The organism is Pseudomonas sp. NBRC 111130 (assembly GCF_001320485.1).
GTDB classification, from domain to species: domain Bacteria; phylum Pseudomonadota; class Gammaproteobacteria; order Pseudomonadales; family Pseudomonadaceae; genus Aquipseudomonas; species Aquipseudomonas vlassakiae.
In genome coordinates this window covers 1-57,671 of the sequence record NZ_BCBG01000022.1, presented here as the reverse complement: position 1 = coordinate 57,671, position 57,671 = coordinate 1, and the positions used below count along the sequence as shown (strand labels likewise).

Genomic DNA, 57,671 nt, shown 5'->3' with positions numbered 1-57,671 from the left:
GTGTCGACGATGTAGTCGCAGGTACGGTCGAATTCCTTTTCCGAGTCCTTGAGGTTCTTGCCGATTTCCCACATCAGCAGGTTGACCACGGCGGTGCGCTGCTCACGCATGCGCGCGAGGAAGGTTTCCACGTGCTGGATACGTTCGGCCACGCGCATGTTCGGCCAGGCGCCACGGCCTTTGTCGTAGGCGTTCACTGCCGCGTCCAGGGCGGTGAGGGCGGTGTCGGCATCCAGCAAGGGCGCGCTGCCGAGCACGACCTGGCGCTCGCCATCCGCTTCCTTCAGCCAGACCGGGCTGCGGACCGTGGCCAGTGGCCCGTCCCAGCGCCGGAGTTCACCGTTCACCAGATAGTCGCGTTGTTCCAGTGGTGCTTCCAGGCGCCAGTTTTCAGGAATGTCTTCGGCGGTCGGAAACAGCGAATCGAGCAGATGTTCCATGGGTACTGCACCTCACGTGTCTGGACGGGTGAAACGCTTCAGCTTCGAGCATGCACCCTGGGCAAGAAAAACACCAGTCTGGCTCAATTTCGCCGGCACCGCGCCGATACAGGGGCAATCGCTCCCGCCTGCAGGCTTATGACCCCGTCCAATTCCCCGATGACCTACGAACAGAAACAGACCACCGGCACGCTGCGACGGGCCCTCTGCCGCTTGTTGCCGGTGGGCGTTTCCCTGGCCGGTATCGGCGTGTCCATGGCCCTTGGGCACGTGGATATCCAGCGCCAGCAAAACCACCAGGTCGCAAGCCTGTTCTACTCGCCGTTGTTCTGGTTCGCCTTGACCTGCAGCGGCCTGCTCAGCCTGTTCATCGCGCAGATCAACCGCAAGCAGCGCCAGTTGCGACAGCGTAACCGCGAGCTGCAGCGCTCCCAGGCGCAGCTGGAGCGCCTGGCGCATTACGACACCATCACCGGTTTGCCCAACCGGGTGCTGTTCCAGCAACAGCTCGCCGAGGCCACTGCCCAAGGCCATGGGCTGGCCGTGCTGCTACTGGATATCGACGGGTTCAAGCAGGTCAACGACAGCCTGGGTCACGCCATGGGAGACCTGCTGCTGCAGCAGGCGACTGCGCGCTTCTTGCAGGAACTCGACAGCAGCGACCGGGTATGCCGGCTGGGCGGTGACGAATTCGTGTTCATGCTGCAGGGCACCCAGGGACAGGTCAGCCACCAGTTGCGCGAGTTGCTGCGCTGCCTGCAGCGGCCGTTCGACCTCAATGGCAACGCCGCGCTGGTGACCGGCAGCATCGGCCTGGCCTGGTGCCCGCAACATGGCGAGGACGTCGGCAGCCTGCTGCGCCATGCCGACACGGCCATGTATGCGGCCAAGGAGGGTGGGCGCAACGCCTGGCGCCCCTATCACCCGGACATGACCGCGCGGCTGCACCAGCGCCTGGAACTGGAGCGCAACTTGCGCCGGGCCTTGCAGGAAAACGAGTTCGAACTGTGGTACCAGCCGAAGGTCGACCTGTTCAGCGGCCAGCTGGAAGGTGTCGAAGCCTTGCTGCGTTGGCGTGATCCGGACCATGGGCTGGTTCCGCCCGGCGAGTTCATCCCGCTGGCCGAACGTACCGGCCTGATCATTCCCTTGGGCGAGCGGGTACTCGATCTTGCCTGTGCGCAGATGGCCGCCTGGCGCGCCGCCGATTGCCTGCCGGGCCCGCTCGCGATCAACGTGGCGGCGCTGCAGATCGAGCGCAGCGACTATGTGTCAAGCCTGGCCATTGCCCTGGAACGTCATGGGCTGGCACCTAACCTGCTGGAAGTGGAAATCACCGAGAGCCTGCTGATGGAAAGCCAGCAACAGGCCTGTGCGGCGCTGGCCCAGTTGCAGGCGATGGGCGTGGCCACGGCGGTGGACGACTTCGGTACCGGTTATTCGTCGCTGGCCTACTTGCGCGCCTTACCCATCGACCACCTGAAGATCGACCGGGCGTTCATCAAGGACTTGCCGGATGACGATGATGCGGTGGCCATTGCCCGGGCGATCATCGACCTGGGGCATGCGCTGGGCTATCGCATCACTGCCGAGGGGATCGAGACCCAGCAGCAGTATGACTTCCTGCGCAATGCCGGGTGCGACCAGGGCCAGGGCTACCTGCTGGGGCGGCCGATGCCGGCCGCCGAGTTGCAGAAGTGGATCGCGCACAATCCGCTCAGGGCGCGTTTGCCACGTTGATGACAGCGTGCTTACAGTGCGATATCGAACAGCTCGTGGGCGGGCCGCGCCAAGGCGTGCTCGCGCAGTTGCGGGTTGTGATCGATCGCCGTCAGGCGGCGCCAGAATTCAGTGCGGGCACGCCTGGGCCTTGAAGTGAAGGGTTCGAGGTCCAGCAGTGATCTCAGGTCTCGGCGGTACTGCAGCGGCAGGCGTTGCCATAGCGCCTCTTCATGGGGACCCGCGCCTCTGAAGAACTCATCGTAATCACTTTCATCCACCAGCAGGTCCACCTGATGCGCGGCGTTGTAGGCCTCGACTTCCTCGAGCATGCGTGAGCTGAGCCATTGGCTTTCAAGGCGCATCGCCTGGGCGACCGGCTGCGATACTCGAAAGTTGGCCGGTAGCTGCTGCAACTGGTTGCCGGCCAGGTCGAGCGTCACCGGCGTGATGGTGATGCTCTCCAGCCCTCGGGGCAACTCGGTCAGCGCGCAATTGTCGAGGAACAGCGTGAACAGGCGTGGCATGCGGCTCAGGTCGGGGGCGCGCAGCAAAGGGTTGCCCCCCATGTCCAGCACGCCCAGGTTGGTGAACTGGTCGAACATCTGTTGGGCGCTGTCGTCCCAGGTGATGCGGTTGTTGTCCAGGTCCAGCCACGCCAGCGCCTGGGGATTGGCCAGGCGCGGCAAGCGGGCGAAGCGGCAATGGCTCAGCAGCAGGCGCTTGAGCCTGGGGAAGCGTTCGTAGAACTCGGCGGGCAACAGGCTCAGGTTGCGGTTACCTTGAAGCGACACATGCTCGATGTGGGTGAAATCGTCCGGCAGGGCGAGGCTCGCCAGATCACGGTCCTCCAGGTCAAGGCGCGCGAGGTCCAGGCTGTAGACCATTGCGTCCTGGCCCAGCCGCAACCTGGAGATCCGTCGCCAGGCATTGATGATCGGGGTAACGGCCTGCTGTCGCCGATGGGGGTAATGCGGGTCGGGGCGTGCCCACTCGCCAAGGTCGCGGCGCAGGGCTTCCAGACGTTGCTCGAGGTTGCGCATTTCTGCTGCCGGCGAACGCCCTTGCTGTTGCCAGTCGTCCATTGCGCTCAGGAACTCCTCATCGGTCGAGGCGGGGTACAGACGGCGGTAGCGGCTGGCCAATGGCACTTGCAGATAGGGACCGCTGGGCAGTGTGCGACGACCGCCTCGCAAGCCTGTCCGAGCGCTCTGGCGCCGGGCGCCAGCGCCCCAGAGGCGCTGCAGCAACTCGGTGCGGCGGGGTTCGGTCCAGGCCACTACGCGCTGGCGCAAGGTGTTGCCATCGGTGGTCGAAATACCCAGAGCTTTGCGCCAGGCGCCTGGTAGTGCTTGTTCGACTGCCCGGCACAGGTCCTGGTCCTGAGGCGCCGGTGCAGGTCGTTCGCCCAGATCGGCCTCGTAACCTCTGGCTGACTTGATCACTCGGCAGACCGTGCCTGCCAGGCTGCTTCCGCTGCTGTCGAGCAGCGGGCCTTGCGGGCTGCCTGCGCGCAGTTCGAGGCGGAGGTCAGCAGGCCATTGCGGCATGTCATCGAGGCAGCTCAGCAACAGCCGTTCACTGTCGGTGGTGCCTTGCTGGTGCACCAGCAGCCCCTCCAGCGCGCGAACCAGTGGCCATTCGCGGTGTCGCTGCAAAAGCGGTTCTGCTTCGTTCTGGATGAGCTCGAGCGGCTCGCCGGACATGCGCCCCAAGGTGTCGAGCATCAGCGCGGGCGCCGGCCGGCCTTCAAGGTGTACCAGACGCAAGCGCGCTGCGTCGACGCCGCATATCTGGCCGGCCAGTTCCAGTTGTGCGGGTGTGAACGCCGCGTAGTCCTCGCCCAACCGTCGTGCCAATACAGTGAATGGCCATGCCTGCGGCTGTTCGTGAGCAGCGCGCCAGGCGCCCTGACCGTTATGTTCCAGCGGCGGCTGGTAGGCGTCCGCTGCCTCGGGGTGGACGATCCGCCACTGCTGAATGTGCGGGTCGAAGCGCTGTTCATAGAGCTGGCCGTCCATGCGGATGTAATGCCTGTCCCCCTGCAGGTATTGGCCTTGCGCATTGGCCGGCAGCCCTTCTGGCAACACCTGGGGACTGCGGTAGGGTAGCAGATCTGGCTGCCAGAGCCGGTCGCGGCCATCGCTGCAGCGAACTTCCTGCAGGCTTTCCAGCAAGGGGCTGCTGAACAGCTTCGGCACGACGCGGCCTGCGGTTGCCAGGCCTCCGATCACGGCCAGATTCAGACCGACGGCCTCAAGGTGCTGCAAGGCCTGGTGACGGTCGCCTTCGTGCCACGCTTCATAGCCTTCGTAGACCTCCCCGAGCAACTGGCAGGCCGTCACAGCCAACATGACGGTGCCCACGGACGGGATGAAGAAAGCGGCCAGGTTGAGCACGTCCAGGCCAAGGCTTTCCCACGCTGCGATGCGTTTGGCACGGGCCTGGGCATCGGCCACGGCAGTCGGTACGGCGATTTGTTCGGCAGCGCTTTTCAGGCGGGCCAGGTGTTGGTCCTGATAAAAGTCGAAGGGCTTGCCGTTGATGGCCTGGAGGGTGGGGTGCAGGTCGGCCGCGCGGGTTTCGTCAAGATTTTGTTGCAGCAGGTCGAGCATGCGCGGCTGGTCGGCCTGGCTCAGGTACGGATGCAGGCGCTGTCGGTTCTCTGGCGCCTTCAGCAGCTCCACCAGCAGCTGGTGGATGGCGTCGACGTCGGTACAAAGGTGCAGGGCAGGGCTGTCGTCGGGTAAATAGAGCAGCCAGCCTGAGCTGCCCGCATCGATCAGCATCACCTCATGCAAGACGATGCCGAACAGTGCCAGTTGCCAACAGGGCACGTCGCCGCCTTGCAGCAATTTGTCCACTTGGTCGCGTGTAGCACCGCTCAGCGCGTGGCGCAGGTAGGCAACGTCGGCGGCCAGGCGCAAGCGGTCCCGTCGAACCGCGATGGCCTGTTCCCTTGCCTGCGGTGCGGCGAAGCATTGCTGCAGATGCGCTTGGTAGGCCCCCCCTAGGTCGAGTTCGCGGCACAGTTGGGCAAACGCCTCCGGGGTGAGCGCCAGTCGCTCGACTTCATAGCGCTCGGATGCCAGCAGAAAATGCCCGGGTGGCGTCTGCGGGCCGGTTGGCGCTCTGCCATCCACCGTGATGCGCGTCACATGGATCTTGTCGCTCAAGGCAATGGCACTTTCCCGTGTGAACGTTTCGTCATCGGCGAAGTTCTGCAAGGCAGCCTGCAGCAAAGGGTCACGGCGATGACTGTACAGATAGCCCGACACGCTCCAGGTCCACGTGCGTTCGACGCGCAGCAATTCGCTGCCGTGCAGCGATGCCGTAAAGCCGGCTTCGGCCAGGCGCGTCTGTAGCAACGGTTCGGCAAATTCGCTGATTTGCTTCAGGCCTTTCAGCGAACTGGCCAGCGCTGCCTGGGCGCTCTGCAGGCGAGCATGGCTGGCCGTTACGGATTCACGCAGATCAGGCGCGGCATTGTTGTACCAGTCTTGGTCAAAGGCCTCGACGCGCTGGCTGCGGCGCATGGCTTGCCAATGTTGGGGTGTGATGTGGCGGGCCCAGAGGGGCAGTTGCGCAGAGATCAGCTCTGCATGCGGCACAGCGTCAGTCAGGTTGGCCATGTTGGGGCTCCTTCGTTGAAAGAGACCATCAGGCCGCAGTTGCAAGAGCGCGCTGTGGTAGTGGGGTAGCGCAACGTGTGAACGTGGCACTGCGTTATATATAGCGAAAGCCGTTGTGGAAGCCGCCAGGTAACGGGAAATTTGACGCCATTAATGACGCTGCAATGCTGTCAAGATGCCGCTTGCCAAGCAGCATTCCTGCATCTTAAATGGTTACTGAACATGAAGGCCGCATCCAAAGTTGAGGCTTTATAAATCAATTGGTTATGCCGGCTTTATCGCACCGCTCTTTTGTTTTCCGATCAGCCCCGTTGACAACATCAAAGGATGTCGAAGCAGACATGAAAGAGAACCTGGCGGCTGTGGCGCGAAAAGTGATCTCGCCTTCCATGCGCTACGAGATCCGGACTGTTTCAAGCAAGTTACGCGAAGTGCTGGCTCGAACTTGCTTATGGCGCTGGGAAATCTCGCGTTTCCGCCTGCAGCAAGCCAGCCCTTACGAAATTCTCTACATCGGTCGCAAGCAACAGCGCGAAATGGCCAAGCTGCTGATCGGCGGCAAGGGCCAGCAGTCAGCCGTCGAAGCGGCCGAGGCGGCTGCACCGGCCACCAGCCGCCACCTGGTGGTTGTCAGCGAAATGCCGACGTCCGGCGCGTTGACCGTGCCCCATTACCTGAGCGCGGTGGTGCCCCTGGGGCGTTCGCTCGATGACATCACTGCTCGCTACGACAGTGAATTGCGCCGCAGCATTCGCAAGCACCGCCCGCTCTACCAGATGCGCCAGACGCTCGCCGATGACGAGATCGCCATGGCCGATCAACAATTGTTGCGGCCCTACGCCACGGCCAGGCAGGGCATCCATGCAGCGCAGTTTCCCACCGACGAAGTGTTCCGTCTGGCCAAGGGAGTCGGGCGCCTTGACCTGATTACCTGCGGTGAAGAGGTGATCGGTTGCCATTTGGGCTGCGAGATCACGCGCGATGGCAAACGCTATTGGAGCACCCTGCGCTTCGGTTATTGCGAGGCGGTGTTCTCAGACCCGAAAAGGCTGCGCGAGGTCAACTCGATCACCACCTTCATGGCCCTCGAATGGGCTTTGGCCAACGGCTATGACTATTACGATATCGGCCTTTGCCTGGCGCGGCCGGACGATGGCCTGCTGAAGTGGAAGCGCCGGCGTGGTGGCGATATCGATGCCTTGGGCAACCATGCCTACCTGTTTGTCCGCCTGCCGCGCACGGGGACCGCGCAGTTCCTCTGGGATACACCGCTGTTTGCTGTCGAGGGCAACAAACTGACGCTGCATCTGGGGTTGCCAGAGGGGCCGAGTGACGACGAGGTCGCCAGCCGTTATCACGAAATGGTGTTTGGTGGGCTGCACAAGATCTACCTCTATGGCGCCAGGAGCAGCGGCGAGTCATTCCTGCAAACCCTGCGCTCGCGTTACGCCACGCTACAGTCCCCGCCCATGATGGAACGGGTTGTCGTTTCCAGCTGAACCGGCTTCAAGGCATGCCAGGAATGCGTGCCTTGCCTCAGGCCAGAGACGTGTCACCTCGGGAGGGGCATTTCATGGGTAGCGGTATCTCGAACCTCAGCGGTTCTTCGCTTGCCAGCCAGAACACTTGGACCCTGGCCGCCTACCGGCACATCGCGCGCAAGCGCCTGGCACGCAAGGCCGATATCGATATCAAGCGTGTCGCCGAGAAAACGTGGGATATCGCCCCTGGTGAAACAACCGTATCGCCGCCGGCGTTCTATTTGCCCAACCAGTTGGAACGCGTAACGGGCTGGGAGGCCAAGCGCTTCTACCCGTATGTGCATCCCGGGCGGACCATGGAAGGCGGGATCACGGTCGAACAGGGGCCGACCCGGGGCTACCTGTTCAAGGATGTCTGGCTGGTCGACGGTGCGTTGTACAAGGGTAATGCCAGCCACTGGTTGTCGTTGAAACCGGGCCGGTTCCCTGGCATCACGGTGGATCACGAGATCGACCGTGGGGCCATCTACTGCACCCAGAACGGCAACACCTGGTTCGGTACCTGGCTGATGGAAGACTGCCCGACCTATGCCTTGGCCTGCGAAGAAGGCGTGCCGGTGACCACGGCGCCCTCGGCACGTTACCCGCTATTCACCCAGGGGCCGGCGTATGAGCGCTGGCTGGGCATGCAACCGCTGCGCACGCGTGGGGCGTTTTTCCGCGAACTGGTGTTGTTCGACGACCTCAGCAACAACCGCAGCAGGTATTCGCGTTATCGCGCCATGGGTGACAAGCTGTTGTCGCATGTTGACTCTTCGCCGCACCCGGGGGTGTTTATCCTGCGTGGCAGCGAGGGCGACTTGCGCCTCATGCGCAATGAGCTCGAAGTCGCCATGCACCTGCAGAAGTACCGTGGTTTTCGCATTGTCGACCCGATGAAAACCGATGTGCCAGGTATCGTTGCCGCCTGTGCCGGGGCGCGGACGGTGATCGGCGTTGAAGGCAGCCAGTTGGTACACGGGGTCAATGTATTGCAGCCCGGCGGTTCGATCCTGGCGCTGCAGCCGCCGAACCGGTTTGTCAGCTATTACAAATACCTGACGGATCGCGATCATCAGCACTTCGGTTTCGTGGTCGGGACGCCGCAAGGTGAAGGCTTCACCATCGATGTCGATGAAGTGGAGCGAACGCTGGATCTGTTCCCATATTCAACCTCGACGGGGCGATGATCGACTGCCCGGCTGCGTGCGCAATGCAGCCCTGGCACGGCGTCGAGGTCGGCGAATTCATGTTGACGGCTTTTTGACTCTGCCAGCCCTGTCCGATTGAGATTTATTATGGTGTCGGATCATTGACGTAATGTCATTGTGCCCATAAGCTCAAATCAACAGCGATCCAGTCTTCCGCCAATAAATAACAACGTTCCTCTTTGAAGGTGACGAATATGCGCTCGACCTTGCTCATCAAGTCTTTCTTCCTGTTGGTGTTATTGACTGGTGCAGCGCGAGCGGCGGATTCTTACTTATCGGAAAACACTATTGTGCCGCTGTCCACGGCGGGCTGGTTGTTCGCCGCCGCCGTGATCGGTTTCATCGCGGTGGCCAATAGAAAGAAGATCTAAGTTGTTTCGGTTTTATCGCGATGCCAATGCGTTGACGCTAAAACGTGGACGTTTATGTTTTTCGGGGTGGCCGATGCTTGTCAATTTTACAGCTGTTGCTATATTCCAGTAGCCAGCGTCCTCGACGCGAACAGTCGATAAACAGGCAGGCAGGGCGGCATCGCGGCAAAGCGCCTCCAGGATGGGTGTGGCCGTCGCAGCAAACGGGCTGCGAAGCGGAGCGAGAGGTTCGTCGTTGTACTCATTCAGTGCTCTTAACCTGGGCCGACTGGCCGGAGGGATCCCTCATGGTACGTTTGCTGATGTCCGTTCTCTGCGCCCTGGTAGTCGGCTCTGGCAGCGCCGCCGCCGACACGTCCTCCTCGACTTACCTGTTAAGCCCCGGTGACAAGGTGATGATCTCGGTGTGGCAGGAAGACACCCTGCGCCAGGAAACCGTTGTTCTTCCCGATGGCAGTATCACTTTCCCGCTGGCAGGGCGTGTGGATGTTGCCGGCCTTGAAGCCACTGCCGTGGCAAAGAAAATCGAGACCGCGTTGAAACCTTACCTGGCCCAGCCAAATGTCAGCGTGGTCGTCACCAGCACCGCGGGTAACCTGGTATATGTTCAAGGCAAAGTGATCAAGCCCGGCCCGGTGCCGATGGCAGGCCCTACGGCGGTGCTTCAGGCCCTGAGCATGTCGGGTGGAATGGACAAATTCGCCGACGAAAGTGCCATCAAGGTCATCCGCGGCCAAAAGGTCATGCCGGTGCGATACAAGGATCTGGTTTCTGGGCGTGACATGTCCACCAACTTCCAACTTCAGGCTGGCGATACGCTGGTCGTACCCTGACTCTCCTAATAATTAAGAACGACTTGTGCCTATCAATAAAACGACGAGTGTTGTAACGGCAATCATGATGATGCCGTTCTCCGGGGTGGTTGATGCCGCCAACTGGCAGTCTTCAGTCGAGGTTCCCACGACTGTCGAGTACGACAGCAACCCATTGCTCCTTACCTCCAAGGAGAAAGGTGTGACGCGTACCATCATTGCGCCTGATTACACCCTTGTAGGTCAGTTCGATCGCGACCAGCTGCGCATGGGCGTGGGCATGCATGTGCTGCGCTCATCCGACCGTTCGGTGATGGATGACCGTGAAGACCCCAACCTGAGCCTGGGCTGGCAACGCGAAACCGAAAGCGGTGGCTTTGGCCTGCTGGCGCAGTACGATGAAAGCTCGACGCTTTCTGGCGCGGTGCAGGATACCGGTGTGGTGACCACCACCGACGGCACCCAGAAGATGTCACGGCTCACAGGCAACTGGAGCAGCGCGGTAACCGAGCGCAGCACCCTGGCCAACGAACTTCGCTACTCCCACGCCAGTTACAACATCAGTACGCTGACCGGTTACGACGAGTACGCCAACGATTTCACCTGGACGTACGCCTGGAGCGAACGTACCGACATCATCACCGGTTTCGAAGCGCGGCGTTACGAGCCGGATGACACCACCACGGCAGTCGCCACCAACAGCTATGTCCCCAGCATCGGTCTGAAGTACCAGTTCTCCGACAGCCTGGTCGGCGCCATGCATGTCGGGGTCAACCAGACCAATGGTGCCGGGACTCAGCGCCGTGGTGAAGGCGGCGCATCGCTGACCTACCGCGGCTCACGCCACGAGGCCAGTTTCAGTGCCGACCGTAGCACGATGTCCAACGCCCAGGGCGGTGCCGCCGAGATGGACATGGTGCGTGGCAGCTGGAGCTACCTGCTCACTGAAACCACCCGGGTCGGCGCAGACGCCTGGTGGCAGGACAGCAAAGGGCAGAACCCCAATACCCTGCAAACCTACAGCGTCTGGGCCAGCCGGGCGTTTTCGCCGGCCTGGGACCTGCGGTTTTCGTTGTTGTACAAGGAGCGCCAGCAAAAGGGCCTGCCCAATGCCGACGCTACCATCGCTGGTTTGACGCTGACGTACCGATACCCCGACATCTGAATTTCGGATTGGTGGCCACTATGAAATCTGAGTACGAGCTCTCTATCAAAGATTACATCGCCATCATCAAGGACCGTGCCTTGTTGCTGGGGATCGTCATAGTGGTCGTGGTGGCCGCAACCATCGGGGTGGCGATCAGCGTTCCGCCGATCTATCAGTCGACCGGGACCATTCTGGTGGAGTCGCAGCAGATCTCCCCGGACCTGGTCTCGGCCGGCAACAATACCTTTGCCGATGAGCGTATCGAGGTCATCCGCCAGCGAGTGATGACTCGCGAGAACCTGCTGCGGATCATCGACAAGTACAAGCTGTTCGCCGACCGCGGCAGCCGCTTCAGCGAAACCGACAAGATCGAGCAGATGCGCAGTGCGATCGTGGTCGCCACGCTCAGCACCTACGTCAAGGGGCGCGGCGAGGCCACCGTGGCCTTTACGGTTTCCTACGAAGACAAACGCGCCGAAGTGGCCAAGGAAGTGGCTGACGAACTGGTGTCGCTGTTCCTCAACGAGAACATGAAGCAGCGCACCGAACGCGCCACCGAAACCACCGAATTCCTCACCCAGGAAGCCAACAAGCTTGGTGCCGAGCTGGCCGACCTGGAAAACCAGCTTGCCGATTTCAAGCAGACCCACGCCAACGCATTGCCCGAGAACCAGCAACTGCGCATGAGCATGCTCTCGCGTTCGGAGCTTGAGTTCCGCGAAGTGGACCGCGACTACAAGTCTGCGCAGGAAGAACTGCGCTACCTGGAGCTGGAGCTGGCCGCAGCCAACGCCGGCGCGCCGGCCCAGACGGCCAACGGCAGGGCCGTTGCGCCCGATCCGCAAGACCTGCCAGGCCTGAAGGCGGAGTATGCACGCCTGCTGACCAAGTACACTGAAGCGCACCCGGATGTGGTGGCGGTCAAGCGCAAGATCGACGCGCTCAAGGCTTCTGGCGACCAGGGGATCGCCGTCGCGGGAGCCACCAACCTGGATGCCGCCAGGGTCCGTACCAAGATGGCTGCCGCGCAATCGCGCATCGCCTCGCTGGCCGAGCAGAAGCGCCAGCTGACCACCAAGATGGAAGGCTACGAGGCCGATATCCTCGAGGCACCGCAAGTCGAGCGCGGCTTGGTGACGTTGATGCGCGATCACGACAACGCGCGCAAGAAGTACGAGGAAATCCGCAACAAGGAAATGGGCGCGAAAATCACCGAAAGCCTCGAGCAAGAGAACAAGGCCGAGCGCTTCGTGTTGCTGGAGCCGCCGCTGATGCCGGAAAAACCGGTCAAACCCAACCGCAAGAAGATCGTCGCCCTTGGCCTAGTACTGGCCCCGGCCGCTGGCGGTGGCCTGGTGATGCTGCTGGAAATGCTCAATCAGCGCGTGCGCGGTGTCGGTGCCCTGGAGAGCGTACTGGGCCGGCGCGTGCTGGTGGCTGTGCCGTATATCGCGACCAAGGCGGAAAAGGCCAGGCGCAAGCGGCTGCTGACCATGATGGTCGCGGCCGCTTTGCTGGTGGTTGCTATCCTGTTGGTGGGTGTCCACATGTTCTACATGCCTCTGGACCTCCTGCTTTTCAAAGCTATGGCTCGGTTTGAATAGGGAGCGCAGCGATGGACAGAAGTACGCCGGCTATTGGTAAGAACATTCATCAGGTTTCGCCAGCCACGTCCGATACGGCGCAGGTGCCATCGGTCATGGACAAACCCGGGGAACTCGGGCTGTTCGATTATGTGCAGACCAAGGTGGTGCCGCTGAATGCGGACCACCTGGAGCGCAACCGGATCGTTTCCTTCAACAAGAACTCGAACCTGAGCGGGGCGATCGATCTGCTGCGCACCCAGGTGCTGCAGGCCATGGAGGACAATGGCTGGCGCACCCTGGCGATTACTTCGCCAACCCCCGAGGCGGGCAAGACGGTGCTGGCGGTCAACCTGGCCATGAGTATCGCCCACCACACCAACAAGACCGCTTTGCTGGTGGACTTCGACCTGCGTCGGCCACGGGTTGGCAGCAGCCTCGGCTTGCCGATGGAGAAGGCGCTGAACGACGTGCTCGATGGCAAGGCCTGGCTCGAAGAGGCGTTGGTCAATCCGACCCTGCCACGCTTCGTCGTGCTGCCGACACGCGAGCCGGTACCGATGTCTACCGAGGTACTGTCGTCGCCCAAGGTGAACACCCTGATCGGCGAGCTGCGCGACCGTTATGTATCGCGGATCTGCATCTTCGATTTGCCGCCACTGCTGAGTTCGGACGATGCGATCACCGTGCTGCCGCGGTTCGACTGCGTGCTGCTGGTGGTGGCCAATGGCATGAACAGCAAGAAGGACATCGAGGATTGCCTGTATCACCTGGCTTCATCGAACCTGGTGGGAGCGGTGTTGAACAAGGCGGATGAGCAACCGCGGACCTACTATTGAGTGAGAGGTGGCCCCTTCGCGTCGAGCAACCGTGAAGGGGCTGGCTGTCACTTCCAGGGATACTTCAACTCCCACGCCCACGCATGACTGACGATCTCATCCAGTGACCTGAGCGCGGGCTGCCAGCCCAGCATGGACCTGGCTTTCTCGGCATCCGCCACCAGCCGGGGCGGGTCGCCAGCGCGGCGGGGGGCCTCGATCACATTGATCTGCCGCCCGGTAACCGACCGCGCAGTATCGATCACTTCCTGCACCGAGAACCCCAACCCGTTGCCCAGGTTGAACGCCGTCGTCGCGCCGTCGGCCTGTAGGTACTCCACGGCCAGGGCGTGCGCGCAAGCCAGGTCGGCAACGTGGATATAGTCGCGGATGCAGGTGCCATCCGGGGTGTCGTAGTCATGGCCGAACACGGTCACGGCCTCGCGCCGCCCGGAGGCCGCCTGCAGGATCAATGGAATCAGATGGGTTTCCGGCTCGTGGCATTCACCCAGCTCACCGTCCGGGTCAGCGCCTGCGGCATTGAAATAGCGCAAGCTGACCGAACGCAGGCCATAGGCCCGGTCGAAGTCTTCGAGCATCTGCTCCACCATCCACTTGGTGCGCCCGTAGGGGTTGATCGGCAGCTTGCGGTGTTGCTCGTCGATGGGAACAGACAGAGGGTCGCCATATACGGCGGCGCTGGAGGAGAAGATCAGCCGCTTGATGCCTGCCCGTACCATGGCCTCCAACAGGCTGAGGGTCGAGCAGACATTGTTCAGGTAGTACTTGTCGGGGTCTGCCACCGACTCGCCGACCTGGATGAACGAGGCGAAGTGGAACACGGCCTCGAAGTGGTAATCGCCGAACAGGGTGTCCAGCGCGTGGCCGTCGGCGATGTCCAGGCACACCCATTCGACGCCGGATGCCGGCGCCTCGAGGTCTGCCACCACCACGTCATGGCCGGCACGCAGCAGGTGCTTGACCATGTGTGAGCCGATATAACCTGCACCACCGACAACCAGATACTTCATCCAATCCTCCTGGAGCAGACGCAGCGTTGAATGCCTGGCGTACAGGGCTTCAATGACTGTAGATGGCGATATGCCCTATTTCAAGAACAGCCAGTTGGCCATGTGCTGGCCATCGAACGTGATCAGGTAGCGCCCATCCTTGTAGCTCGCCGGCAAGGCATTTTCCTTGCCATCGCTGCTGCGGCTGTAGAGTTTCAGGCCTGCCGGCGCCTTGATGCTCAGGCTGCCCTCGAGTGGTTCGACATGGAAGGGCGTGACGTCTTCGGGCCTGGGGATGGCGCGGCTGCCCAGTGAAATGAGCAGGCTGCGCGACTGGGCAAGCGGCTTGCTGTCCAGGCTTTGCACCACGACACTGGCATTACCGGTTTTGAGCTGGACCTGAATGTCGCCGACATTGAGCGACTGGCCGCCCAGCCAGCCGCTCGCCGCTTGGGTCATGGGCGTATCGATGGTGTAGAGGCCCTGCTGCCAGTTGTGGCGCAGCTCGCCGCTGTCGCTTACGGCTTCGCTGGCATTGGCATCGATCAGTGACTGCCCCGGGTCTTTCAGCACCTGCGCGTCAGCCGGCAGCGTGCCGGCCTGCAGCCACGGCAACTGCTGGGTGTGCGGCATGGCGATCTGCAGGCGGCCTTTTTCCATGGCCGTGCGCAACATCACCGAATTGGCCGGCGAGATGTCCTGGTTGAACAGCGTTTCTGCCGTGGGCGCAAAGACGTAGCGGGTCTTGGCCTGGTGCACGTCCTGGCGCCGATAGAGCAGGGCGGCGGCGGGGAGGGTGGCGATCAGCCCTGGGTCGTTGTAGGCGTTCCAGTTGTCGGCCCGGCGCCATTGTTCGAAGAATGCCTGCTGGCTGTAGGCGTACTGCATGATCGCGTCCCAACCCTGGTGGCTGCCGGTGCCGGCCACGTACAGCGGCAGCGTGTGGCGGTCAGGCAGGGGGAAGGGTTCGGCGTTCCACTCGGTGACGGTCATCGGCTTGCCCAGTACTTGCGCCGCACCCAGCCAGTTGATCATGCCGTCGCTGCTCAGCGGGTTCTTCTCCAGTTGGCCGAGGCCGCCGTAACTGTGGGCGTCGACCACATCACCTGCAGTCAGTGCAGGCAGCGAGGACAAGCCATTGAGGCCCCAGGTGCTGGTGGTGGCGATCGGCACCTTGACGCCCAGCGTGCGCAGGTAACCGATCATGTCGGCATAGAAACGCTGCTCCAGGTCGTTGAGGAACAGCTTCGAAGGGCCATGCTCCCAGGCACGCCAGGTCTTGTCTGCGGGCAGGTCATGGCGCTCGGCAAAGGCCTTGGCCTGGTCCATGTAGAGCTTGCTGTGCCTGGGTACATCCTTGTCGGGTAGCAGCGCGTTGCCAAAGTGGTGGGTGACGTCGTTCTCATTGGTGATCAGCACGGCGGCAATCGCCGGGTCATCCTTGTAGGCCAGCCCGGTGTAGCTGTTGACGTGGGTCAGGTACTGTTCGGCAAAGCGCTTCAAGGCCTGCTGCATGCTGGTGTTGACGAACAGGTAGCCCTTGAGGCCGGCGACACCATGGTCCTTGGGCAACTCGTCGAAGCCATAAATGTTGTCAGCGGCCGTGACTGGCCGCGACACATGCAGGTCGAGCCAGACATAGATGCCTTCGTCCTTGAGGCTCTTGATCCACAGGTCGATCTTCTTCAACGACTCGGCGCTGAGCGTTTGCGTGTCCTTGATCTGTTGCAGGTCGCCGAAAATGTTGGGGGTCACCCAAGGGGAGTCGTGATGGTGCAGGCGCACAAGGTTGAAACCCAGCGCCGACAGGCGCTTGGCCTGCAGCCTGATTTCCTCGTCGGGCGTACGGAACAGCGAATAGGCCGACAGGTTGGTCCCCCAGAAGCGTACCGGTGTGCCGTCGGCAAACACCAGCTGCTCACCCTCGGCCTTGACGAAGCCGCGCTTGCCGGCCGGTTTCTCCGGCGCGTTGAGGAACGACAGGTCAACCGGCGAGGTGCGCCAGTCGAGCTGGTCATCTGGCCAGGTGGTGGGGTCGCTCATGCCGAAGCGTTCCGTGGCGGTCTGGCCGATGGTGATATCCCCGGTCACGCTCAGTTGCGCCTTGATTTGCTGCTGCCCAGGCTTGATCGGGTCGGTGTAGAAGAAGGTGCGCACCTGGTCGGTGTTGCCGCGTTCGAAATAGACCTTGGCCAGCGGTGGATCGAAGCGCATTTCGACGTGCGGCCCTTGGGGGTTCTTGCCCCACGCCCAGCCGCGGTTGTCGGGCAACAGCACCGGGTCGCCCATTTCCCCGGCAATCAGTGTGGGGTCGAAGCGCCAGACGATACCGCCGCCCATCACGTCGCTCTGCCGGCTGTGCGCCTGCAGGTCGAAGTCCCAGCTGAGGGTTTGTGCCTGGGGCTTGTGGATGACGGCCTTGAGGTCGAAGTCCAGGTCCTTGTTGGTGCCGCTCAGCATGTAACGGTAGGGGCCATCGACCTTGAGCGTCGGATAGAACCCGGTCCAGCCCCAGTTCGCGCCCCAGAAGTCAAAGCTGGAAACAAACGCCGGGCCACCCCCGTGGGTCAATGTGGGCAGGCCGTTCTGTTCGTCGACACGCACCACCCACTCGGATGCCCAGGCGCCCACTGGCAATGCCAGCAGGCCGACCAGTAGCGATGTGCGGGTCCATGTACACAGGGCAAGGCTGGGCATCGAACTACCTCGGTTGAAGGCTGATGGTGGTCACCTGGCGGGGCTCTTCAATGGCCTGTCGGCGCATCATCTGTATGTAGGCGACGCTGAGCCCGGCTATCGACCAGTACACGATCGGGATGACGGTGATGCTGCTGACGGTGAAAATGGTGACCAGGATCCCCAGCAATGTCGCCAGCAACACACGCCCCAGCAGGCGGTATGGGTCAGCGTTATCGCTGATCGCGCGTACCGCCCGGTAGATACCCAGCAGGATGCAGGCGAAAAAGCCGAGGAACAGCCCCAGTCCCACCAAGCCGATGCGCAGGGCCAGGCCGACGTAGGTGTTGACGATGTCGATGATCCCTTCGCCCTGGATCATGGACTGCATTTCCGGGGTGCTGCGGTAATCGAAGGAGCCGAACAGCGGATTGCGCTGGATGACGATCCACGAATTGTCGAGCAGGCGTTGGCGGTAGGTGATGTTCTCTGTGTCCACTTTGCCGATGAAGGGCAGCAGGTCGAGTATCTTGTCGCCACCGGGCATCACGCTCAGCAGCGGTATGCTCAATACGCCGGCCAGGGCCAGCAATGCCAGGCGTGACACCGCGTGCCGGCCCAGGGCGATGAACACCACCACGATCACCCCGGCGCCGATCCACGGGCCGCGCGACAGTGGCGCAAACAGCCCGGCAGCCAGGAGCAGGGCGCCCAGGTAGCGGTGCGCAGGCCGCTGCACGAAGTGCTGGACGAACAGGAACAAACCCACGGCCACCGCCATCACGTAGCCGAGCACGATGGCCTGGCCGGTGGTGACACTGGCTCGCAGCGAGCCTCCACGGCTCAGGTAGGCCTTCATGTCCCATTGCAGGCCCAGGGCATCGAGCAGGGCGTTGTACAGCAGCCAGTGACGGACATACTCGGCGACCCCGAGCAGCGCCAGGAGGAAGCCAACCAGGACGAACGCGAGCATGGCGTCCTTGAAGTCATTGAGTTCGCGCAAGCCACGACTGGCCACGTAGTAAGGCAGAAACACATCGATGTACAGGCTCAACACCTGACGCAGCGTGTCGGTGACCGTCGTCTCGCGTAGCGCCAGCACGCTGGTCAGTACCAGGCTGGCCAGCAGCAGCTTGTCGGGCAGCAGCCGGCCGAAGCGAACGCTCTCGCTTTGCCTGCTCAGCACCAGCGCCGCCGGGAGCAGTACGCACAGGGTCAGTACCCGTTGGTGATTGATGTCGAACAGGTAGTTGACCACGCCAAAGCCAGGTATTTCGGTCATGGCCGGCGGGATCAGGAACAACAGCATGAAAAACAGCGCCAGCGGGTTGTGCTCACGTCGCCTGGCGACCAGCAGGATGACCGTGGCGGCTGCGGCATACACCCAGAAACTGTGGGCGAAGAACGCCATCAGGGTCAGGGTGAACCATAGATTGCGGCGCCGTTTGAAGTCCGCAACGGCGATCAGATCGGCCGCCGGACGGCGGGCCATGAAGAAAACCACACTGGCCACAAGCAGAATGACGACCAGGGCTCGCAAATGTTCTGGCATGGGCTGTAGGCACCTATCCCTCGGTGGGCTGGATGGAGGCTAGCATCGTGGCTAAATGAAACTATAGTGACTTCTAGCCATTCGGTCGGAGATTGAAGTCATGCAGTCGATTGGAGTCATGGCGATGCGAACATTCCAGCACAGGCGAGTGACGTTGGTTGTGCCTATGATTGCGATAGGGGTGCCTTGTTGACGCGCGTTTCCGATTGATCCTGATGGTCGCCCGGCAAGGCCCGCAGCAGTGCGCGGGGCATAAGAAAAAACCAACGGTATGGGGCTGTGATCATGGGGAAGCTGCAGTTTTGTACTTCTTCGCTGGGGCGCAGAAGCTTTGTTCGCAGTTGTGTCTTGTTGAGTGCCGGGGCGGCCGTGTTCGGTGTCTGCGCCAACGCCAGGGCAGCGCGCAACCCTGAGCCCAAGGGCGGTTTCGTCATCATCAATGGTTGGGTATTGCCGGTCGGATACTTCCAGGATGGACGCTCATGATCAAGGATTACGACGCCGACAAAAGCCTGCGAAACGCCTACGATTTCTGCATCCTGGGCGCAGGCCCTGCGGGGATCACCCTGGCGTTGCGCCTGGCCGCGGCCGGCTGGAGCGTAGCCTTGCTCGAAGGTGGCGGGCGCGAATACACGCCGCGCTCGCAGGCGCTGTACAAGTGCACCTCCACTGGCCTCGAGCTGTACCCCGGGGAAGCCCGCCTGCGTTACCTGGGCGGCACCTCCAATCACTGGATGGGCCGCTGCCGGCCTTTCACTGCTTCTGATTTTGCCGTGCCACCACCCGTCGACATGCCGGGTTGGCCAATCCCCTATGCGGAAGTCGAACGCTATCTGCCAGGCGCCATGGAAATCGTCGATCTGCCACAGGGCGCGGAATTTCGCGCGGTGAATGCAGGCCTCAACGGTGGCGATTTCGATGCCGACCGCTTTCTGCTCAGCCCGCCAACGCGCTTTGCGCAGAAGTACGCCACGGCGCTCAACGAAACGCCTGGGCTGGATGTATTCATCAACTGCAACTGTGTCGACCTGCTGTTCGATCAGGCCGCTGGGCAGCTCAAGGCCGTGCAGGTTTCCGACTACGACGGCAAGCGCCAGCCTGTCAACGCGCGCAATTACATCCTCGCCATGGGGGCCATTGAAAACGCCAGGCAACTGCTAAACAGCCAGTCGCTGGTGCAGGCCGGCGTGGTGCACAAGGACGGGCTGGTTGGGCGGTGCTTCATGGAGCACCTGAATATCGACATGGGTACCTTCGTCCTGCGCAGCGGCGAAGACACGGAGCCCCGCCAGTATTTCACCACCGATGCCTTCGTCGCCGAGTATCACGCCGGTAAAGGCAATGTCCTGGCGTCTGTGCTGGCCGATGTGCGCACCTACGGGCGTACGGCTGAGGTGAAGTACTTCCTGGAAAACCTGGCCTGCGAAATGGGCGTGGCCAGCAAGATCGAATTCGTTGCCAAGTTCAGCTGCCCCGGCGATGGCGTGATCAGCACCCTGATCGAGCAGTTCCCCAACGTGCAGAGCCGCATATCGCTGCTGGACGAGCAGGACGAGCTGGGGGTGGCCAAGGTCAACGTCAACTGGGTACTGAGCGCCAGCGACCGGCACACGATCAAGTGCATCGGCAGTGAACTGGCCAAGCAGTTCGCAGAAATGGGCCTGGGTTTCGTCAAACTGAACGACTACGTCTACGACACCAGCCTGCCGTTGAGGTTGTCACCGCATGCGCATCACATGGGCACCACGCGGATGGCGGCCAATGCCAAGGACGGGGTGGTCGATACCAACTGCAAGGTGTTTGGCATTGAAAACCTTTATGTCGCCGGCAGCAGCGTGTTCGCTACCGGCGGGGCTTCGAACCCGACCATGCCACTGCTGCAATTCGCCTTGAGGCTGGCCGACCACCTCAACGAGAAGATGCGTGCGGCAAAGGCGGCGGCCTGAGCCGGTTGAACTGAAACAGCGGTGTGCAAGGGTTGAGTGCAACAGGGTCAACACTCACAAGAACGAGACCGTGTTCGCCTCAGGGACAGTCCAGGGTTGCTTGATTTGCGAGGCTTGCCATATGTTTGGATGGATACGCAGTGCAGTGGCGCATTATGCCAACACCACCGGGCGGGGCGTGACGGCCTACCTGAAACTCTGTAAACCCACTCCGCGGCAGTGGGGCGAGTTTCAGCATCGATGGGGCAAGTTCTATTCGGTGGGCAGCAACTTTCACATGAATGTCGGTTGCAACGTCACCGACCCGGCCCTGGTACGCATCGGCAATAACGTCGGCTTGTCCGACTGCACATTGATTGGCCATGACGGCGTGGTGGCGCTGATCGAACTCTGTTATGGCAGAAAGCTCGACTCGGTCGGTGTCATCGACGTCAAGGACAACAGTTTCGTGGGCCACGGCGCAATCGTCATGCCGCGAGTGACCATCGGGCCAGATGCGGTGGTGGCTGCCGGTGCGGTGGTGACCAAAGACGTAGCGCCCGGGACGGTGGTCGGCGGCAACCCGGCCAAGTTCATCTGTACCACCGAAGACCTGATCAAGCGGGTCGAAGCGCGCTGCAACGCCTACCCCTGGATAGACCTGATCAAGCAACGCAAAGGCTCCTTCGACCCGTCGCTGGAGTCAACCCTGGCGATGCACAGGCGTCGCTATTTCTTCGGGGACGGCAGCAATGGATAAGAAGCCTGTCGACGTGATGGTGGTCAACTTCAACACCGCAGCGTTGCTGCAACCGATGTTCGATGCGCTGCGCGCCGCAGGGGGTGAGGCATTGGCCAGCTACCTGGTGGTGGACAATGCCTCGGTTGACGATTCTGTGGAGCGTCTGGGCAAGGTCTGCCCGCAAGCCCTGTTGTTGAGCAACAAGCTCAATGTCGGGTTCGGCCGCGCCAACAACCAGTTGCTGGCACACTTGCAGGGCAAGTACGCGCTGCTGCTCAACACTGACGCCTTTGTGGCCGCCGACAGTCTGCAGAAAACCATCGACTACATGGACGCACACCCTGAGTGCGGCATTCTGGGGGTACGCCTGGTGGGCCGGGAGGGTGACCTGCAGCCGAGCTGTCGCTATTTCCCGACCCCCTTGAACGTGTTCGTCGGGCGCACCGGGCTCCAGCGTTTCTTCCCCGGGCTGAAAATGGTCGATGAAATGGACTGGGACCACGCCTCGGTGCGTGAGTGTGACTGGCTGCCCGGCTGCTTCTATCTGGTGCGCCGCGAAGTGCTGGATCAGGTAGGCCTGTTCGACCCGCGCTACTTCCTTTATTACGAGGAAGTGGACCATTGCAAGCGGGTAAAAGCGGCCGGCTGGAAAGTGGTGTACTTCCCCGATACCACCGTGGTGCACATCGGCGGAGAAAGCTCCAAGTCGGTGGCTGAACTGGAAGCGGCGAGCCGGCAGATCTCCGGCTACCAGATCGAAAGCGAACTGTTGTATTTCCGCAAGCATCACGGTGCAGCGGGGCTGGCCTTGCACATGCTGCTGGTGAGCCTGGGCGACCTGGTGCTGGCGCTCAAGGCATTGCTCAAGGGCCGCGGCCTGGCCGCGATCAAGGCGTGCTGGCGGCATACCCGCGCCACCTGGTCACTGCTGTTCAAGACCCAGTTTGCCAGCCAGCCCACACGGTAGGTGAAACCATGTTCGATAACATCCGTGCAGACTTGCGCGCTCATGGTGGTGACTGGGGCGCCCAGGGGTTCTGGGTACTGCTGGTCTACCGCTTTGGCCGCTGGCGCTATGGCGTGCGCCCGGCCTTGCTGCGCAAACCGTGCTCCTTGGTCTACAAGGTGCTGTTCAAGTTCGTGCAGATCATCACCGGGGTCGAGCTGCCCTGCGAGGTGGTGATTGGCCGCAATTTCGTCATCGACCACTTCGGCGGCATCGTCATCAGTGGCTATGCGCGTTTTGGCGACGATTGCCGGATCCGCAACGGCGTGGTGGTAGGCCTGAAGAATGTCGACGAACCCATTGCCCCGGTATTCGGCAACAACGTCGACATCGGCGCTGGCGCCAAGGTGCTGGGCAATATACGCATCGGTAACAACGTGGCGATAGGCTCGAACGCGGTGGTGCTGACCGATGTGCCGGACAATTGCCTGGCAGTAGGGGTACCCGCGACCATCAAGGCACGCAAGCACAGTGATGCGATGCAGTACACCTGACCTGGCCCTCAACTGACGAGTGACGCCGATGAAGACAGGCATTGGAGTGGTGGTGATCGGCCGCAATGAAGGCCAGCGCCTGGAGCGCTGCCTGTTGTCGCTGATGGGGCGTGCGGATCAGCTGGTGTATGTGGATTCCGGCTCCTCCGATGGCTCGGTACAGCTGGCGAAGCGGCTGGGCGTTGAAGTGGTGGCGCTGGACATGACGCAACCCTTTACCGCCGCACGCGCACGCAATGAAGGCTTTGCCTGCCTGCAAGGCATCGTGCCCGGCATCCGCCATGTGCAGTTCGTCGACGGTGACTGTGAAGTGGATGCCGGCTGGCTGGGCAAGGCCCAGGCGTTTCTCGACCAGCACCCGGACGTGGCGGTGGTGTGTGGCCGCCGACGCGAACGCTTCCCCCAGCGTTCGGTGTACAACCTGCTCTGCGACCTCGAATGGGATACCCCCGTGGGGGAAGCCAAGGCCTGTGGGGGCGATGCCCTGATGCGAGTCGATGCCTTCATGGCGGTGTCTGGTTTTCGCCCGGAACTGATTGCCGGTGAAGAGCCGGAGCTGTGCGTGCGCCTGCGTGCAGGGGGCTGGAAGGTCTGGCGCCTGGCCGATGAAATGACCCTGCACGATGCCGCCATGACCCGATTCGGGCAATGGTGGCGGCGAAGCCTGCGTGCCGGTTATGCCTATGCCGAAGGCGCCTACCTGCATGGGCAGACGCCGGAGCGCCATTGGCTGCGCGAGTCACGGCGCGCCTGGTTGTGGGGCCTGAACCTGCCACTGGCGATCCTGGCGGTGAGCCTGTTGTCGGGCGGCTGGGGGCTGTGGTTGTTGCTGGTCTATCCGATGCAGATCGTGCGCCTGGCCCGCCGCGGTGGGCGCTCGACACGGGAGAACTGGTGGCAGGCGGTGTTTCTGGTAGTGGGCAAGTTTCCGGAAATGCTCGGCCAGGCGAAGTTCCTGCTCAACAGGCATGCGGCCGGCAAGGCGCTGCTGATCGAGTACAAATGACATGACGATGACGTTCAGATCGCTGGCCAGGAGCGTGCTCACCTTGCAGCCCGGCTATTCGCTGCGCGCGCTCAACAACAAGTTCAAGCTGACAGTAGCCATGGCCCGGGAGTGGTCCGGCCTGCAGGCGTTCGCCCAGCGCATGTCGCAGGCCCTGGGCCAGGAGCGCTTCGAGCGATTGGGCGTCGACTGCATCGGCGTGGTTCAGTGGCCTTACATCAGCAAGTGCTGGGGCGCCCCGCAGCGGCTTGAAGCGGTGGCGTCGCACTACGAAGTGGTGGCCGCGCACTGTGCCCCGTTGCTGCTGTTGCGACGTGACGAGCATCGGCAGCTGTGCGACCTGTCGGCATACGCCAGCGGTTGCAGCCTGGTGCTCGATCGGCCGATCTGGTTTCAGCGCGAAGGCGAGCTGGTGGTCAACCTGTTCCAGGGCGATCTGCGGGTGGCTTCGCTGGCCTTTACCCTGTGCCGGGAAGCGGCGGGCGTGTGCCTGTACATCGGCGCCGTGCAGGGCATCCACAAGGGCGTGGACAGCGACACCTCGCTGACCATCTACCGGGAGCTGACCAAGGATTTCGAAGGCTTGCGCCCCAGGAGCCTGCTGATCGAGGCGATCAAATGCGTGGCGAGGACGGTGGGGGCCGAGCGTATCTACGCGGTGGGGGACCAATACCGCCACCATCGCCATCCCTATTTTGGCGCCGACAAGCACCAGGACCTGGCGGCCAACTACGATGTCATCTGGCAGGAAAATGGCGCCGGGCCATCGGACCGCGAAGACTTCTTCAGCATTCCCTTGGCCCCCGCACAACGCGCGGCAGAGGACGTTGCAGCGAAGAAACGGGCCATGTACCGCAGGCGCCATGCGTTGCTGGATGACGTGTTTGGCCAGATACAGGCCGCCTTGGCCGACAGCCCGGTGCAGCAGGCCAGGGCAGACCTGGTCATCCCGTAAACGGACACAGATTCGGGGCTCTATGCGTATCGCCTATTTCATCAATCAGTATCCCAAGGTCAGCCACAGTTTCATCCGCCGCGAAATACAGGCGCTGGAGCGCCAGGGCATCGAGGTTCAGCGCATCGCCCTGCGAGGCTGGGATGCCGAACTGCACGACCCTGAAGACCTGGCCGAACGGGGCAAGACCCGCTATGTGCTGGAGCAAGGGTTGAAGGGGTTGCTGAGACCGCTGTTCGACGTCGTGCGGGCACAACCCAAGCGTTTTCTTGGCGCACTGCGCCTGGCGCTTCGCCTGGGCTGGCGCGCTGACCGCCCATGGCCCTACCACGTGGTCTACCTGGCCGAAGCATGCCGTTTGCTGCAATGGCTGCAGGCATCCGCTGCGGAACATGTGCATGCGCATTTCGGCACCAACTCGACCGAGGTGGTGATGCTGGCCAATGCCCTCGGCGGGCCGGCCTACAGCTTCACCGTGCATGGACCGGAAGAGTTCGACAAGGCGCAGATCCTGCATCTGGGCGAGAAGGTGCGCCGGGCCGCTTTCGTGGCGGCTGTCAGCTCTTTCGGTCGCAGTCAGTTGTATCGCTGGGTGGCCCATGAGCATTGGGACAAGGTCAAGGTGGTGCATTGTGGCCTGGAGCGCAGCTTCCACGAGGGGGTTGCACTGGCGCCGCCAGCCGCGCCCCGGCTGGTATGCGTGGGGCGGCTGTGCGAGCAGAAAGGCCAGTTGCTGCTGGTCGAGGCGGCCCGCGCTCTGGCGAGCCGGGGCGTGGACTTCAAGCTGGTGCTGGCTGGCGATGGTGAGATGCGCGGCCCGATCGAGGCGCTGATCGCCCGGTACGGCTTGCAGGCGCAGGTGCGTATCACGGGCTGGATCAGCAGTGCGCAGGTGCGCGATGAAATCCTCGCCGCGCGTGCCCTGGTGCTACCCAGCTTTGCCGAGGGCTTGCCGGTGGTCATCATGGAGGCCATGGCGTTGCGTCGGCCGGTCCTTACCACTTACGTGGCAGGCATTCCCGAACTGGTCTGCCAGGGTGACAACGGCTGGTTGTTCGCGGCAGGTTCCGTCGAGGCGTTGACCGAGGCCATGCTCGACTCCCTGCAGCAACCGGTGGAGGTGCTGCAACGCATGGGCGAGGCTGCTTGCCAGCGCGTGCTCGAGCGCCACGACATCGACACCGAAGCAGCGCGGTTGGTCAGCCATTTCAGGGGGCCGACATGCTGAACCTGTTGAGCGGGTTGCTGGGCTTGGCGGCGTTGCTGGTGCTGATGCCGACCCTGGTGCTGTTTACCCAGGTGGTGCTCGCCTGTTTGCCTGCGCCTGCGCGGGTTGCCCGGCAAGCTAAGCGTGCCAGGGTGGCAGTGCTGGTGCCGGCGCACAGCGAGGCAACGCTGATCACCTCCACGCTGGCCAGTATCACGCCGCAATTGCGCGAGGGCGACCAGTTGCTGGTGGTCGCCGACAACTGCACGGACCAGACTGCGAACCTGGCCCGCGCGGCGGGCGCGCAAGTGGTCGAGCGCCAGGATCTCCAGCGGCGTGGCAAGGGCTACGCGCTGGACTTCGGGGTGCAGCACCTGCGCCAGTCGCCCCCAGAGGTGTTGATCATCATCGACGCCGACTGCCAGCTCGGCGCGGGTGCGCTCGAGCAGTTGGCGCACTGTTGTGTCGACTATGCCCGGCCGGCACAAGCGCTGTATCTGATGCATGCGCCTGCCGGTGCAGGGTTGAAGGTGCAGGTGGCTGCCTTTGCCTGGCGCGTGAAGAACCTGGTCCGCCCACGGGGCTGGGCTCGGCTGGGGATGCCTTGCCAGCTGATGGGGGCGGGCATGGCATTTGCCTGGCAAGACCTGTCGGCCCTCAACCTGGCGACCGGGCACCTGGTCGAAGACCTGAAGCTGGGCCTGGAGTGTGCCGCACTGGGAAAACCGCCATTGTTTTGCCCGGCCGCCGTCGTCAACAGTCACTTCCCGACCAGCCAGGAAGGCCTGAACATCCAGCGCAAGCGTTGGGAGCATGGGTACCTGGGTGTTGTGCTGGCTGAGGGGCCCAGGCTTTTCGGCCAGGCACTGGTGCGACGTAACTGGCCGCTGTTGGGCATGGCCATGGACCTTCTGGTACCGCCGCTGGCCTTGCTGTCCTTGCTGCTGATGGTGCTGTTCGCGGTCGCCTGGCTGGCATTCGGCGTGTTCGGCGTGCTGCTGCCGGCGCTTCTTGCCACGCTGGCGTCGGGCCTGCTCGGGGCCGCTGTATTGTTGGCGTGGGGGCGCTTTGCACGAGAGCTGATCCCGTTTTCGGTACTGCTGTACGCGCCGTTCTATGCGGCGAGGAAAATCCCCCTGTACCTGGGGTTCCTACTCAAGCGCCAGGTCGACTGGGTGCGATCGAAGCGGGATGACAGCTGATGCGGGATTGGACAGGGTTGCAACGCTGGGACACGGTCATCGGCAAGCTGCGGTTGGTCCAGGATGCAACGGATGAGCAATGCCTGCTCGCGACGTTAGGTTCACCTCAGCGGGCAACCATACTGGCTTTCGTCAACGCCCATGCCATGAACCTGGTTGCCGGCAAGGCTGATTACTGCCAGGCACTCTCGGCCGCTGACGTGCTGCTGCGCGACGGTGCCGGCATGGCGATATTGCTGCGGCGCCTGGGACTGCCTCCTGGGCTGAACATGAATGGCACGGACTTCATCCCCAAGCTGCTGACGGCCTTCAATGGCAGGCGCGTGGCATTCTGGGGAACCCGTGAACCGTTCCTGTCCGAGGCCGCGCAACGCTGCGAAGCGCGCTATGGCGTGCACGTGGTGTCACGGCATGAGGGTTTCGCCGAACTCGACACTTACCTCGGCCTTGCCCAGGCACAACAGCCTGCGCTGATCGTGCTGGGCATGGGAATGCCCAAGCAGGAACAGCTCGCCGCTCGCCTGGCGGCGCTGGATTGCCCCTGCCTGATCGTCTGCGGCGGTGCCATTGTCGACTTTCTGGGTGGCAAGGTGGCGCGAGCGCCTTCCTGGGTGCGCCGCCTGAACGGTGAGTGGGTGTTCCGGTTGCTCAAAGAGCCCAAGCGCCTGTTTGCCCGTTATGTGCTGGGTAATCCGTTGTTCCTGTTGCGTGCGTTGCTTTATGCCAGAGCGCCTGGGCAGCGAGCACAACGGCGAAGCTGAATGCTGCCTGTCGGGGCGGTCGATGAGCCCCCGCAGCAAACGCCGGGTACTGCTACAGTGATATCAATCGAGGCGGGGCGCCGTGCTGCGAATTTTCAAAGGTTTTTCAGCTACCTGAGGTGAGTTTCCATCGCTTCGTTGTGATGGTCAGGCTTTTGCCACACACAGTTCAGTGAGGCCTTACGATGGTGTTCGAACCCAGAAGCAGTCGGTCGTTACTCCAGCGAAGAAGTAGCGTCAGCAACGCCGTGCAAGCCGGCCTTGATGGGATTGCCGTCACCAGTGTGGCGTGGTACCTGATCTACGACCAGTTTGGCTACATCACCTCGGACTACGTGATCATGCTGCTGTTGCTGATTGGCGCGCTGGCGGTCATTTACGACCACTACGCCATCTACCGCAGCAATGTGGGGCTATCGGTAAAGGCCTTCCGGCTGTTCAAGGCCTGGTCGGCGACGTTCTGTTTCCTGGTGGTGATCGCCTTCCTGACCAAGCAGAGCGAAACCTATTCACGTTTGCTGGTCGTTCAACTGTTTGTCATCGGCTACATCGTCCAGCTGTTCCTGCACGTGGCCATGCGCGAGCTGCAAAAGCGCTTCACCGCCCATGCGCGGCTGGACAATGCCTTGATCATCGGCAATGGCGACCTGGCCAACTTCCTGTATCAGAAGATCAGCAACAACCCGTGGTTCGGCGAGCGGGTGATGGGGTGCATCTGGGTCGATCAGGAAGAAGATCAGGCCCGCGAGGGGCAGGATGCAAAGCTGCGCCTGCCCGTGCTGGGCAGCATTGCCGATCTCGACGAGATCATCGCCCAGCATGGCATCCGCACGGTTTACCTGGTTACGCCCCTTGGCGGGTCGGCAGTGATTCAGGATGTGTACCTCAAGTTGCTCGACAAGTGCATTGCGGTCAATTGGGTTCCGGACATCTTCTCGCTGCGCCTGATCAACCATAGCGTGCGCGAAATTGCCGGGATCCCGGTGCTGACCCTGTCGGAAACGCCGCTGACCGGGACCAGCCTGTTCCTGAAGAACCTGGAAGACCGCGTGCTGGCCGCGCTCATCCTGCTGTGCGCCTCGCCGGTGTTGCTGGCGGTCGCGTTGATCATCAAGTTCGACAGCCCCGGGCCGGTGTTCTTCCGCCAGGACCGTACCGGCTGGACCGGGGAATCGTTTCGTATCTGGAAATTCCGCAGCATGCATGTGCATCAGCCGGAAAACGGCGTGGTCGAGCAGGCGCAGCGCAATGACCCGCGCCTGACCCGGGTCGGAGCGTTCATTCGGCGCACCAGCCTCGATGAGCTGCCGCAGCTGTTCAACGTGCTGACCGGCGACATGTCGCTGGTCGGCCCGCGCCCCCATGCCTTGCAGCACGACACGTTGTACTCGCAGGACATCGTCGATTACTTCGCCCGCCACAACATCAAGCCCGGCATGACGGGCCTGGCGCAGGTACGCGGGTATCGCGGGGAAACCAAGGATATCGAGCAGATGATCCAGCGGGTCAATTCGGACATCGAGTACATCAACAACTGGTCGTTGTGGCTCGACTTCGTGATCCTGGTACGAACCCTCAATGCCTTCACTGGCAAGCAGGCTTATTGACGCCGCAGGCCAGCGGGGCGGGGAGGGGCATCATCATCTTGTCCGCGGGAGGAGCCGTTATCGCCAGGCTGTTGAAAGCCGAGTGGCCCTCGCTGCTGCTCTGGGCCTTTCTGTTTTCGCCGCAATTCGCCAGGCTGTTGGCGGATTGCCAATGCGCGAAAATCGACCTGCTGGTCTTATACACCTTTGCCATTTCGTTGCTGTGGCTGCTGGCAATCCGCTTCATATCGGCCAACCCGTTCAGGGTGCATGTGCTGCTGTTGCCGTTCTACCTGCTGGCGAGCATCGACCTGTTCGTGGTGCTGAACTTCGGTTCGCGGCTGACGGCGGCCTACCTGTACATTGCCTTGACCAACTACAAGGAAGCGACGGAATTTTTCGCCACCTACTGGCGCTCGATCGCTGCGACCTTGGCGGTGTTCGCAGTGTGCTACGGGGTTGGCTTGGCCGGGCTTCACGGCCGCCGCCAGCACCGCAACAAGGCCGTGCTGGCGCTGGCGCTCGGTGGCTTGCTGCTGGGCTATGGGGCTTATTTCTACAAGACCGTCACGCTCAACTCACTGAGCAAGGGCGCAGTACTCGACCTGTTGGCGAAAGACCAGAGCACGCCCGTAGGCTACCTGTCGCAGCTCGGCCTGACGGCGGCCCTGTATTGGGAATCCAAGGGGTATATCCAGCAACGCATGGCGGCGCAGGTGAACATCACCCGCATCTCCGACCAGGCCGACATCGAGACGCTGGTGTTCGTCATCGGCGAGTCTTCGCGCCCGCACAACTGGTCATTGTACGGCTACCCGAACAGCACCACGCCCCACCTCGATCAGCAGCCGGGGCTGTTCAAGTTCAAGCGCATGTGCACCACCGCGCCTTACACGTCGGTTGCCGTGCCTTCGCTGCTCAGCCTGTACCCCATCCGCGACTGGGACCTGATTGCATCGAACAAGTCGCTGGTCGGGATCTTGCGTGCGGCCGGCTACGACACGTACTGGCTGTCTTCGCAGGAGGTCGACAGCTTTGGCGGGATCATTCCGCAGATCGCCGCAGAAGCTCACTACCGCCAGTACCTGGAGCGCAGCTATGACGGTGCGCTGGTGCCGGTCTTGCAGCAGGTGCTGGGCAAGGCCGATAGGCGCCGCCAGGCGATATTCATCCACATCAAGGGCAGCCACTTCGAATACGCTCGGCGCTTCCCAGGCGACTTCGCCCGGTTCAAGCCGGCCAGCGGCAGCCAGAAAGACCGGATCACGGCCGATTACGACAACTCGGTCCTGTACACCGACTGGCTGCTGTTCTCGATCATGCAAACGCTGGCGGCCAGGCACGAGAAAGCACTGCTGGTCTACGCGTCGGACCATGGCGAGAACCTGCTGGATGACAGCCGAGAGCTGTTGGGCCACGGCATCGGTAACCAGTACGACCTGTCGACATCGGCGTTTGTCTGGTCCAGCGGCAACCTCTCGCCAGAGCAGATGGTTAAACTGGAAAAGTTGAAGGCCAGGGAGGACCAGCAGGTCAGCATCGGCTCGCTGCCGCATATGCTGCTGAACATGGCCGGGATATCCATGCCTGGCTATGACAGCAGCCAGGACTTGCTCAGCGATGACTACAAGCCCTCGGAGTGCCCACACCTGCTCGCGACCGGCTTTGTGCCGTCGTTCGACTTCGACATCAAGCACATAGCCGTCGAGTGATCAGGCCGGTAGCGTCAGCGGGTGCAAGGCGCGAAAGCCTTGCGCTTCTTCCACCAGCCAGTCATGCACCGCTCGCGCGCCCGGCTGGTTCAGCCCGCCTGGGGGGTAGTGCACCATGTAGCGCTTGTGGTTGGCTATCGGGTGGCCAAACGGCACGATCAAGGCGCCGCGTTCGAGCTCGTCATTGAGCAGCGTGCGCCGGGCAATCGCCACGCCGACGCCGGCGATCGCCGCTTCGATGGTCAGGTGGTTGCGGTTGAAGGTATGCCCCCGGCGCACGTCCAGCCCGCCGGCGCCGATGCCCTCCAGGTAAAACTCCCACTCCGCATATTCCGAGCTGCCGCGCCAGGCGGTGATGTCGTGCAGCAGCGGATAATGCGCCAGGTCGGCCGGGCCATGCAGCGGTGGGCGACCACGCAGCAGCGCAGGTGAACAGACCGGGAAGATCTGTTCGTCCAGCAAAGGCGTCGACAGCATGCCCGGGTAGCTGCCGTCGTTGAGGTCGATGGCCAGGTCGAAGTCGCCGGGGTGCAAGGCATGGGCGCTGTCTTCGGCGACCAGGCGCAGTTCGATGTCCGGGTAACGCTGCTGGAAACGCGGTAATCGAGGGGTAAGCCACTTGGCCAGGAACGACGGGATCGAACGCAGGCGCAAGGTACCGCGGATTTCACCGGCATCCAGGCGCAACAGTTCGGCCTCGATGCTGCCATAGGCCTCGGTGACCGTCTGTGCCAGGCGCTGGCCCTCGGCGCTGAGCTCCACACCGCGTGCCCGGCGCAGGAACAGCTTGTAGCCCAGGCGCTCTTCCAGCTGGCGCATCTGTTGGCTGACAGCACCGGGGGTGATGTGCAGTTCGTCGGCACAGCGGGTGAACGAAAGGTGCCGCGCTGCGCAGGAGAAGACATGCAGCCAGACGAACAGCTGGCCATTGAGTTGTCGTCGCATCGTTTAGTGTCGCTAAAGCCTTGCTTAGGAAGTTTCGTTGGTCATCGGTCAGTGATCGCGGCAGTATCGCGCAAATTGGCAGTACCACTCAATTTTCTCAGACAGCCGTGGGGCACAGTACCGCGCCGACACGGTCAGGCATTAGTATGGCTATCAGTGTTTTCGACCTTTTCAAGATTGGCATCGGCCCGTCCAGCTCCCATACCGTAGGCCCGATGCGGGCAGCGGCGAGCTTTGCCCAGGCGTTGCGCGAACAGGGCTTGCTGGCCCAGGTGCAGCGCATCGAAGTGCGCCTGTACGGCTCGCTGTCAGCGACCGGGGTAGGCCATGCCACGGATCGCGCCTGCCTGCTTGGCCTGATGGGACAATGGCCGGATCGTATCGACCCGGCCACCATCGAGCCGCGCATCAGCCAGTTGCTGCAGGAGCAGTGCCTGATGCTCGATGGCAGCCATCCGCTGGTGTTCCAGTATGCCCGCGACCTGCTGCTGCTGGACGAAAGCCTGCCATATCACCCCAATGCCATGACCCTCGAGGCCATGGGCGGGCAGGGTCGTCTGTTGCACCAGACCTACTATTCCATCGGTGGCGGTTTCATCGTCGAGCAGGGCGAGATCGATGCGCCTCAGGCGCAAGACAATGCGGTCCAGCTGCCGTACGAGTTTTCCAGCGCCGCAGAGTTGCTGGCACTGTGCAAGGCCAACCAGCTCAGTGTGGCGCAACTGATGATGGCCAACGAGTGCGCCTGGCGCCCGCAAGCCGAAGTGCGCGAAGGCCTGCTGCGTATCTGGGCGGCAATGCGCGATTGCGTCGACAACGGCTTGCGCAACGAAGGCATCCTGCCCGGCGGCCTCAACGTCAAGCGACGTGCCGCACGACTGCACCGCAGCCTGCAAGAGGCTGGGCAGCCGAATGTGATCGGTTCGACCCTGAGCGCCATGGAGTGGGTCAACCTGTTTGCCCTGGCGGTCAATGAAGAAAACGCCGCTGGCGGACGCATGGTCACCGCGCCCACCAATGGCGCCGCCGGCATTATCCCGGCTGTGTTGCACTACTACATGAAATTCAACCCAGGTGCCTGTGACGACGATGTGGTGGCGTTTCTGCTGGCCGCCGCCGCCGTCGGCATCCTGTGCAAGAAGAATGCCTCGATCTCCGGGGCTGAAGTCGGCTGCCAGGGGGAAGTCGGTTCGGCCTGTTCGATGGCCGCTGCCGGTCTGGCTGAAGTGCTGGGGGCCACACCGCCGCAACTGGAAAACGCCGCCGAGATCGCCCTGGAGCATAACCTCGGCCTGACCTGCGACCCGGTCGGCGGGCTGGTCCAGGTGCCGTGCATCGAGCGCAATGCGATTGCTGCGGTAAAGGCGATCAATGCCGTGCAGATGGCCCTGCGCGGTGACGGCGAGCATTTCATCTCGCTAGACCGGGTGATCCGCACCATGCGCGACACCGGCGCCGACATGCATGCCAACTACAAGGAAACCTCGCGGGGTGGCCTGGCGGTCGCATTCGTCGAATGTTGATTGGCGTTTCGCCGGCAAGATGCCAGTGCCTGCCTTGAATTGGGCGTGAGGCGTAAATCGAGCGCCGCGCGGGCGGCGCTCGATCTGTGGTGTACACAGGGTACCTTGACGCTACTTGCCCTTGTTCTTGAGGGTGACGAAGCTGGCGCGCATATCCTTGGCCCAGCCGTCGAGGACTGGCTTGACGTCGTTCAGGGTCAGCTTGGTCTTGTCGTTTTCCAGCTCCTTGCCGGTACCCTTGCGCACTACCTGGGCCAGTACCTTCTGGTTGCCGCCGTCGAGGAAGGCCGCTTCGACACCGACATCCACTTGCTGGTCGCGGCCACCCATGGCGGTATTGACGCCTGCGGAAATCAGCGCGATCGGGATGAATTCGTAGGGTTTGAGGCTTTCATTGCTGGTTGACACCGCAGTGATCGCCGGGCGTACCACAATGGTGCCCGGCCCGGGCGCCTTGGCCAGGGTCAGCACGCTGCCCATTTCACGGCGCAGGGCATCGTTGAAGTAGCGGTTGATTTCATTCAGCGTCTGCTGGGAAATGACCGCCGTCGCCTGCGGCTTGGGGTAGAACTGGCTCGGCTCGATGAAGACTTGCGAATACTGGTTGATATTGACTTTGGGGTCGATCCAGCGCATCACCGATGCACCCGATGGACTTTTCGCTTCCTGCAGGCGGCTGTAGTCCTTGAGAAAGCCGGAATAGTCCTTGGGGTCCACGCGGTTGCTGGAGCAGGCGGCCACAGCGAGCAAAGCGGCGCACAACAGGGTAACGCGGGGCAGGGATTTCATGATGGTTTTGCATCCATGATGGGTCGGCCAGAACAACGCTAGCAGGTGCTTGGCAGATGGCCAGTGAACGTTTGAAAACCCGTGAGGTCTTGCCTGGTGTTTTATGGTTGTGCATGTCTTGAAAACTGTAGAGCCTTTGACATCGAGCGCCGCACGGGCGGCGCTCGATCTCAAGCACGGCGCAGCTTTCAAGGCGTACGCCTTGTTACCCGAGCGCCTCGCGCAACCGATACCACAACATCCCCAGCGCCAGCAGCGGCGAGCGTAGCGCCTTGCCGCCCGGGAACGTCAGGTGCGGCACCGCGCTGAACACATCCAGCCCCTGGCTCTGCCCCAACGCGATACCTTCTGCCAGCAGCTTCGCCGTCCAGTGGGTTACGTTCAGCCCATGCCCGGAATAACCTTGGGCATAGAAAACGTTGGGGTGCTGGCTCAACCGCCCCACTTGCGGGAAGCGGTTGGCGGTGATGCCGATCATGCCGCCCCACTGGTAGTCGATGCGCACGTTGGCCAGTTGTGGGAACACCTTGAGCACTTTTGGCCGCATGTAGGCCGCGATGTCCTTGGGGTCGCGGCCGGAATAGTGGCATGCACCGCCAAACAGCAGGCGGCGGTCGGCAGTGAGGCGGTAGTAGTCCAGGCCGACTTTCTGGTCACACAGGGCCATGTTCTGCGGGATCAGCGTGCTGGCCACGGCTTCCGGCAGCCGCTCGGTGGCCACCACGTAACTCCCGGCCGGCAGCACTTTACCGCTCAGCCGTGGCTCCAGGTCGTCGAGGTGGGCGTTGCAGCCCAGAACCAGGCTCTGTGCCCGTACTTTGCCGCGTGCCGTATGCACGGTCACGGTCGGGCCATGCTCGATGCGCAGCACCGGGCTCTGCTCGAAGATGCGTACTCCCAGGCCATGGGCCACGCGTGCTTCGCCCTGGACCAGGTCGAGCGGGTGCAGGTGGCCTGAACCCATGTCCACCAGGCCGCCGGCATACTGGTCACTGGCGACGATTTCATGCATGCCCTCGGGCCCGACCAGGCGGGTTTGGGGGCGGTAGCCCAGGCTGGCCAGGTCTTCCTGTTCAGCCTTGAAGGCAGCGAACTGTGCCGGCGTATTGGCCAGTTCGCAGAAGCCCCAGCGCAGGTCGCAGGCAATCGCGTATTGCTCGACGCGGCGAGCGACCAGTGCCACCGACTCGATGCCGGCCTGCTGCAGGTAGCGCACGCCGTCCTGGCCAACGTAGCGGGCAAAGCCGCTGACATCATGGCCGATGCCGCGAATCAGCTGGCCGCCGTTGCGCCCGCTGGCGCCCCAGCCGATGCGACGGCCCTCCAGCAGCACCACGCAAAGCCCGCGCTCAGCCAGTTCCAGCGCGGTGTTGACCCCGGTCAGCCCGCCGCCGATTACGCACACGTCAGCCGTCAGTTCGCCGTCGAGGCAGGGGTAGGGCGCCGCGTTGCGCGCCGTGGCGGCGTAGTACGACGCGGTATGTTGGGTATCGAAAGACATGATGCGTTCTCGGTTCAACGGTTGGACTTGATCTTGCTCCAGGAGCGGGTCATGACCCGCATGATCTTCGGGCTCGGGGTACTGGAGATGTACAGCTTGTCCAGCACTTCCTGGGGTGGGTAGATCTCCGGGTTGTCGACCAGTGACGTGTCCATGTAGGCCTGGGCATCCGGGTTGGCGTTGGCGTAGCCGACCGTGGCGCTGACCTTGGCGATCACTTTCGGGTCAAGCAGGTAGTTGATGAACGCCAGGGCCTGCTCAGGGTTCTGCGCATCCTTGGGGATTGCCAGCAGGTCGAACCACAGGTTGCTGCCTTCCTTTGGAATGCTGTAGGCGATCTTGACCCCGTTTTTCGCTTCCACGGCCCGGTTGGCCGCCTGGAACACGTCGCCGGAATAGCCGAAGGCCACGCAGATATCACCGTTGGCCAGGTCCGAGACGTACTTGGAGGAATGGAAGTAGGTGATGTACGGGCGCAGTTCGAGCAGGCGCGCTTCAGCCTTGGCATAGTCGCCCGGTTTTTCGCTGCGTGGGTCCATGCCCAGGTAGTTGAGCATTGCCGGGAACAGCTCGTCGGGTGAATCCATGAAGGCCACGCCGCATTGCTTGAGCTTCTTCAGGTTCTCTGGCTCGAACAGCGTTGCCCAGGAGTCGATATGGTCCACACCCAGTGCGGCCTTGACCTTGTCGACGTTATAGCCAATGCCGTTGGTTCCCCAAAGATAGGGCACTGCGTACTGGTTGCCGGGGTCATTCTGCTCGAGCTGCTTGAGCAGCTTCGGGTCCAGGTGCTGCCAGTTCGGCAGCTTGCTGCGGTCCAGTGGCAGGAACGCACCGGCCTGGGCCTGGCGGGCCAGGAAGTGGTTGGAGGGCACCACCACATCGTAGCCGGTGCGGCCGGCGAGCAGCTTGCCTTCCAGGGTTTCGTTGGAGTCGAACACGTCATAGACCACCTTGATCCCACTGCTGGCCTGGAAGTCGGCCAGGGTCGTGTCACCGATGTAGTCGGTCCAGTTGTACACGCTGACGCTGGGCGTGGCCTGTGCGGCGGCGCAGAACAGCAGGGCGAAGGTAGCGGGGATCAGGGCTTGCAGATGACGCATGTCGACACCTCGTTGGTCTTGTTCTTTGAGTTCGGTGCAAGGGGGGGCGCTTGGCGCCCCCGGAGAATCACACGCTCAGCAGCAGGAACTCGCGCTCCCACGAACTGATGACGCGCTTGAAGTTTTCATGCTCGGCACGCTTGACCGCGACGTAGCCCTGGACGAACTGCTTGCCCAGGTAGCGCTGCACGGTTTCGCAGTCTTCCATGTGCTGCAGCGCATCCTCGATGGTGATCGGCAGCCGCAGGTTGCGCCGTTCATAGGCACGGCCCTGGACCGGCGCGCTCGGCTCGATCTGCTCGACCATGCCCAGGTAACCGCACAGCAGGCTGGCGGCGATCGCCAGATAGGGGTTGGCGTCGGCGCCCGGCAGGCGGTTCTCCACGCGCATCGCATCGGGGCTGGACGTTGGCACACGCAGGCCGGCGGTGCGGTTTTCCTCGCCCCATTCGACGTTGACCGGTGCCGAGGTGTCCGGCAGGAAGCGACGGAACGAGTTGACGTTGGGTGCGAACATCGGCAACAGCTTGGGGATGTACTTCTGCAGGCCGCCGATGTGGTGCAGGAACAGTTCGCTCATGCTGCCATCGTCATTGGCGAACACCGGTTTGCCGGTGGCAATGTCGACCACGCTCTGGTGCAGGTGCATGGCGCTGCCTGGCTCGTCGGTGATCGGCTTGGCCATGAAGGTGGCGGTGACGTTGTGCTTGAGCGCGGCTTCACGCATGGTGCGTTTGAACACGGTGATCTGGTCGGCCAGGTCCAGCGCGTCGCCATGACGGAAGTTGATTTCCATCTGCGCCGGGCCGTCTTCGTGGATCAGCGTGTCGAGGTCCAGGCCTTGCAGCTCGCACCAGTCGTAAACGTCTTCGAACAGTGGGTCGAATTCGTTGGCGGCGTCGATCGAGAACGACTGGCGCCCGCTTTCGGCGCGGCCCGAGCGGCCCAATGGCACTTGCAGGGGCAGGTCCGGGTCTTCGCAGCGCTGGGTCAGGTAGAACTCCATCTCTGGCGCGACGATCGGCTGCCAGCCTTTGTCGGCATACAGCTTGAGCACCTTCTTCAGCACGTTGCGTGGCGACAGCTCGATCGGGTTGCCCTGCTTGTCGAACGTGTCGTGAATGACGATGGCGGTGGGTTCGATGGCCCACGGGATCTGGTAGACGGCCGTCGGGTCGGGGCGGCAGACCATGTCGATGTCGGCTGCATCGAGCAGGCTGTAGTAAATGTCGTCATCGACGTAATCGCCGGTGACGGTCTGCAGCAGCACGCTTTCTGGCAGGCGCATGCCGCGTTCGTGAAGGAACTTGGCGGTCGGTGCGATCTTGCCGCGGGCGATGCCGGTCAGGTCGCTGATCACGCATTCGACTTCGGTGATGCGGTGTTCTTTCAGCCAGGCGGACAGCTGATCGAAGGGGGCGTTCATACAGACCTCTTGGTTGGGTTTTTTTGTGGGAGCGGGCGGGCCCGCGAAAGCCGTTGCAGGGTTTCGAAGGCATTGCGCTTCCCAGGTGACACGCTGGAGACTATCTTGAGCGCAGGCCCGCAAAGCCATCTATCCACTTTCTTCTGCGATCAATGCACCAAAAGAGTGCAACTAGGACAACGCGTGACAACGCCTAATGCCTTGCAAGTCCAGGCCTTCCACACCACGGATGTGACCGAACAGGTACGCGCCACCCCCGGTTGGCAGCAGCAGTACCGGCAGATGTCGCCAGGCCATTTCAGCGGCCAGCTGCGCTGCCTGGGGCTCGATGGAGTGGAGGTCTACGAGGAGCGACTGAACACACGTGTGGAGCAGTTCTTCCGGGCACCGAGCGGTGCGCTGGCGTTCTGTTTCGACCAGAGCGAAAACAGCCTTTACCTGCTCAATGAGCAAAGCCGCAATATCTGGATCACACCGGAGAACTATCAGGAAGTGGCCGTGGTGTTCGACCAGGCCTTTCTCGCCCGTCATGGCCTGGACCCACAGCGGCTCGAAGGGTTGTTCATGGTGCCGCTGGGCAGTGGGCAGAATGCGCTGTTCGGCAGTTGGCTGAGTGCCACCTTGACCCGCCTGGGCGAGGCCGATTGCCCATTGCAAGGGCAGGCGCTGGCCGAGCAGTTGCTCGAAGATTGCCTGTTCATTCTCGACAACGCCTGCCAGCGCTTGCAAGGCGGGGCGCTGGGGCGGCGCGGCGAGGAGCGGGCGATCATGCAGCGGGTCAGCGAATGGGCGGCAGATTGCCCGGAAGAGACCCTCAACCTGGTGGAGCTGGCCGAGGTGGCCGGTGTGTCGCTGCGCCAGCTGCAGCAGGCGTTCAAGGCGTTTACCGGGATGCCGCCGGCGCACTGGCTGCGGTTGCGTCGGCTCAACGGCGCGCGGCGGGATCTGTTGCGCGGCGGTGAGGTGACCGTTGCGGAAGTAGCCATGCGTTGGTCATTCTGGCATTTGGGAAGGTTTTCAGAGAGTTACCGGCAGTTGTTCAAGGAATTTCCGAGCGAGACCCTCAAGCGGGGCAGGGGCTGAGTTCTTTGTTGTTGCAACTGGCCTCTTCGCGGGCGCGCCCGCTCCCACAGGTTCGTCACTACCCTCAGACCTGGTGATTGTCTCTGTGGGAGGGCGTGCCCGCGAAGAGGCCGGTGCAGACAACCCAGCATTCCCATTGGAAAATTGCTATCGTGCCCGGCAGTTTCCACCCGAGGTCCCGATGTTCTACCTGCCTTTGCCCAGCGACCAGGCCGACAGCCTGGCCAGCGTGCCCCCCGCCACCGACTTCTTCCCGAGCGCCAGCCTGCTGGAAGCTGCCGCCGTGCTGTTCGTGCAGAACCTGCCACGCCAACCGGCCAGCGCCTCGGCGGACACACAGGAGCGCCGCTTCGCCGAGATCGTGCGCATCGCCAATGAAGTCGAAGCTGCAGCCCCAGGCCGCTTCCAGCGGCAGGTCGCCCAGCACTTCGACCGCAAGGCGTTCGCCATGGGGCTGGGCATGCTTGGTGAGAATGGCGTCGCCCTGGTGTCGGCCGAAACCGAGTACCAGGCCGACGAGTTCCAGGACGCCGAAGGCCAGTGGAATTTCCAGTTCGCCGACAGCTATCGCCAGCGCGTCACGCCGCTGCACCCGGTGTACCTGCCGTCACTGGCCAGTGACCTGATGCTCAGTGACCAACAGCACCGCCTGCTGCGCGAGTTTGTCTGCGGTGTCGACGAATCGGTCGCCGTGCAGGGGTTCGCCGGCACCGGCAAGACCTTCCTGATCCACCAGTTCGCACGCCTGCTTGACCCTCAGCGCACGCTGCTGCTAGCCCTTACCGAAGGCCAGCTGCGGGCCTTGCAGGCACGGGTCAGGGATGCCCAGGCCTACACTGCGCTGACCTTCGGCCAGTTGGCCGACGAAATTCTCAACCGTGACCTCACCAGCAATGGCTGGCGCCTGCGCGACCCGTACCGCACCAAACTGTCCTGGCGCCCGCAGGAGGCGCAGGTGGTGCGCTGGCTGAGCATTCCCGACATCGGCCCGCTCGCCGCGCGCGATGTGGTGGCCCTGTGCGTCAAGGCCGTGCGCAGCTTCTGCCGCAGCGGCGACAGCCAGTTGCAGCTGCATCACCTGCCCTGGGCCGGGCCTGGCACCACGCCGCTGGACCAGGAAGTGCTGCTGGAAAAGGCCCGCCTGTACTGGCAGGAGCTGGTCCGCCCGTCAGCCCGCGACATCCAGCTGCCGGTGCGTGACTACCACCGGGTCAAGCTGCTGTCATTGACCGCTGAGGTGATCGACAGCCGCTTTAGCCACGTCATCGTCGACGAGGCCCATGAATTGTCCGCGCCGATGCTCTCGGTGCTCGACCGCAGCCCGCAGTCAGTCATCGCGCTGGGCGACGAGCTGCAGAACCTCAATGGCCTGAGCCCCCACCATGGCAACTTCATTCGCCAGCGCTACATCGACCACTCCCTGCGCGCCGGCCCCGCCATGGACGGCGTGCTGAACCCGTTGATCCAGGCACACCCGGCGACGATCCAGGCGGCCTTCAGTGGCAGTGCCGAGCATTACACCCGGGTGAGTTTCTTCGACACGGTGACCGTGCCTGAGCAGCCAACCGCCTTGATCGTCGATGACGAGTGGGGCCTGTTCGGCTGGTTCCAGCGCCTGACTCATCAGGGGGTGCCCTTCGTGCTGCTGAAAAGCGCGCGCAAGGACTTCGAACTGTTCGTCGAGGACTGCATCGAGCTGTACCGCTACGGCACCCGGGCGCGCCACCCGATGTTGTTCCGTTATCCCAGCTGGCAAGCACTGGAGCAGGACAAAGGTGACGACAAGGCCTTTGTCGCGGTGGCCGGCATGCTGCGTAAAGGCTATACCCCGGAGCATTTTGCCAAGGCCAAGAGCCGTTACCGCTGGGACAAGGCGCCAAAGCTGTTCCTTGGCCGGGTGCGGGATGTGAAGAACATGGAGTTCGCCCGGGTGATGGTGTCGCCGGAGCTGATGGTGGCGCCTGGCACGGCGGGCAATCGCAACGACCGGGCGCGGCTGTTGGCGGGGCTGTATACCGCCTGTTCGCGGGCGCGGCATGAATTGATCGTGCCGGGGGGGATGCTGGACTGGGTCAAGGACCAGGCCCGGGATTGATGTTGCTGGGGCTGCTTTGCAGCCCTTTCGCGACACAAGGCCGCTCCTACAGGGAAACGCGATCCCCTGTAGGAGCGGCCTTGTGTCGCGAAAGGGCCGCAAAGCGGCCCCAATACCTGGAATCAGTTACGATCCAGCCAGACAGTCTGGGCATTGGTGAACTCGCGCACCCCAAAGTGCGAGAGCTCACGCCCGAAACCGCTCTTCTTCACGCCACCAAACGCCACACGGGGGTCGGACGCGCAGTAGCCGTTGATGAACACGCCACCGGTATCCAGCGCGGCAGTCATGCGCTCGGCCAGCGCATAGTCGGCGGTGTAGATGGTCGAAGCCAGGCCGAACTCGCTGTCGTTTGCCAGCTCAACCGCATGGTCGGCGTCACGGGCAGTGATGATCGCTGCCACTGGCCCGAACAGCTCCTGCCTGAAGGCAGTCATGTCCGGGGTGACGTTGGCCAGCACGGTGGGTGCGTAGAAGTTGCCAACCCCTTCGACCTTGTCGCCGCCCAGCAGCAGGGTGGCGCCTTCGGCCAGCGTCGCCTGGACCTGGCCATCCAGCTCGTCGCGCAGGTCATAGCGGGCCATCGGGCCGATGTAGGTGTCGTCTTCCAATGGGTTGCCGACTTTCAGCTTGCGCGTGGCTTCGACGAACTTGTGCGTGAATTCCTCGACGATGCTTTCTTCGATGATCAGGCGCTTGGCGGCGGCGCAGACCTGGCCGGTGTTCTGGTAGCGACCGATCACGGCGGCCTGCACAGCGGCGTCGATATCAGCATCAGCCAACACGATGAACGGGTCGGAACCGCCCAGCTCCAGCACGCATTTCTTCAGCGCGGCACCTGCCTGGGCACCGATGGCCATGCCCGCGCGCACGCTGCCGGTCAGGGTCACGGCGGCGATGCGCACGTCGTTGATGGCGCGAGTGACGCCGTCCGGGGTGACGTTCAGCACTTCGAACACGCCTTCAGGCAGGCCGGCGTCCTTGAACAGTTCACCCAGCAGGTAGGCGCTGCCCATCACGTTCGGTGCGTGCTTCAGGACATAGGTGTTGCCGGCCAGGATCGCCGGCACGGCGCCGCGCAGCACCTGCCAGACCGGGAAGTTCCACGGCATCACGGCCAGGATCGGGCCCAGTGGGCGGTACTCGATGCGGGCTTTCTCGACCTGGGTCGGCTCGGCGGCGAGCATCGCCGGACCGTGCTCGGCATACCAGCGGCACAGGCCGACGCACTTGGCGACTTCGCCACGGGCCTGGGCGATCGGCTTGCCAATTTCACGGCTGATCATCTGGGCGAAGGCTTCGGCCTTGGCTTCGAGGGTGCTGGCCAGGGCGAGCAGGTACTCGCTGCGCTGACCCAGCGACACTTGCCGCCACTGGCCGTAGCCAGCCTTGGCGCGTTGCAGCGCCGCTTCCAGTGCGGCGTCGGTGTCGAAGGGAAAGGCGCCAATCTGCTCGCCGCTGAACGGGTCGACGGAGATGGCGTGGGTCAGGCTGCTGATCGCACTCATGGCGGGTCACTCTCGTTGTTGTTACTCGGTGACGCCAGACTAGTGGGCTATGGCTTTAATGAAAACTGAATAATAATGAGCGAAACATTCACGTTTGGAGAATGACTGTGGACCTGGTGCAACTGGAGATCTTCAAGGCCGTGGCCGAACAGGGCAGCATCAGCGCCGCCGCCCAGCATATCCATCGGGTGCCCTCGAACCTGACCACGCGTATCAAGCAACTGGAGGAAGACCTGGGCGTCGAACTGTTCATCCGTGAGAAGAGCCGCCTGCGCCTGTCACCGGCGGGTTGGAACTTCCTGGAATACACCCGGCGCATCCTCGATCTGGTGCACGAAGCACGGCTGACCGTGGCCGGCGAGGACCCCCAGGGCACCTTCGCCCTGGGTTCGCTGGAGAGCACCGCGGCGGTGCGCATTCCTGCGCTGCTGGCGGCCTACAATCAGCGCTACCCCAAAGTCGACCTCGACCTGTCCACCGGGCCCTCCGGGACCATGCTCGAAGGCGTGCTGGCGGGGCGCCTGGTGGCGGCTTTCGTCGATGGCCCGGTGCTGCACCCCACGCTGGAAGGCATGCCGGTGTTCGAGGAGGAGATGGTGATCATCTCGCCCCTCAACCACGCCCCGGTCACCCGTGCCCAGGACGTCAACGGCGCGAGCATCTATGCCTTTCGCGCCAACTGCTCGTACCGTCACCACTTCGAGAACTGGTTTGTCCAGGACCAGGCGGTGCCCGGCAAGATCCACGAAATGGAGTCGTACCATGGCATGCTTGCCTGCGTCAGCGCCGGTGCCGGCCTGGCCATGCTGCCGCGCAGCATGCTCGACAACATGCCTGGCTGCAGCACGGTCTGCGCCTGGCCGATGCAGGAGCAGTTCCGCTACCTCAAGACCTGGCTGGTGTGGCGCCGGGGCACGGTTTCGCGCAGCCTGAGCATGTTCGTGAAACTTCTCGAAGAGCGGCGGGCGGCGTGAACATCAGCACGGTGTGAGGTCAAACATCAGGTAAGCCATCTCCTTGAGGAGGAGCTGACCATGCGTAACCATCACCATGCTGTGGGCGCCACGTTGCTGATCGCACTGGCGCTGCCCTGGACCCTGGCCGCTGGCGCAGAAGTCGACGACCACAACGCGCCGATCGACATGCAAGCCGTGCAAGTGCAGCCGCAGGAGCAGAATGGCGTGCGCTACCTGGCGGGCGGTATCGGCCAGGATGAGGCCAATGCCATACGCCGGACCCCGGGTTATGACCTGCACGTCGAACTGTCGACCGGTGCACACGGCCAGTTCGAGAGCGGCGCCGCAGTCGACATCCACAATGCACAAGGCAAGTCCGTGTTGAGCCTGCAGGATGCCGGGCCGTTGGTCTATGTCCAGCTGCCACCCGGCCAGTACCAGGTCATTGGCCAGGCGCAGGGTACAACGGTCCAGCAACGGGTCACGGTAAACGGCAAGACGCCTGTCACCGCAAGCCTGAACTGGCATTGAGCGTCCACGACGGGCGGAGTACATCTGTACTCCGCCTCGGCGGGGACCTGCCGCCATCAGCAGCTGGGGCACTACGGGTAAATTCAAGCAATGCTGGCAATTCACTTTCAACTTTCTGATTATCTGGACAATAATCAGAAAAGTATTACGCCGTGTGACCGGCTGCACCGTTCACCGCAAAAATCGAGGGGCCCTAGCCCCCACTTGCCCGTGTGACCATCAGGAGAAGTCATTGATGAAAACCCGTCTTGCCAGCACGCTGGCCGCCGCCCTATTGGTGCTCGGGGGCACCCCTCTGGCCCAGGCCGCAGAAATTTCCGGCGCTGTGGGTGCCACTAGCCAGGGCGACATGACGTACCGTCTCGGTATGGCGTTCGACTGGGACAAGCAGTGGATGAAAAGTGACATCGGCTTTGTGACGGGATATTGGGATGCGGCCTACACCTATTGGGAAGGTGGCGATGCCAGCGGCGCTCACTCGCTGTCGTTCAGCCCGGTGTTCACCTACGAGTTCAGTGGCTTCACCTACACCCCGTATGTCGAAGCCGGCATCGGCCTGGCGGCCTTTTCCAAGACCGATGTGGGTGACCAGCACCTGGGCTCATCGGTCAACTTCGAAGACCGCATCGGCTTTGGCCTGAAGCTGCCGGGTGCGCAGAAGGTGGGGCTCCGTCTGATGCACTACTCCAATGCCGGCATCAAGCAACCGAACGACGGTATCGAGTCCTACTCGCTGTTCTACAGCAAGAGCTTCTGATGCACGGGGCCGCCAGGCGGCCCCCTGTCATTTCAGAAGGTGTAGGCAACCCCAGCCTGCACCGTGCGCGGCGCACCCGGGTACACATAGGTGTTGAACGCACCCTCGTAATAGCCCTTGTTGAACAGGTTCTTCACGTCCAGGTTCAACCGCACGTGCTCGTTGACCTTGTAGAAGCTCAGCAAGTCAACCACGCTGTAGCGCTCCATGGTGTAGGTACTGGCCGCCGTCTGCCCGGCGCGGTCATCCACATACTTCACGCCAACCCCCAGCCCCAGGCCCTTGGCCAGCCCATCCTGGAACTCATAGGTGTTGAGCAGGCTGAAGCTGTTGCGCGGGATGTTCGCCAGGCGAGTGCCGGTGGGGAGGCTGTTGTCCTTGGTCACCTCGGCGTCGACATAGGCGTAGCCGCCGATCATCCGCCATTGCGGAGTCAGGTTGCCGGCGACGTTGATATCCAGGCCGCGGCTGCGCACTTCGCCGGCAGCGACGCTGTAGGTGCCGGTCGGGTCGTTCGGGTCTCGGGTGAGCACGTTTTCCTTGACGATGTGGTAGATCGCCGCGTCCACGCTCAGCTGGCGGTCGAGCGCTTCCCACTTCACGCCCAGCTCGTATGACTTGCCCTTCTCCGGGTCAAAGCCCGTGCCTTGCAGGCTCGCGCCGCTGTTGGGCTTGAACGAGCGCGCGGTGTTGGCGTAGATGGCAACCGTGTCGGTCAGGTCGTACATCAGGCCCAGGCGCGGGGTGACGCCGTTCTCGCCCTTGTTGAAGTCACCAGCATTGTTGAGCTTGTTGTCGTAGTCATGCTCGTAGCGCTCGAAACGCACCCCGGCGAGGGCTTTAAGGCGCTCGGTCAGGGCCACCTGGTCCTGGATGAATGCCGCCCAGGTCTTGAGGTTTTCCTTGTCATGGGTGGTGGTGCGGGTCAGGGCAGGGCGCGGCTGGCCCAGCACCGGGTCGAAAATGTCGATCGGGTAGGCACCGCTACCGGCGGCCGAACGCTGGATGATCGAGTTGTAGTCATAGTCTTCGTATTCGATACCGGTCAGCAGGGTATGGGCGAAACCGCCCGTGTCGAAGTGGCCGGTGAGGTTGAGCTGGTAGTCACGGTCGGTCCACTCCAGCTTGCGGTAGTTGAAGTTGCGCCCCAGCGTGCGACCGTCGGCCTGCAGGCCGTTGGCTTCCACCGCGTTGCCCTTGAGCGAGCCGTCCAGCCATTGCAGGCCACCGCCCAGCGTCCAGTTGTCGTTGAGCAGGTGCTCGAAGCGCAACTTGGCCATGTCGTTGTCGTTGTGCAGCAGGTTGTCGCTGCCTTTTTCCCAGACGTTGGTGTCCCGCGAAGCTGTGCCGATCTGGCCGGGCAGGCGAGTCAGGCCGCGATCCAGCGGGTGGTTGTTACGCATGAAGTCGCCTTCGAAGATGACCTTGGTGGCGTCGTTGACCTGCCAGCTGATCACCGGTGCAACGTCATAGCGCTCGCTTTCGACATCGTCGCGGAAGCTTTCGCCACCTTCGCCCAGTATGTTCAGGCGATACGCCAGCGAGCCATCGGCATTCAGCGGCCCGGTGGCGTCAAGGGTTGCCCGGTGCATGCCCTGGTCGTCGAACTGGCTGCCGAGGGTCACCTTGGGCTCGGCCAGCGGCTGCTTGCTGACCACGTTGAACGTACCTCCGGGGTCGCCACGGCCATACAAGCTGGTGGCCGGGCCGCGGATCACTTCGAGGCGCTCGACGGTGTTGGCGTCAGGGGCGTTGGGGTAGCCGCGGTTGATCGGGAAGCCGTTGCGGTAGAACTCGCCGGTGGTGAAGCCGCGCACGGTGAAGGTGGTCAGGCCCTGGCCGCCGAAGTTGTTGGCGCGGCCGACGCCACCGGCGTAGTCCAGGCCATCCTGCAGGCGGGTGGCGCCGGTGTCTTCAAGCACATCCCTGGGCACCACGCTGATCGATTGCGGGGTCTCGTGCAGGGCGGTGTCGGTGCGCGTTGCACTGGCCGAGCGGGTGGCCTTGTAGCCATCCACCGGGCCATCGGCGCGTTCGCTGTCGGCGCTGCTGGTGATGTTCAGGGCCTTGAGTTCGATCTGGGCGGGTTCGCCGACAGGTTCAGGCTCGGCAAAGGCCAGCGGGGAGATAGCTTGAAGCACACAAAGCGAAACGAACGTGCGACGCATCGACGGTACGATCCTGGAGTAGGGCGCTGAGGGGGAGTGGGGGAAGCGCTGAGAAACTACTACGAATCATTATCAAATGCATTCTTTTTAATTAGAACTGGTGTGCCAGATACCGTGCACTTGGCAGGGCCGGCCTCTTCGCGGGCACGCCCGCTCCCACAGCGGCCCCGCAGCCCATCAGGCTGGTGGTATACCTGTGGGAGCGGGCGCGCCCGCGAAGAGGCCGGTTCAGGCAGCCGAACGCTCAGCGAGCGCCCTTTATGGCCAGCACATTGCGCAACGGATGCTCCAGCACATGCGCCGTGGTTCCACCCAGGAATGTCTGCATCGCATCATGCCGATGGCTGCCCATCACGATCACATCGACCCGGCTGTGGCTGACGAACTGGGCAATCGCGCGGATCGCCGCACCCTCGACAAAATGCCGTCGCTCCAGCGGAATCTGGTGGTGGTCGCCCAGCCGGTTGAACGCCGCCCGCTGCGCCGTGCGCACACTGCCATCGAAGCCTGGCATGGTGACGGTGCCGGCACCAAAGTCGGCGATATGGGTCTTGGCTGCATCGCACACATGCAGCAGGTGCAGTTCAGCGTTGCATTGCAGGGCCAGGGCATGGGCGCTGTGGATCACCTGATCGTCCAGATGCTCGCCGGTACCCAGGCAGTTGAGGTCCACCGCCGCCGCAATCTGCCGGGGCAGCGGCAGGCGGATGTCGCTGACCAGGTGCACGGCCACCGGGCTTTGCTTGAGCAATTGCCAATCCAGCGGCGTGACCAGCAAGCGCTTGAGTACCGGTTCGTGCTGCACGTCCTTGATCAGCAGGTCGCAACCGAGCCGTTCGATGCGTTCAAGCACGCTGCCCAGCGGGTCGCGGGTCAACAGCAGTTCGGTGGAGACATCGAGCCCGGCGTTGCCCAGTTGCTCGGCTTCGTCGGCCAGCCACTGGCGGTTGTCGCCAAGTAGCCGCTCACGCTCGCGGCCGTCGCTCATCAGGCCAAAGGTGTCGACATCGTCGACGAACACGTTGATATCCAGCAGGGCACCACTGGACTCGGCCAACGCCGCCGCGCGCTGCAGCGCCGGGGTATGGCGCATTTGCGGGCCGAGCATGACGAACAGACGCTTGAACTGGCTCATCGCACACCTCCACGTGTGGCAGCCCCCCGGTTCATGCCATGTCATCTGGTCTGTACAGTCTAGACCCCGTTCGTTGCGAGCACCCGAGCGCGGCCCAAGCCCTAGCGAGGCTTCTCTGCAGCTTCCTGCCAGCCCCCACCCAGTGCGGCATACAGGTTCACTTCCGCCACCAGTTGCGCCAGACGATCACTGATCAGCCCTTGCTGGGCGGTGAACAGCGAGCGCTGGGCATCAAGAAAGGTCAGGCTGCTGTCCACGCCATTGCGGTAGCGATGCTCGGCCAGGTCGTAGTAACGCTGGTTCGACGCCACCAGCTCGCGCTGGGCCTGCAACTGCCGCTGGTAGGTCGCCCGTGCCGCCAGGCCATCGGCCACTTCCTGAAACGCGCCCTGGATGGCCTTCTGGTACTGCGCCACCTGGATGTCCTGCTGCAACGTTGCATAGTCCAGGCTGGCGCGCAGGCTGCCGGCGGTGAAGATCGGCAGGCTGATCTGAGGCTGGAACAGCCAGGTGCCGCTGCCGCCGTCGAACAGGCCGCTCAGCTGCGGGCTGGTGCTGCCGGCGTTGGCGGTAAGGCTGATGCTGGGGAAGAACGCCGCCCGCGCCGCGCCGATGTTGGCGTTGGCCGCGCGCAGCTGGTATTCCGCCTGGACGATATCCGGGCGGCGGCGCAGCAGGTCTGAAGGCAAGCCCGCTGGCAGCCCGGCGATCTGCTCGTCGGCCAGGGGCAGGGCGGCCAGGTCGCCCTCCACCGGCGTACCCACCAGCAAGGTCAGCTGGTTGAGGTCCTGGGCCACCTGGCGTTGGTAGCGCGCCACCGTGGCCCGGGTGCTGTCGACGCTGGTGCGCGACTGGATCTGGTCCAGCGCCGATACCGTGCCGGCACGGCGCTGGGCGCTGGTCAGGCGCAGGCTGCGCTGGTCGGCGGCCAGGGTTTCCTGCGACAGCACCAGCAGCTCCTGATCGGCCCGCCAGGTCAGGTAGGCGCTGGCTACACTGGCCACCAGGCTCAGCTGAGTGCTGCGCCGCGCCTCTTCACTGGCCAGGTACGTCAGCAGCGCCTGGTCGCTGAGGCTGCGCACGCGGCCGAACAGGTCCAGTTCGTAGGCACTGATGCCCAGCGTCGCGGCGTAGGTCGAGCTGATCATGCCCTGGTCGGTACCGGTCATGCCACGGGGCAGGTACTGGCGCTTGCCCTGGGCATCGGCCGACACCTTAGGCAGCAGGTCGGCACGCTGGATGCGGTACTGGGCGCGGTAGGCCTCGACGTTCAGTGCAGCCTCGCGCAGGTCGCGGTTGTTGGCCAGCGCGCGGTCGATCAGTTGGCGCAGCACCGGGTCCTGGAACACCTGGCGCCAGTCCTCGGCGTGCTGGCGCGCCAGCGCGTCGCCCTGATAGGCCGGGCCTTGCGGGAACTGCTCGGGCACAGGGGCGGCGGGGCGCTGATAGTCCGGTACCAGGGAGCAGCCGCACAGCAGCACGGCGCACAGGGAAAGGGCATGTCGGGGCATCAAGGGGCTCTCGTACGGTCAGGCGCCGGCCATCCATTTCGCCAGCCCATGGCGGCCACTGACCCCCAGCTTGGCGGTGGCGCGCTTGAGGTAGGTTTCGATCGAACTGTTTTTCACATTCAGCTTCTGCGCCAGTTCCGGCACCGTGCCGCCGGTCAGCAGGCCGAGGCACACTTCCTCTTCACGGCTGGAAAGCCTGACAGCTTCCTGGACCAGGCGCTCGCCAAAGCAGTGGCGCAACGACCCCGCTTCAACGTCGGCCAGGGGCGAGCCGACGCGGCGCGGCAAGCCCTGGCCGAGCAGCTGGCCATGGTGCTCGACCAGTGGCAGCAAGGTGTCGGAAAGGCTCTTCAGGTGTGACAGTTCAGCCAAAGAAAACGCCCGTTGCTCTGGCAGCCGATGGAAACAGATGACCCAGCGTCGGTCACCGCTGCACGACACCAGGTGGCACTGGTGGGGATGCTGGGCGTCCAGCGGTGCCTTGAACTCGATCAGCAGCGGGTCGTCCATCTGCATGATGCTCTGCAGCAACGGGTGGCGCAGTGGTTCGCTGCCCGGCCGTTGCTGCTCCAGGCCGGCACTGCCCAGCAGCCGGATGTGGCTGATACGGGCCTGGCGCGGGTCCAGGGTCCATTCGCTCAGCTCGAGCCTGTGGACCGGTACCTGGGCATCGACCAGGCATAACATCTGTGCGGCGAAGCCTTCGGCGCCGGTACTGGCGATCAGTTCGCCCAGTTGCAGGTACAGCCGAGGGTCGGGGCGGTGTGCGAGGCTGGCAGTCAGCTTCATATCCTTTCTTCCTTGATTCAAAGCGTTACGGCGGGTGGTCGCGCAGTCGAGGGCTCCGGATGACGGGGTAGGTGACGGTATTCAAGCCCGCAGCGGGGGCTGCGTCTGTAATGGAAAACCGGGACAGAAAATGCCATCAAAGACGACGTGGCGAGTGGGGCATGAAACAGTGGCGAATGCGCAATACGCCCCGACCAGCCGGTCAATTGGCGTCATTAGCCTGACGTTTCGCGCCCGTTTCCTGCCGAATGGCGTGGGCGTAAGCCATCAAGGGCGGCACGCTATGGTTGATTTCCTACAGGCTTTTCAGCAGCTTTTGATACACGCTCCGGTTGTCCGGGTTTAAGGGGCCATACAGTGCGGGGAGGGGGTGCTTGAATCCGCGGATGATCAAGCCAAGAAGGACCTGCCCCCCCATGCCTGCCGCCGAAACCTTTGCCCTGACCGTTGCCCAGCGTGATATCTGGCTGGACCAGATCGGCCACGGCGACTCGCCGCTGTACAACATCGGCGCCTATGTCGAGTTCGACGGTGGGTTGGATGTCCCGCGGTTGCGCCAGGCGCTGGCGCACCTGGTGGCGCTGCACGAAGGCTTGCGCACGGTGCTGCTGGCGCCAGAGGGCCAAGGGGGCGTGCCGCGTCAGTGCTTTGCCGAAACGCTGACGGTGGCGTTAGCCGAACATGACCTGCGCGGTGTCGAAGACCCCATGGCCGCCGCCCGGTCGTTGCTCGACAGTTTTATGCAAAAACCTTTTGCACCGGGCGCCGGTGCCTTGTGGGGTACGCAGTTGATCAGGCTTGGCGAGCAGCGCTACCTGTTGGCGCTGCAGGCGCATCACCTGATTCTCGACGGCTGGGGTGTGGACCTGTGGTTCAAATGCATCGCCGACTACTATGGCCTGCTGGGCCAGGGCGCACCTTTGCCGGAAAGCGCGCCCGGTTACCGTGAGTTCGTCGAAGACGACAGCCAATACCAGGCGTCGGCACGCCATGCGCGTGACCGTGACTATTGGCTTGGCAAGTACCAGCAGTTGCCCGATGCCTTGCTGGCGCCGCGTGAGCGCGGGCGGTTGTCGGCTGGTGAGCCCAGCGCGGCCCTGGAGCTGCCCTTCGACAGCCAGCTGCTGGCGCGCATGAACGCACTGGGCAGCGAACTGCAGGCGTCGGCCTTCCACGTGCTGCTGGCGGCAATGCACGTGTGCTGCACCCGCACCTGGCAGCGCGACCAGTGGGTGGTCGGCGTGCCGGTGCGCAACCGTGCCAGCGCGCGCTTCAAGTCGACCCTCGGGCTGTTTACCCAGGTCAGCGCCTTGCGCATGGATTTTGGCCGCAGCCAGTCCTTTGCCGAACTGGTGCGCAGCATTCGCGATGCACTCAAGCAGGACTTTCGTCACCAGCGCTACGCCCTCAGCGAGTTGAACCGCACGCTTGGCGCCCTGCGCGAAGAGCGGCCGCAGCTGTTCGAACTGATGGTGTCCTATGAAGAAGATGGCAACGCGCTGCGCTTTGGCGGCGCTTGCGGCCATACGGTGATGATCTGCAACAGCCACGAACCGACGCCCCTGAGCCTGCACCTGCGCAGCAACCTGCACAGCGGCAAGGCCCATCTGCACCTGGTGCACAACCTGGCCTGGTTCAGCAAGGACGAGGTCGCCGCCTTGGCCGAGCGGCTCCTGCACGTGTTGCGGCAGGGGCTGGAGCAACCCGCGCTGAGCGCCGCCGATTTCGACCTGATAACGGCCGCTGAACAGCGGCAGCTGCAGCATTGGCACCAGGCGGCGATTGCCCAGGGGCAGCCGGAGCTGTTGATCCACCGACGAATCGAAGCCCAGGCCAGGCGTCGGCCAGCGGCGCTGGCGGCCGTGCACGGTGGCCAGCGCCTGAGCTACGGCGAGCTGAACGGCCTCGCCAATCAGCTGGCGCGGCGGCTGATCGGCCTGGGCGCAGGCCCGGACCTGCGGATTGCCGTCGTGGCCCAGCGTGGGCTGGATACCCTGGTCGGCCTGCTGGCGGTGCTCAAGGCTGGCGCCGCCTACGTGCCGATCGACCCGGCGCATCCGCAGGAACGCCTGGCCTACCTGCTTGAAGACAGCGCGCCGTGCGTGGTGCTGACCCATTCCCGGTTCAGTGCACGCCTGCCAGCCCACGGCCTGCCGCAGATCGAACTGGACCGCTGCACCTGGCAAGCGCCGAGTGCCGAGGCGCCCGCCGTCCCACAGCTGGCAGCGGGCAATCTGGTGTATGTCATCTACACCTCCGGCTCCACGGGCCTGCCCAAGGGCGTGATGGTCGAGCACCGCATGCTGGCCAACCTGGTCGACTGGCACTGCAACGCCTTTCACCTTGGCCCGGGCCGCCACCAGTCGAGCCTGGCCGGTTTCGGCTTCGATGCCATGGCCTGGGAAATCTGGCCAGCCTTGTGCAGCGGCGCGACCCTGCACCTGGCGCCGGTACGCGAGGGCGGCGAAGACATCGACGCCTTGCTGCACTGGTGGCGCGAGCAGCCGCTGGACGTGAGCTTCCTGCCGACGCCGGTGGCCGAACATGCCTTCGCCCAGGGCGAACTGCACCCGACCCTGCAGACCCTGCTGGTCGGCGGCGACCGCCTGCGCCGCCTGGCCCGCGAACGCCGTTACCGGGTGGTCAACAACTACGGCCCCACCGAAGCCACCGTGGTGGCCACGTCGGGCGAAGTGCAGGCCGGGCAGCCGCTGCACATTGGCGGGCCGGTCGCCAACACCCGGCTGTACGTGCTGGACGAGCAGCAGCAATTGCTGCCCCTTGGCGCTGTCGGTGAGTTGTACATTGCCGGCCATGGCGTGGCACGCGGTTACCTGAACCGCCCCGAGCTGACTGCCGAGCGCTTTCTCGACGACCCGTTCAGTACGCACCCCGGGGCGCGTATGTACCGAAGCGGCGACCTGGTGCGCTGGCGGGCCGACGGCACCCTGGAATACCTCGGGCGCAACGACGACCAGGTGAAGATCCGCGGCGTGCGGGTCGAGCTGGCCGAAATCGAAGCCGCGCTGAACAGCCATGTGGCCGTGCGCGAAAGCGTGGTGCTGCTGCGCGAGGGGCAGTTGCAGGCCTGGTACATCGGCGCCTGTGCGGTAACGCCACGCGCGTTGCACGAGCACTTGCGCGAGCGCTTGCCTGCCACCTTGCTGCCCGTGGCCTACGTCAGCCTGGCCGGCTGGCCGCTGACGGCCAACGGCAAGCTCGACCGTCGCGCCTTGCCGGCGGCGGACGAAACCGCGAAAGTACGCCGCGAGCATGAGGTCCCCCAAGGCGACATCGAAGCGCGGCTGGCCCTGCTCTGGGCCGAGCTGCTGCAGGTCGAGCGGGTAGGGCGCCAGGATCACTTCTTCGAGTTGGGTGGCCATTCGCTGCTGGCGGTGCAACTGATCGAGCGCATGCGCCAGCAAGGCCTGCAGGCTGACGTGCAGGTGCTGTTCGGCCAGTCGACCCTGGCCAGCCTGGCGGCTGCCGTGGTGGTCGGCGAGATTGCAACGGTGCCCGCCAATGGCGTGCAGCCGGGATGCCAGCGCATTACCCCCGAGATGCTGCGGTTGACCACGCTCGACCAGGCAACCATCGAGCAGATCGTCGCGACAGTGCCGGGTGGCGCCGCCAATGTGCAGGAAATCTACCCACTCGCGCCGCTGCAGCAGGGGCTGCTGTACCACCATGTCAGCGAAGCCCGGGACCCCTACCAGCAGCAGGTGCTGTTTGCCTTCAATAGCCACGCGCACCTGCAGGCCTTTGTCGAGGCGCTGCAAAAGGTGATCGAGCGCCATGACATCCTGCGCACCAGCCTGGCCTGGGAAGGGCTGCAGCAGCCCCAGCAGGTGGTCTGGCGCCAGGCCCGCCTGCCAGTGGAAAGCTGGCCTGTACCGGCGTCGGGCGATCTGGGCGCGCAGTTGTGCCAGGCCTTCGACCCGCAGCAGCGGCCGCTGGACCTGCGCCAGGCACCGATGATGGCGATGGTCACCGCCGAAGACCCGGGCCAGGGCCGCTGGCTGGGCTTGCTGCGCTTCCACCATCTGGTCAACGACGCGGTTTCCCTGCAGGTGCTGCTGGGCGAACTCGAAGCCTTCATGCAACAGCGCGGTGGGCAGTTGCCGGTACCGGTGCCGTACCGCGACTACGTGGCACTGAGTGGCGATGCCGAACGGCAGGCGCGTCACGAAAGCTATTTCCGCGAGCAGCTGGCTGGCGTCGAGCCGCTGGCAGCGATCCCCGGGCTGGGCGGGAAAGCGGTCGACGAAAACGACCTGCACAGCCATAGCGCCACGCTGGACGTCGCGCTCAGCGAGCGCTTGCGCCAGCAGGCGCGTCGCCACGGCGCCAGCCTGGCCAGCCTGTTGCACCTGGCCTGGGCCCAGGTGCTCGGCAGCTTGTCGGGCCGTGACGAGGTCATGCTCGGGACCGTGCTGCTGGGCCGGACCATGGCCGGTGACGGCGCCGACCGCGCCCTGGGCATGTTCATCAACAGCCTGCCGCTGCGCATCAACCTGGCCGGGGGGCCGGCAAGCCTGGCCCTGGCCGAGACCCATGCACGGCTTGCCAGCCTGCTCGGCCACGAAGATGCACCCTTGTTGCTGGCCCAGCGCTGCAGCGGGCTGCCCGCCGGTACTTCGCTGTTCCAGGGCCTGATCAACTACCGCCAGGGCGCCTTGCCGCACGGCGAGGTGCTGCCGGGCGTGACCTTGCTGCAGGCCAGCGAAGTGCTCAGCCACGGCCTGGTGCTGAGCGTCGACGACCTGGGTGACGCGCTGCAGCTTGGCCTGCGAGCGCCCCGTGCAGTCGGCGCGCCACGAGTGCTGGCCAGCCTGCTGACGACCCTGCGCCAGTTCGCCGACGGTATGGATAGCCCTTTGACGACGCTGTGCAGCGTGCCGGGCGACGAGCTGGAACGTCTGCTGCACACCTTCAACCGCAGCGAAGACCGCCTCAGCCCGCTGGCCAGCACACTGCCTGCACTGTTCGAGGCCCAGGTGCGGCGCACCCCACTGGCCCTGGCCGTGCAAACGGATGACGCGGCCCTCGACTACTATACCCTCAACGCCCAGGTCAATCGCCTGGCCCATCGCCTGATCGGGTTGGGCGTCGTTGCTGATTCGCGGGTGGCGATCTGCGTCGAGCGCGGCGTGTCGATGATGGTCGCGCTGCTGGCGGTGCTCAAGGCCGGTGGTGCCTATGTGCCGCTCGACCCGGGCTATCCGCTCGAGCGCCTGCGCTTCATGCTCGATGACAGCGCACCCACCGTGGTGCTGGTGCACGCGGCCACGCGGGGGCTGTTCGACACGCTCGTCACGCCGATGCTCGACCTTGACGATGACGCTTGGCACGCGTGCAGTGCCGAAAACCCGCATGTGCCGGAACTCGGGCCGTCCCGGCTGGCCTACGTGATGTACACCTCCGGCTCCACCGGTACGCCAAAGGGCGTGATGGTCGAGCACCGCGGCCTGTGCAACCTCATGCACTGGGGCTCGCAGATCTGCCCGCCGCAGCCGGGCGGGGCGTTGCTGCAGCGGGCGCCGTTCAGTTTCGACGGTTCGGTCTGGGAGCTGTTCTGGCCGCTGGTGGCCGGGCTGCGGCTGGTCTTGGCCCGGCCTGACGGGCACCGTGACCCGGCCTATCTGGTGCAGTTGGTCCAGGCCCGGCAGGTAACGATCATGAAGTTCGTACCGGCGCTGCTGCATCAGTTCCTGGAGGAGCCGGGCGTGGAGCGTTGCAGCAGCCTGACCGACCTGTTCTGTGGCGGTGGCGAGCTGACCCTGGCGCTGCTGCAGCGCATTCGCCAATGCCTGCCGAAGGTCCGCGTGCACAACGTCTATGGGCCCACCGAGGCGACGGTCGACAGCACCGCCTGGACCTTGCAGCCCTTCGAACCGTTGCCCGCGCTGGCACCACCGATTGGCCGGCCGATCGCCAACACCCGCCTCTATGTGCTCGACGCCCATGACCGTCCGGTGCCGCTGGGGGCGGTGGGCCAGTTGCACATTGGCGGCGTTGGCGTGGCCCGAGGTTACCTGGGCTTGCCGCAGCTGCAGGCCGAACGTTTCATCGCCAGCCCCTTTGTCGAGGGCGACCGGCTGTATCGCACCGGCGATCTGGTGCGTTACCGACAGGACGGTGAACTGGACTTCGTCGGGCGCAACGACTTCCAGGTCAAGCTGCGTGGGCTGCGTGTGGAGCTGGGCGAGATCGAGGCTGCGCTGGCGGCGCACCCGGTGATCGGGCAAAACGTGGTGCTGATGCGCGAGGAGCGCCTGGTGGCGTACTTCACTTGCCGCGATGGCTGCCCGCCGCCCGCCCTGGAGGTGCTGCGCAGCCACCTGCTGGCGCGCATGCCCGAGTACATGGTGCCGCAGGCGTTCGTCGCGCTGGCCGAACTGCCGTTGAGCCCCAATGGCAAGGTCGACCGCCGGGCCCTGCCGGCGCCGGGGCCAGAGGCTGTGATCAGCCGGGAGTACCAGGCGCCGCAGGGCGACCTGGAAACCGCATTGGCATCGATCTGGACCGAAGTGTTGAAGATCGAGCAGGTGGGGCGTGAGGATAATTTCTTCGAGCTGGGTGGGCATTCGTTGCTGGCGGTGAGCCTGGTGGCGCGCATGCGCCAGGCCGGGTTGCACGTCGATGCCCGGACCTTGTTCAGCCAGCCGACATTGGCGGGGCTGGCGGCCAGTACCAGTCGGGAGCAGGTGGCGGTGGTGATACCGCAGACGACCATTCCGAGCCTGGGGGGGAAGCGGCGGCGG

The 57,671-nt window shown here is 63.5% G+C and carries 41 protein-coding genes (1 of these 41 running past the window's edge); 26 read left to right on the top strand and 15 right to left on the bottom strand.

The features are described from left to right. Positions 1-440: the beginning of an NADP-dependent glyceraldehyde-3-phosphate dehydrogenase gene (locus APH33_RS12500; RefSeq protein WP_054885438.1), read on the bottom strand. Its footprint begins 1,180 nt before the window's first position; the window shows 440 of its 1,620 coding nt (coding positions 1-440); it begins with the start codon at positions 438-440; its stop codon lies beyond the left edge, outside the window. Between the two features lie 138 nt (positions 441-578). On the opposite strand from APH33_RS12500, the gene APH33_RS12495 reads away from it, so the two are divergent. Next, a complete protein-coding gene (locus tag APH33_RS12495; protein WP_054885437.1) occupies positions 579-2,180 on the top strand; it encodes a bifunctional diguanylate cyclase/phosphodiesterase in 1,602 nt (533 codons plus the stop codon). An 11-nt stretch (positions 2,181-2,191) separates the two neighbouring features. Here APH33_RS12495 and APH33_RS12490 read toward each other — a convergent pair whose 3' ends face one another. Continuing rightward, positions 2,192-5,791 carry a leucine-rich repeat domain-containing protein gene (locus APH33_RS12490; protein ID WP_054885436.1) on the bottom strand — a complete coding sequence of 1,200 codons (3,600 nt, stop codon included), beginning with the start codon at positions 5,789-5,791 and terminating at the stop codon, positions 2,192-2,194. A gap of 341 nt (positions 5,792-6,132) precedes the next feature. On the opposite strand from APH33_RS12490, the gene APH33_RS12485 reads away from it, so the two are divergent. From APH33_RS12485 to APH33_RS12460, 7 genes are all read left to right on the top strand, one after another. Then, positions 6,133-7,290, top strand: a complete 1,158-nt coding sequence (locus tag APH33_RS12485; protein WP_054885435.1) for a hypothetical protein — start codon at positions 6,133-6,135, stop codon at positions 7,288-7,290. 74 nt (positions 7,291-7,364) lie between these two features. After that, positions 7,365-8,501 carry a glycosyltransferase family 61 protein gene (locus APH33_RS12480; protein ID WP_054885434.1) on the top strand — a complete coding sequence of 379 codons (1,137 nt, stop codon included), beginning with the start codon at positions 7,365-7,367 and terminating at the stop codon, positions 8,499-8,501. A 215-nt stretch (positions 8,502-8,716) separates the two neighbouring features. Next, positions 8,717-8,893 (top strand): EPS-associated small membrane protein EppA, encoded by a 177-nt coding sequence (gene eppA, locus APH33_RS27405; protein WP_177332388.1) that lies wholly within the window; start codon positions 8,717-8,719, stop codon positions 8,891-8,893. A gap of 287 nt (positions 8,894-9,180) precedes the next feature. Beyond that, positions 9,181-9,726: a polysaccharide biosynthesis/export family protein gene (locus APH33_RS12475; RefSeq protein WP_054885433.1), complete on the top strand. Its 546-nt coding sequence runs from the start codon at positions 9,181-9,183 to the stop codon at positions 9,724-9,726. 25 nt (positions 9,727-9,751) lie between these two features. Continuing rightward, positions 9,752-10,870, top strand: coding sequence for a hypothetical protein (locus APH33_RS12470; RefSeq protein WP_054885432.1), 1,119 nt, complete (start codon positions 9,752-9,754; stop codon positions 10,868-10,870). Between the two features lie 20 nt (positions 10,871-10,890). Further along, entirely contained in the window at positions 10,891-12,456 is a 1,566-nt protein-coding gene (locus tag APH33_RS12465) for a Wzz/FepE/Etk N-terminal domain-containing protein (protein ID WP_054885431.1), read from the top strand. An 11-nt stretch (positions 12,457-12,467) separates the two neighbouring features. After that, positions 12,468-13,274, top strand: a complete 807-nt coding sequence (locus APH33_RS12460; protein WP_054885430.1) for a CpsD/CapB family tyrosine-protein kinase — start codon at positions 12,468-12,470, stop codon at positions 13,272-13,274. A 47-nt stretch (positions 13,275-13,321) separates the two neighbouring features. Here the strand turns inward: APH33_RS12460 and galE are convergent, their stop codons facing one another. The 3 genes from galE to APH33_RS12445 form a co-directional block, all read right to left on the bottom strand. Beyond that, positions 13,322-14,284 carry a UDP-glucose 4-epimerase GalE gene (gene galE / locus APH33_RS12455; RefSeq protein ID WP_054885429.1) on the bottom strand — a complete coding sequence of 321 codons (963 nt, stop codon included), beginning with the start codon at positions 14,282-14,284 and terminating at the stop codon, positions 13,322-13,324. A 75-nt stretch (positions 14,285-14,359) separates the two neighbouring features. Continuing rightward, the gene (locus tag APH33_RS12450) at positions 14,360-16,960 is read right to left on the bottom strand and encodes a glycosyl hydrolase family 5 (RefSeq protein ID WP_054885428.1); all 2,601 of its coding nucleotides are present in this window, start codon (positions 16,958-16,960) and stop codon (positions 14,360-14,362) included. A gap of 4 nt (positions 16,961-16,964) precedes the next feature. Next, a complete protein-coding gene (locus APH33_RS12445) occupies positions 16,965-18,491 on the bottom strand; it encodes an O-antigen ligase family protein (protein WP_054885427.1) in 1,527 nt (508 codons plus the stop codon). Between the two features lie 482 nt (positions 18,492-18,973). Between APH33_RS12445 and APH33_RS12440 the strand changes: the two genes are divergently transcribed. The 11 genes from APH33_RS12440 (at position 18,974) to APH33_RS12390 (ending at position 31,087) form a co-directional block, all read left to right on the top strand. Next, entirely contained in the window at positions 18,974-20,437 is a 1,464-nt protein-coding gene (locus tag APH33_RS12440; RefSeq protein WP_054885426.1) for an FAD-dependent oxidoreductase, read from the top strand. Between the two features lie 121 nt (positions 20,438-20,558). Beyond that, entirely contained in the window at positions 20,559-21,176 is a 618-nt protein-coding gene (locus APH33_RS12435) for a transferase (protein WP_054885425.1), read from the top strand. Next, positions 21,169-22,125: a glycosyltransferase family 2 protein gene (locus APH33_RS12430; protein ID WP_054885424.1), complete on the top strand. Its 957-nt coding sequence runs from the start codon at positions 21,169-21,171 to the stop codon at positions 22,123-22,125. The genes APH33_RS12435 and APH33_RS12430 overlap by 8 nt, the downstream gene beginning before the upstream one ends. Positions 22,126-22,133: 8 nt before the next feature. Beyond that, complete coding sequence (locus tag APH33_RS12425; protein ID WP_054885423.1) at positions 22,134-22,658, top strand: serine O-acetyltransferase; 525 nt, start codon at positions 22,134-22,136, stop codon at positions 22,656-22,658. A gap of 28 nt (positions 22,659-22,686) precedes the next feature. Further along, positions 22,687-23,664, top strand: coding sequence for a glycosyltransferase family 2 protein (locus tag APH33_RS12420; RefSeq protein ID WP_054885422.1), 978 nt, complete (start codon positions 22,687-22,689; stop codon positions 23,662-23,664). Positions 23,665-23,671: 7 nt separating this feature from the next. Further along, complete coding sequence (locus tag APH33_RS12415; protein WP_054885461.1) at positions 23,672-24,619, top strand: DUF535 family protein; 948 nt, start codon at positions 23,672-23,674, stop codon at positions 24,617-24,619. A 22-nt stretch (positions 24,620-24,641) separates the two neighbouring features. After that, positions 24,642-25,847, top strand: a complete 1,206-nt coding sequence (locus tag APH33_RS12410; RefSeq protein ID WP_054885421.1) for a glycosyltransferase — start codon at positions 24,642-24,644, stop codon at positions 25,845-25,847. After that, positions 25,841-27,028, top strand: coding sequence for a glycosyltransferase family 2 protein (locus tag APH33_RS12405; RefSeq protein ID WP_054885420.1), 1,188 nt, complete (start codon positions 25,841-25,843; stop codon positions 27,026-27,028). Before APH33_RS12410 ends, APH33_RS12405 begins: the two co-directional genes overlap by 7 nt. Then, the gene (locus APH33_RS12400; protein ID WP_054885419.1) at positions 27,028-27,789 is read left to right on the top strand and encodes a WecB/TagA/CpsF family glycosyltransferase; all 762 of its coding nucleotides are present in this window, start codon (positions 27,028-27,030) and stop codon (positions 27,787-27,789) included. Before APH33_RS12405 ends, APH33_RS12400 begins: the two co-directional genes overlap by 1 nt. Positions 27,790-27,974: 185 nt before the next feature. Continuing rightward, the gene (locus APH33_RS12395; RefSeq protein WP_054885418.1) at positions 27,975-29,396 is read left to right on the top strand and encodes an undecaprenyl-phosphate glucose phosphotransferase; all 1,422 of its coding nucleotides are present in this window, start codon (positions 27,975-27,977) and stop codon (positions 29,394-29,396) included. Between the two features lie 38 nt (positions 29,397-29,434). After that, positions 29,435-31,087 carry a phosphoethanolamine transferase gene (locus APH33_RS12390; protein WP_256218649.1) on the top strand — a complete coding sequence of 551 codons (1,653 nt, stop codon included), beginning with the start codon at positions 29,435-29,437 and terminating at the stop codon, positions 31,085-31,087. Here the strand turns inward: APH33_RS12390 and APH33_RS12385 are convergent, their stop codons facing one another. Beyond that, positions 31,088-32,032: a LysR substrate-binding domain-containing protein gene (locus tag APH33_RS12385; protein WP_054885417.1), complete on the bottom strand. Its 945-nt coding sequence runs from the start codon at positions 32,030-32,032 to the stop codon at positions 31,088-31,090. A 146-nt stretch (positions 32,033-32,178) separates the two neighbouring features. Here APH33_RS12385 and APH33_RS12380 point away from each other — a divergent pair, with 146 nt between their 5' ends. Then, positions 32,179-33,555, top strand: a complete 1,377-nt coding sequence (locus APH33_RS12380; RefSeq protein WP_054885416.1) for an L-serine ammonia-lyase — start codon at positions 32,179-32,181, stop codon at positions 33,553-33,555. 111 nt (positions 33,556-33,666) lie between these two features. On the opposite strand, the gene APH33_RS12375 is transcribed toward APH33_RS12380, so the two are convergent. The 4 genes from APH33_RS12375 to APH33_RS12360 all read right to left on the bottom strand — a co-directional run bounded on the left by APH33_RS12375 (position 33,667) and on the right by APH33_RS12360 (position 38,374). After that, on the bottom strand, positions 33,667-34,344 hold the full coding sequence (locus APH33_RS12375; protein WP_054885415.1) for a DUF3313 domain-containing protein: 678 nt from the start codon (positions 34,342-34,344) through the stop codon (positions 33,667-33,669). A 205-nt stretch (positions 34,345-34,549) separates the two neighbouring features. After that, complete coding sequence (locus tag APH33_RS12370; RefSeq protein ID WP_054885459.1) at positions 34,550-35,845, bottom strand: FAD-binding oxidoreductase; 1,296 nt, start codon at positions 35,843-35,845, stop codon at positions 34,550-34,552. A gap of 14 nt (positions 35,846-35,859) precedes the next feature. Further along, entirely contained in the window at positions 35,860-36,948 is a 1,089-nt protein-coding gene (locus APH33_RS12365) for a polyamine ABC transporter substrate-binding protein (protein WP_054885414.1), read from the bottom strand. A gap of 67 nt (positions 36,949-37,015) precedes the next feature. Next, positions 37,016-38,374 carry a glutamine synthetase family protein gene (locus APH33_RS12360; RefSeq protein WP_054885413.1) on the bottom strand — a complete coding sequence of 453 codons (1,359 nt, stop codon included), beginning with the start codon at positions 38,372-38,374 and terminating at the stop codon, positions 37,016-37,018. 183 nt (positions 38,375-38,557) lie between these two features. Here APH33_RS12360 and APH33_RS12355 point away from each other — a divergent pair, with 183 nt between their 5' ends. Both APH33_RS12355 and APH33_RS12350 read left to right on the top strand, forming a co-directional pair. Continuing rightward, entirely contained in the window at positions 38,558-39,457 is a 900-nt protein-coding gene (locus APH33_RS12355) for a helix-turn-helix domain-containing protein (RefSeq protein ID WP_054885412.1), read from the top strand. 181 nt (positions 39,458-39,638) lie between these two features. Then, a complete protein-coding gene (locus tag APH33_RS12350; RefSeq protein ID WP_054885411.1) occupies positions 39,639-41,552 on the top strand; it encodes an AAA family ATPase in 1,914 nt (637 codons plus the stop codon). 122 nt (positions 41,553-41,674) lie between these two features. On the opposite strand, the gene APH33_RS12345 is transcribed toward APH33_RS12350, so the two are convergent. Next, positions 41,675-43,060: an aldehyde dehydrogenase family protein gene (locus tag APH33_RS12345; RefSeq protein WP_054885410.1), complete on the bottom strand. Its 1,386-nt coding sequence runs from the start codon at positions 43,058-43,060 to the stop codon at positions 41,675-41,677. A gap of 107 nt (positions 43,061-43,167) precedes the next feature. Between APH33_RS12345 and APH33_RS12340 the strand changes: the two genes are divergently transcribed. The 3 genes from APH33_RS12340 (at position 43,168) to APH33_RS12330 (ending at position 45,304) form a co-directional block, all read left to right on the top strand. Beyond that, entirely contained in the window at positions 43,168-44,034 is an 867-nt protein-coding gene (locus tag APH33_RS12340; protein WP_054885458.1) for a LysR family transcriptional regulator, read from the top strand. Positions 44,035-44,094: 60 nt separating this feature from the next. Then, on the top strand, positions 44,095-44,547 hold the full coding sequence (locus tag APH33_RS12335) for a hypothetical protein (RefSeq protein ID WP_054885409.1): 453 nt from the start codon (positions 44,095-44,097) through the stop codon (positions 44,545-44,547). Positions 44,548-44,782: 235 nt separating this feature from the next. Further along, positions 44,783-45,304, top strand: coding sequence for an acyloxyacyl hydrolase (locus APH33_RS12330; RefSeq protein WP_054885408.1), 522 nt, complete (start codon positions 44,783-44,785; stop codon positions 45,302-45,304). A gap of 32 nt (positions 45,305-45,336) precedes the next feature. Here APH33_RS12330 and APH33_RS12325 read toward each other — a convergent pair whose 3' ends face one another. From APH33_RS12325 to APH33_RS12310, 4 genes are all read right to left on the bottom strand, one after another. Continuing rightward, positions 45,337-47,472, bottom strand: coding sequence for a TonB-dependent siderophore receptor (locus APH33_RS12325; RefSeq protein WP_054885407.1), 2,136 nt, complete (start codon positions 47,470-47,472; stop codon positions 45,337-45,339). Positions 47,473-47,716: 244 nt separating this feature from the next. Then, positions 47,717-48,607 (bottom strand): universal stress protein, encoded by an 891-nt coding sequence (locus tag APH33_RS12320; RefSeq protein ID WP_054885406.1) that lies wholly within the window; start codon positions 48,605-48,607, stop codon positions 47,717-47,719. 101 nt (positions 48,608-48,708) lie between these two features. Then, positions 48,709-50,118 (bottom strand): efflux transporter outer membrane subunit, encoded by a 1,410-nt coding sequence (locus tag APH33_RS12315; RefSeq protein ID WP_054885405.1) that lies wholly within the window; start codon positions 50,116-50,118, stop codon positions 48,709-48,711. Positions 50,119-50,136: 18 nt separating this feature from the next. Then, positions 50,137-50,907, bottom strand: a complete 771-nt coding sequence (locus APH33_RS12310; RefSeq protein WP_054885404.1) for a helix-turn-helix transcriptional regulator — start codon at positions 50,905-50,907, stop codon at positions 50,137-50,139. A 416-nt stretch (positions 50,908-51,323) separates the two neighbouring features. On the opposite strand from APH33_RS12310, the gene APH33_RS12305 reads away from it, so the two are divergent. Next, positions 51,324-57,671, top strand: a 6,348-nt coding sequence (locus APH33_RS12305) for a non-ribosomal peptide synthetase (RefSeq protein ID WP_054885457.1), incomplete at its 3' end; no start/stop codon positions are given.

What these genes read in the sequence shown, in the direction of transcription:
- APH33_RS12445 (WP_054885427.1), bottom strand. Translation starts at nt 18,491, where the DNA reads ATGCCAGAACATTTGCGAGCCCTGGTCGTCATTCTGCTTGTGGCCAGT.
- APH33_RS12475 (WP_054885433.1), top strand. Translation starts at nt 9,181, where the DNA reads ATGGTACGTTTGCTGATGTCCGTTCTCTGCGCCCTGGTAGTCGGCTCT.
- APH33_RS12400 (WP_054885419.1), top strand. Translation starts at nt 27,028, where the DNA reads ATGCGGGATTGGACAGGGTTGCAACGCTGGGACACGGTCATCGGCAAG.
- APH33_RS12310 (WP_054885404.1), bottom strand. Translation starts at nt 50,907, where the DNA reads ATGAAGCTGACTGCCAGCCTCGCACACCGCCCCGACCCTCGGCTGTAC.
- APH33_RS12380 (WP_054885416.1), top strand. Translation starts at nt 32,179, where the DNA reads ATGGCTATCAGTGTTTTCGACCTTTTCAAGATTGGCATCGGCCCGTCC.
- APH33_RS12365 (WP_054885414.1), bottom strand. Translation starts at nt 36,948, where the DNA reads ATGCGTCATCTGCAAGCCCTGATCCCCGCTACCTTCGCCCTGCTGTTC.
- APH33_RS12460 (WP_054885430.1), top strand. Translation starts at nt 12,468, where the DNA reads ATGGACAGAAGTACGCCGGCTATTGGTAAGAACATTCATCAGGTTTCG.
- APH33_RS12325 (WP_054885407.1), bottom strand. Translation starts at nt 47,472, where the DNA reads ATGCGTCGCACGTTCGTTTCGCTTTGTGTGCTTCAAGCTATCTCCCCG.
- APH33_RS12440 (WP_054885426.1), top strand. Translation starts at nt 18,974, where the DNA reads ATGATCAAGGATTACGACGCCGACAAAAGCCTGCGAAACGCCTACGAT.
- APH33_RS12385 (WP_054885417.1), bottom strand. Translation starts at nt 32,032, where the DNA reads ATGCGACGACAACTCAATGGCCAGCTGTTCGTCTGGCTGCATGTCTTC.
- APH33_RS12415 (WP_054885461.1), top strand. Translation starts at nt 23,672, where the DNA reads ATGACGTTCAGATCGCTGGCCAGGAGCGTGCTCACCTTGCAGCCCGGC.
- APH33_RS12450 (WP_054885428.1), bottom strand. Translation starts at nt 16,960, where the DNA reads ATGCCCAGCCTTGCCCTGTGTACATGGACCCGCACATCGCTACTGGTC.
- APH33_RS12465 (WP_054885431.1), top strand. Translation starts at nt 10,891, where the DNA reads ATGAAATCTGAGTACGAGCTCTCTATCAAAGATTACATCGCCATCATC.
- APH33_RS12335 (WP_054885409.1), top strand. Translation starts at nt 44,095, where the DNA reads ATGCGTAACCATCACCATGCTGTGGGCGCCACGTTGCTGATCGCACTG.
- eppA (WP_177332388.1), top strand. Translation starts at nt 8,717, where the DNA reads ATGCGCTCGACCTTGCTCATCAAGTCTTTCTTCCTGTTGGTGTTATTG.
- APH33_RS12315 (WP_054885405.1), bottom strand. Translation starts at nt 50,118, where the DNA reads ATGCCCCGACATGCCCTTTCCCTGTGCGCCGTGCTGCTGTGCGGCTGC.
- APH33_RS12430 (WP_054885424.1), top strand. Translation starts at nt 21,169, where the DNA reads ATGGATAAGAAGCCTGTCGACGTGATGGTGGTCAACTTCAACACCGCA.
- APH33_RS12420 (WP_054885422.1), top strand. Translation starts at nt 22,687, where the DNA reads ATGAAGACAGGCATTGGAGTGGTGGTGATCGGCCGCAATGAAGGCCAG.
- APH33_RS12395 (WP_054885418.1), top strand. Translation starts at nt 27,975, where the DNA reads ATGGTGTTCGAACCCAGAAGCAGTCGGTCGTTACTCCAGCGAAGAAGT.
- APH33_RS12480 (WP_054885434.1), top strand. Translation starts at nt 7,365, where the DNA reads ATGGGTAGCGGTATCTCGAACCTCAGCGGTTCTTCGCTTGCCAGCCAG.
- APH33_RS12410 (WP_054885421.1), top strand. Translation starts at nt 24,642, where the DNA reads ATGCGTATCGCCTATTTCATCAATCAGTATCCCAAGGTCAGCCACAGT.
- APH33_RS12345 (WP_054885410.1), bottom strand. Translation starts at nt 43,060, where the DNA reads ATGAGTGCGATCAGCAGCCTGACCCACGCCATCTCCGTCGACCCGTTC.
- APH33_RS12350 (WP_054885411.1), top strand. Translation starts at nt 39,639, where the DNA reads ATGTTCTACCTGCCTTTGCCCAGCGACCAGGCCGACAGCCTGGCCAGC.
- APH33_RS12320 (WP_054885406.1), bottom strand. Translation starts at nt 48,607, where the DNA reads ATGAGCCAGTTCAAGCGTCTGTTCGTCATGCTCGGCCCGCAAATGCGC.
- APH33_RS12370 (WP_054885459.1), bottom strand. Translation starts at nt 35,845, where the DNA reads ATGTCTTTCGATACCCAACATACCGCGTCGTACTACGCCGCCACGGCG.
- APH33_RS12405 (WP_054885420.1), top strand. Translation starts at nt 25,841, where the DNA reads ATGCTGAACCTGTTGAGCGGGTTGCTGGGCTTGGCGGCGTTGCTGGTG.
- APH33_RS12495 (WP_054885437.1), top strand. Translation starts at nt 579, where the DNA reads ATGACCCCGTCCAATTCCCCGATGACCTACGAACAGAAACAGACCACC.
- APH33_RS12485 (WP_054885435.1), top strand. Translation starts at nt 6,133, where the DNA reads ATGAAAGAGAACCTGGCGGCTGTGGCGCGAAAAGTGATCTCGCCTTCC.
- APH33_RS12330 (WP_054885408.1), top strand. Translation starts at nt 44,783, where the DNA reads ATGAAAACCCGTCTTGCCAGCACGCTGGCCGCCGCCCTATTGGTGCTC.
- APH33_RS12435 (WP_054885425.1), top strand. Translation starts at nt 20,559, where the DNA reads ATGTTTGGATGGATACGCAGTGCAGTGGCGCATTATGCCAACACCACC.
- APH33_RS12360 (WP_054885413.1), bottom strand. Translation starts at nt 38,374, where the DNA reads ATGAACGCCCCCTTCGATCAGCTGTCCGCCTGGCTGAAAGAACACCGC.
- APH33_RS12490 (WP_054885436.1), bottom strand. Translation starts at nt 5,791, where the DNA reads ATGGCCAACCTGACTGACGCTGTGCCGCATGCAGAGCTGATCTCTGCG.
- APH33_RS12425 (WP_054885423.1), top strand. Translation starts at nt 22,134, where the DNA reads ATGTTCGATAACATCCGTGCAGACTTGCGCGCTCATGGTGGTGACTGG.
- galE (WP_054885429.1), bottom strand. Translation starts at nt 14,284, where the DNA reads ATGAAGTATCTGGTTGTCGGTGGTGCAGGTTATATCGGCTCACACATG.
- APH33_RS12375 (WP_054885415.1), bottom strand. Translation starts at nt 34,344, where the DNA reads ATGAAATCCCTGCCCCGCGTTACCCTGTTGTGCGCCGCTTTGCTCGCT.